The organism is Brucella sp. LJL56, from assembly GCF_054871705.1.
In genome coordinates, this window is the sequence record NZ_JBTXLQ010000001.1 from 458247 (window position 1) to 515917 (window position 57671).

Genomic DNA, 57671 nt, shown 5'->3' on the forward strand with positions numbered 1-57671 from the left:
AGGAATTCACCGATGAAGCCCGAAGTACCCGGCAGGCCGACATTCGCCATCGTGAAGATGAGGAACGCGACCGCATATTTCGGCATGTTGTTCACCAGACCGCCGAATGCCGCGATTTCACGGGTATGCATGCGGTCATAGATCACGCCGACGCAGAGGAAGAGCGCGCCCGACACGATACCGTGCGAGAGCATCTGGAAGATAGCGCCCTGCAGACCCTGCTCATTGGCTGCGAAAATACCCATGGTCACATAGGCCATGTGGGCAACCGACGAATAGGCGATCAGCTTCTTCATGTCTTCCTGCACCATCGCGACGAGCGAGGTGTAGATGATTGCGATGATCGACAGCGCGAAGATGAAGGGTGCGAAATCAGCAGAAGCCAGCGGGAACATCGGCAGCGAGAAACGGATGAAACCGTAACCGCCGAGTTTCAGAAGGATACCGGCCAGAATGACCGAGCCTGCCGTCGGTGCTTCAACGTGCGCATCCGGCAACCATGTGTGAACCGGCCACATCGGCATCTTCACCGCGAAGGACGCGAAGAAAGCGAGCCATAGCCATGTCTGCATACTTGCCGGGAAGTCGTACTTCAGCAGCTCGACGATATTCATCGTGCCAGCCTGCCAGTACATGGCCATGATGGCTATGAGCATCAGAACCGAGCCCAGAAGCGTGTAGAGGAAGAACTTCAAGCTTGCATAGACGCGACGCTTGCCGCCCCACACGCCGATGATGATGAACATCGGGATAAGGCTTGCTTCGAAGAACACGTAGAACAGGAACAGGTCGAGCGCGCAGAACACGCCGATCATCAGCGTTTCCAGAATGAGGAACGCGATCATGTATTCCTTGACGCGCTTTTCCACCGATACCCAGCTTGCCAGAATGCAGAAGGGCATGAGGAAAGCGGAAAGCACCACGAACAGGACGGAGATCCCGTCCACACCCATATGATAGGTGATACCGCCGCCCATCCAGCCGACCTGCTCGACCATCTGGAAACCAGGGTTCGAATTATCGAACCCGGCCCAGACGACGAGCGACAGGATGAAGACGAACACCGTCGTCAGCAAAGCGACGTTGCGGATGTTGCGACGCGAAGCCTCGCTGTCGTCCTTGATCAGAAGGATCAGTAACGCGCCGACGAGCGGCAGAAACGTGACCGTTGAGAGAATTGGCCAGTCGGTCATCAGAAAGAGCTCCCGAGCATCATCCAAGTGACGAGCGCGGCGACGCCGATCAGCATCGCGAATGCGTAGTGATAAAGGTATCCGGACTGCATCTTGACGACGCGGTTGGTGACATCGAGCACGCGAGCCGAGATGCCATCCGGGCCGAAGCCGTCAATAAGCCAGCCGTCGCCACCCTTCCAGAACAGGCGGCCAAGCCAACGAGCCGGGCGTACGAAGAGGAAATCGTACAGTTCGTCGAAGTACCACTTGTTGAGGAGGAACTGGTAGAGGCCACGATGACGGGCAGCCAGCGCCTTCGGCGTTTCCGGCGAGCGGATGTAGAAGATCCAGGCGACGATGAAGCCGAGAACCATCGAGATGAACGGCGACAGCTTAACCCACAGAGGAACATGGTGGTATTCCTCGAGGATCTGGTTGGCAGCCGAAGTGAACAGCGCGCCCTTCCAGAACTCGGCATATTCGTGGCCGAAGAAGAGTTCCTTGAACACGACACCGGCGAAAAGTGCACCGACGCCGAGGATCAGCAGCGGAACGAACATCACAGCCGGCGATTCATGGACGTGATGCATGACTTCCGCCGAAGCGCGCGGCTTGCCGTAGAAGGTCATGAAAATCAGGCGCCATGAATAGAAGCTCGTGAAGAGTGCGGCAATGATGAGAAGCGTCGAAGCGTAGCCGCTGGCAGCACTGTGCGAAGCGAAGACGGATTCGATGATCGCATCCTTGGAGAAGAAACCGGCGGTGCCGATGATCGTGCCCGGAATGCCCAGACCCGTAATAGCGACCGTACCGATGACCATCATCCAGTAGGTGATGGGGATCAGCTTGCGCAGGCCACCCATGCGGCGCATGTCCTGCTCTTCCGAAACGGCATGGATAACCGAACCGGCGCAAAGGAACAGAAGCGCCTTGAAGAAAGCGTGCGTGAACAGGTGGAACACGGCAGCGCCATAGGCACCCACACCAAGCGCTGCGAACATATAGCCGAGCTGCGAACAGGTCGAATAGGCGATCACGCGCTTGATGTCGTTCTGCACCAGGGCGACCGTTGCCGCGAAGAAGGCAGTGGTGGCGCCGATGATCGTGACGACCAGAAGAGCGGTCTGCGACAGTTCAAAGATCGGCGACATGCGGGCGACCATGAACACGCCCGCGGTAACCATGGTAGCGGCGTGAATGAGAGCCGAAACCGGGGTCGGGCCTTCCATGGCGTCCGGAAGCCAGGTGTGCAGCAGGAACTGCGCCGACTTGCCCATCGCGCCCATGAAGAGCAGTAGGCAGGTGATCGTGATCGCGCTCTGCTTGTCGAGCTGATAACCGAGGAAGTTCAAAACGACCTGGTTGGCATCGGCAGCGCCTTCAGCCGGAAGATAATTGGCTGCGGCAGCGAAGATCGTGTTGTAGTCGACAGACTGGAACAGCGCGAACACACCGAAGATGCCGAGCAGGAAGCCGAAGTCACCAACGCGGTTGACAACGAACGCCTTCATGGCGGCGGCATTGGCCGAAGGCTTCTGGAACCAGAAACCGATCAGGAGGTACGAAGCCAGACCCACGCCTTCCCAGCCGAAGAACATCTGGAGCAGATTATCCGACGTGACCAGCATGAGCATGGCGAAGGTGAAGAGCGACAGATAGGCGAAGAAGCGCGGACGATGCGGATCATGGTGCATATATCCAATGGAATAGATATGCACGAGAGCCGACACCGAGTTCACCACCACCAGCATGACGCCGGTGAGCGTATCGATGCGCAACGACCAGTCGAAAGAAAGCGTGCCCGACGTCACCCAGTGAAGAACGGGGATGCGGACGGTTTCCGCGTCGTGGCCAAGCGGAATCTGGAAGAACACGACCCAGGACAGGATCGCGACGACGACCATGAAACCGGAAGTGATGTATTCGCTCGCCTTGGCTCCGATCTGATTGCCGAAAAGACCGGCAATCAGGAAGCCGAGAAGCGGAAGGAAGACGATCGCGTAATAGAGCATTTGCCCGTCAACCTTTCATAACATTGACGTCTTCCACCGCGATGGAGCCGCGATTACGGAAGAAAACAACGAGAATTGCCAGACCGATGGCCGCTTCAGCGGCCGCAACAGTCAGAACGAAAAGGGCGAAGACCTGCCCGACCATGTCGCCGAGCTGGCTGGAGAACGCCACGAAATTGAGATTGACCGACAGAAGGATCAATTCGATCGACATCAGGATAACGATGACATTCTTGCGGTTCAAAAAGATGCCGAAGACGCCAAGCGTAAACAGGATGGCCGAAACGGTGAGATAGTGGGCGATACCGATTTCCATATGCTTATCCTCAGATGCCTTTGCCCGTATCGACTTGTCTGATCTCGATCGCCGTTTCCGGCGTGCGAGCAACCTGGGTCGGAATGGACTGGCGCTTGACATTCGGCTTGTGCCGCAGCGTCAGAACGATGGCGCCGATCATCGCGACCAGAAGGACGAGACCAGCAACCTGGAAGTAGAAGACGAAGTCGGTGTAGAGAATGTCGCCCAGAGCAGCGGTATTGCTCCGCTCGGCGATATTCGGGATCGGCACAGCACCCTGCCCCAGCTTCGGCGCAAACATGTTGCTTGCGAACACGAAGATCAGTTCGCCGAGCAAGATGAGGCCAACCAAAGCGCCGACCGGCGCATATTGCAGCGCACCGCGTTTCAGTTCCGAGAAATCCACATCCAGCATCATGACGACGAAGAGGAAGAGCACCGCCACTGCGCCGACGTAAACGACGAGCAGGATCATGGCGAGGAACTCGGCCCCCGTCAGCAGGAACAGAGCTGCCGCATTGAAGAATGTGAGGATCAGAAACAGCACCGAATGCACGGGGTTGCGTGCCGCAATCACCATGAACGCGCTGGCGATCATGATGAAAGCGAACAGATAGAAAAACGCTGCCGCAATACCTGTCAGCATGGGGATCCCCCAACACCTTTCCGTGAGCAAAGCCTTATTGCCTCGCTCGCTTTAGTCTTTGTTTGCCGCGAATAATCGCGAAACTTAAATTCCAGCAACAAGATGGGCCGCCCCTTCCTGTTGCCGCTTTTCAAACCGGATGCCGAAACGAGGTTTCAGCAAAACCAATCAGCGATATGGCGCATCCATCGCGATATTACGCGCGATTTCGCGTTCCCAACGGTCGCCATTAGCAAGGAGCTTGTCCTTGTCGTAGTAGAGTTCTTCGCGGGTTTCGGTCGCGAACTCGAAATTCGGACCTTCCACGATGGCATCCACCGGGCATGCTTCCTGGCAGAAACCGCAATAGATGCACTTCACCATATCGATGTCGTAACGCACCGTGCGGCGGGTGCCGTCATTGCGGCGCGGACCGGCCTCGATGGTGATGGCCTGCGCCGGGCAGATCGCTTCGCAAAGCTTGCAGGCGATGCAGCGTTCTTCACCATTCGGGTAACGACGCAGCGCATGCTCTCCACGGAAACGTGGAGAAACCGGACCTTTTTCATGCGGGTAGTTCAACGTCGCCTTGGGCGCGAAGAACTGGCGCATGGAAAGAAAGAACGCGCCGACGAATTCCTTGAGCAGGAGCGATTTGGCTGCTTGAGCAAATGTTGCCATTGTTATTACTCCTTACGCCAGACCGAAGACTTTGAGGAAGGTCGCGGTTGCGACAACCATGAAGAGCGAGATCGGCAGGAACACTTTCCAGCCAAGGCGCATCAGTTGGTCGTAGCGGTAACGCGGAACGAAAGCCTTCACCATTGCGAAGAGGAAGAAGCAGAAGCAGAGCTTCAGCATGAACCAGATGATGCCCGGAACCCAGTTGAGGAACCACACGTCCACCGGAGGCAGCCAGCCGCCGAGGAACAGAACGGTCATCAGGGCGCACATCAGCGTGATCGCCACATATTCGCCAAGGAAGAAGAGAAGGAACGGCGTGGACGAATATTCGATCATGTGACCGGCCACGAGTTCGGATTCAGCTTCCACAAGGTCGAATGGCGGGCGATTTGTTTCAGCAAGTGCCGAAATGAAAAAGATCACGAACATCGGGAACAGAGCCAGCCAGTTCCAGTCAAGGAACGAGCCCGGAAGGCCCAGCATGGTGCCGAGACCGGTGTTCTGCGAAAGCACGATGTCGGTGAGGTTGAGCGAGCCAACCGTCAGCAGAACCGTGACGATCACGAAACCGATGGAGACTTCGTAGGAAACCATCTGCGCAGCGGAGCGAAGCGCGCCGAGGAACGGATACTTCGAGTTCGATGCCCAACCGCCCATGATCACGCCGTATACTTCAAGCGAAGAAATGGCGAAGATATAGAGAATGCCGACATTGATGTTGGCGATGGCCCAGCCTTCGCTGACCGGAATAACCGCCCAGGTTGCCATTGCGAGAACGGCGGAGACGAAAGGCGCAAGGAGGAAGACACCCTTGTTTGCGCCAGACGGGATGATTGGTTCCTTGAAGACGAACTTCAACAAGTCGGCAAAGGCCTGGAACAGACCCCAGGGACCGACAACGTTCGGGCCGCGACGAAGCTGTACCGCTGCCCAGATCTTGCGATCTGCGTAAAGCAGGTAAGCGACGACGATCAGCAATACGACGAGCAGAACGACCGACTTCAGCGCTATGATCAGCGCGGGTAAGACGTAAGCTGCAAAAATACCTTCCATTGTTCCGTCTCTCTCTCGCTTACTCGGCAGCCTGCTGGAAGCCGCCAGCCGCGAGCGCCGAGCATTCGGCCATGACGGCGGAAGCGCGCGCAATTGGGTTCGTCAGGTAGAAGTCCTTGACCGGAGAGACGAACGCAGCGCCGCCGCCCAGGTTGGATGCTTTCGCTGCCAGCGCGACGAGATCGTCGGCGGAAGCAGGCGTGATGGTGTCGATGGCCAGCATATGCGGATAGTCCGCATAGAGCTTGGCGCGAAGCTGCTGCAACGAATCGAACGGCAAACGCTTGCCAAGGCTGTCCGAAAGAGCGCGCAGGATTGCCCAGTCTTCCTTTGCCTCGCCCGGCGCGAAACCGGCGCGGCTGCCAAGCTGCACCCGACCTTCGGTGTTGAGCCAGGTGCCTGACTTTTCCGTATAGGCGGCGCCCGGCAGGATAACGTCAGCGGCATGTGCGCCGGCATCGCCGTGCGTGCCGATGTAAACGACGAAGCTCGAACCCTTTTTGGTCATGTCGAGTTCGTCTGCACCGAGCAGGAACACGACATCGAGATTGCCCAGCATGTCGCCAGCCGCCTTGCCGCCCTCGCCCGGCACGAAGCCGAGATCCAATGCGCCAACGCGCGAAGCGGCAGTGTGCAGAACGGAGAATCCGTTCCACTCGTCCTTGATCGCACCGACTGCCTCCGCGAGCTTGGCGGCGGTCGACAGAACTGCAGAACCGTTTTCGCCAGTGAGCGCGCCCTGACCGATGATGATCAGCGGGCGTTCAGCCTTGGCCAGCACATCGCGGAATGCGTTCTTGCCGGAAGCGACTGCTGCGAGCGTTTCAGCGCCAGCACCCAGATATTCGTAATCGTAGCGCAGTTCAGCCTGTTCGCCGATCAGGGCGACCGGGAAATGGCCCATGCGCTGACGCTTGCGGATGCGGGCGTTCAGAACAGCAGCCTCAATGCGGGGATTGGAACCGATGATGAGCAAAGCATCAGCGTTTTCAATGCCTTCAATCGTTGAGTTGAAGAGATAGGTTGCACGCCCCAGAGCCGGTTCGAGAGCTGCGCCATCCTGGCGGCTGTCGATATTGGCGGTGCCGAGCGAAGCCATCAAGCCCTTCAGCGCATAGATTTCTTCAACCGAAGCCAGATCGCCAGCGACTGCGCCGATCTTGTCGGCGGAAGCTGCAGAAACCTTGGCGGCAATAGCGGCAAAAGCTTCCGGCCAGCTTGCGGCGACCAGACGGCCATCCTTGCGAACATATGGGCGGTCGAGGCGCTGGGTGCGCAGGCCATCCCAGATGAAGCGGGTCTTGTCGGAAATCCACTCTTCGTTCACCGCTTCATTGACGCGCGGCATGACGCGCATCACTTCGCGGCCACGGGTGTCAACGCGGATGTTCGAGCCGACCGCATCCATCACGTCGATGGTTTCGGTCTTGTTCAGTTCCCACGGACGGGCCTGGAACGCATAAGGACGCGAGGTCAGAGCGCCAACCGGGCAAAGATCGATGACGTTGCCCTGTAGTTCCGACGTCATGGCGCGTTCGAGATAGGTGGTGATCTCGGCGTCTTCGCCACGGCCGATGAGGCCGAGTTCGGAAATGCCTGCAACTTCGGTCGTAAAGCGGACGCAACGCGTGCAGTGAATGCAGCGCGTCATCACCGTCTTGACGAGCGGGCCGATATATTTGTTTTCAACGGCACGCTTGTTCTCGCGATAGCGCGAACCGTCGGTGCCGAAAGCCATTGCCTGATCCTGCAGATCGCACTCGCCGCCCTGATCGCAGATCGGGCAATCCAGCGGGTGGTTGATGAGCAGGAATTCCATCACGCCTTCGCGGGCCTTCTTGACCATCGGCGTGTTGGTGAAGATTTCAGGCGCTTCGCCATTCGGGCCGGGTCGCAGATCGCGCACGCCCATGGCGCAGGATGCCGCCGGCTTCGGCGGTCCGCCCTTCACTTCAACCAGACACATACGGCAGTTTCCGGCGATGGAAAGCCGTTCGTGGAAACAGAAACGCGGCACTTCCGCGCCAGCGGCTTCGGCAGCCTGAAGGAGCGTATAGTGATCGGGTACTTCGATCTCTGTGCCGTCAACCTTGATCTTTGCCATCGTTTATCCAAACCTGCGGCTTAAGCCGCATTTTCCAGATCTCAAACTTTTGCACCTGCCTTTGTATTGGCATGGCCTTTTCCGAAAACCGCTAGGCACTTTTCGGGGCCATGCCCTGTCGGGCAGGCTCACACAACTTATTCAGCCGCTTCCAGACGGATATTGCGGCTCTGAACGGCGTTGCGGGTATAATCGTCAATGCGCTTTTCAATTTCCGGACGGAAATTGCGGATCAGGCCCTGAATTGGCCATGCGGCAGCATCACCCAGAGCACAGATCGTGTGACCTTCAATCTGCTTGGTCACATCGAACAGCATGTCGATCTCGCGCTTCTGCGCGTTACCCTTGACCATGCGTTCCATCACGCGCCACATCCAGCCGGTGCCTTCGCGGCAAGGCGTGCACTGGCCGCAGCTCTCATGCTTGAAGAACGCTGCCAGACGGGCAATCGCCTTGATGATGTCGGTGGACTTGTCCATGACGATCAGGCCGCCGGTGCCGAACGACGATTTCTTGTCGCGCATGCCGTCAAAGTCCATGATGGCATCCATCATGTCTTCGCCCTTGATGACCGGGCACGATGCGCCGCCGGGAATGACCGCAAGCAGATTGTCCCAGCCGCCACGAATGCCGCCTGCGTGCTTTTCGATCAGATCGCGGAACGGAATGCCAAGGCCTTCCTCCACGACGCAAGGCGTGTTCACGTGACCCGAAATCTGGAACAGCTTGGTGCCGACATTGTTCGGGCGTCCGATGGACGAGAACCAGGCCGCGCCGCGACGCAGGATCGTCGGCGCAACGGCAATCGATTCCACGTTATTCACGGTCGTCGGGCAGCCATAAAGGCCCATATTTGCAGGGAATGGAGGCTTAAGACGCGGCTGGCCCTTCTTGCCTTCAAGGCTTTCGAGCAGAGCCGTTTCTTCACCGCAGATGTAAGCACCGGCGCCGTGGGATACGAGAACATCCATATCCCAGCCGCACTTGTTGCCCTTGCCCAGCAGACCGGCTTCGTAGCACTCGTCGATTGCTGCCTGCAGGGCTTCACGCTCACGCATGAACTCGCCGCGAATATAAATATAAGCGGTGTGTGCGCCCATGGCGCAACCGGCGATCAGGCAGCCTTCGATCAGCGTATGCGGATCGTGGCGCAGAATTTCGCGGTCCTTGCAGGTGCCCGGTTCGGACTCGTCGGCATTGACGACCAGATAATGTGGGCGACCGTCGCTCTGCTTGGGCATGAACGACCACTTGAGACCCGTCGGGAAGCCAGCACCGCCACGGCCACGCAGGCCCGATGCCTTCATCTCGTCGATGATCCAGTCACGGCCCTTTTCGACCAAGCCCTTGGTGTTGTCCCAATGGCCGCGCGCCATGGCACCCTTCAGGGACTGATCCTTAAAGCCGTAAATATTGGTGAAGATGCGATCTTTATCAGCCAGCATGTCTCACCTGTTTCCGTTCGTGTTTGCCAATATCGAAGTCATCATACCGGCTTCTTTCCGAATACCTTGACGTATTCCTCGACGCCGCCCTTGGCCAAAGCCTTGGCCTGCTTTACCCAGTCTTCGCGATCAATGCGACCGTGGAAGCTCAGATAACCGTCGACCCATTCGCGCTCGGCCTTCTTCCAGGAAGCCACCTGCTTGAAGGTGAAGATACCCAGCTCATGCAGGGTTTCCTCGATCTTCGGACCGACGCCGGAAATCAGCTTCAGATCATCGACAGCTTCCGGACGCTCCATGGCAACCGGACGGTTCTTGTCGTCAAGCTTGAAATTCTGCTTGGCATCGACAGATGCTGCTTTTTCGGCTGCGGCCGATACCTTGACGTCCGAAGGCGTCTTGAGCGCCGGATCGGTTTCAGGTGCATTGGTTACCGGCTTTGCAGCGTTGGACGGAGCGACGTTCTTCGCTTCCTCGGCAGCTTTCGCAGCGGCTTCCGCCTTGGCCTTCTCCTCAGCTTCAGCCTTCGCCTTGGCTGCGGCGGCATCGGATGCCTTGCGGGTCTCAAGACCGACCTTCTTGTAGTCGAGATCTTCGGTCAGAGCGGTCAGGCCGCCAAGCGGCTCAGACGTCACGCGGTCGATCTGCGGGCCTGGCTTGACGGTACCGCCTTTGCCAGCCTCAAAAGCGTCGATGATCTCGGCAAGACGTTCCGGCGACAGGTCTTCATAGGCGTCCTTGAAGATCATGACCATCGGTGCGTTGGCACAGGCGCCCTGGCATTCCACTTCTTCCCACGACAGCGTTCCGTCGGCATTGAGCTCGAACGGGTCGTGGCTGATCTTGTGACGGCAGACATCCATCAGCGCTTCCGAGCCACGCAGCATGCATGGCGTGGTGCCGCAAACCTGAATGTGAGCGCGCGTGCCAACCGGCTTGAGCTGGAACTGCGTATAGAAAGTCGCGACTTCCAGAACGCGGATCAGCGGCATGTCGAGCATGCCTGCGACATGCTCGATAGCTGCCTTCGTGACCCAGCCATCCTGCTCCTGCGCACGCATGAGCAACGGAATAACAGCCGACTGCTGGCGGCCTTCGGGGAATTTTGCGATCGTCTTGTGCGCCCAAGCCTGATTTTCCGCGTTGAACGCGAAAGCGGCTGGCTGGACGGCATCATCTGCGAGACGGCGAACGGACATCAGCGGTCAACCTCACCAAACACGATATCGAGCGAGCCAAGAATTGCCGACACGTCGGCCAGCATATGGCCGCGGCACAGGAAATCCATGGCTTGAAGATGGGCAAAGCCCGGAGCGCGCAGCTTGCAGCGATAAGGCTTGTTGGAGCCGTCCGAAACGAGGAAGACGCCAAATTCGCCCTTCGGGGCTTCGACTGCTGCGTAAACTTCACCGGCAGGCACGTGGTAGCCTTCCGTGTAAAGCTTGAAGTGATGGATAAGCGCTTCCATCGAGCGCTTCATCTCGCCGCGCTTCGGCGGCACGATCTTGTTGTCGGCATTGGAAACCGGACCAACGCGCTCCTTACCGAGCAGAAGATCGACGCACTGGCGCATGATACGTGCCGATTGGCGCATTTCTTCCATGCGGATCAGGTAGCGATCATAGCAGTCGCCGTTCTTGCCGACCGGAATGTCGAATTCCATCTCGTTGTAGCACTCGTAAGGCTGCGACTTGCGCAAATCCCATGCAGCGCCCGAACCACGAACCATGACGCCCGAGAAGCCCCATGCCCATGCGTCTTCCAGCTTCACGACGCCGATATCGACGTTACGCTGCTTGAAAATACGGTTCGGCGTAATGAGGTCATCAAGATTTTTGAGCGTCGTGAAGAACGGATCGATCCATTTGCCGATGTCTTCAACGAGCTGATCCGGCAGATCCTGATGGACGCCGCCCGGACGAAAATAAGCTGCGTGCATACGCGCGCCACAAGCGCGCTCGTAGAACACCATCAGCTTTTCGCGCTCTTCGAAGCCCCAGAGCGGCGGCGTCAGCGCGCCAACGTCCATGGCCTGCGTAGTCACGTTGAGAAGATGGTTCAGGATACGACCGATTTCCGAATAGAGAACGCGGATCAACTGGCCGCGCTTCGGCACATCGATGCCCAGAAGGCGTTCGACGGCAAGCGCATAGGCATGCTCCTGGTTCATCGGCGCCACATAGTCGAGGCGGTCAAGATAAGGCAGAGCCTGAAGATAGGTCTTGGCTTCCATCAGCTTTTCGGTGCCGCGATGCAGCAGACCGATATGCGGATCGACGCGTTCGACGACTTCGCCGTCGAGCTCAAGCACCAGACGCAGCACGCCGTGCGCGGCAGGGTGCTGCGGACCGAAGTTGATATTGAAATTGCGGACCTGAGTCTCAGCCATGTTCAGCTTCCTGTTTGGCTGCAAGAGCCGCCAAAAACTCCTCGCCGGTCATCCGGTGGGTGTCATTGGCAAAATCGTAATTCGCAGGCTTGTTATCGATGAAGATTTCTTCGGCGAAATGGAACCGCTCCGGCTCGGCGAAAGCCTGCATCGAAACGACTGTCATTCCATCGTGGACACCACGCCAGAACAGCGACGAACCGCACTTCGAGCAGAAACGGCGCTCACCCCATTCCGAGGAGGAATAGGTCGTCAGAGCGGCTTCGTCTTCGATCTCGACCGAGGTGCCGCAATTGACGGCCATGAAAGCACCGCCCGACCACTGCCGGCACATGCTGCAATGGCAGACATCCATTTCCATCTTTACCGGAGCTGCGGTGAACTTCACCGCTCCGCAAAGACATTGACCGTTCAATCTTTCGCCTGCGCCCATGAGTGTACCCTCAGTTCGCCTTGGCTTTCTCGTCGCCGGGCAGAACGTAGTCCGTTCCTTCCCACGGCGAGAGGAAGTCGAAGTTGCGGAATTCCTGACGGAGCTGCACAGGCTCGTAAACGACACGCTTCAGCTCGTCGTTGTAACGAACCTCGACGAAACCGGTGAGCGGGAAGTCCTTGCGCAGCGGATGGCCTTCGAAACCGTAGTCGGTCAGGATACGGCGCAAATCCGGATGACCTGAGAACAAAATGCCATACATGTCGTAGGCCTCGCGCTCAAACCATTCGGCACCGACGAAAACTGAAACAGCAGAAGGCACCAGCGTGTCTTCATCAGCCTGAACCTTGATGCGGATGCGCTGGTTCTGACGTGGAGACATGAGCTGGTAGACAACATCGAAGCGCTTGGCGCGCTGCGGATAGTCGACGCCCGAAATATCCGTCAGGTTGACGAACTGGCACTGCACATCGTCACGCAGGAAGGTCAGAACGCTGATGATGCTCGCAGCCGGAACCGAAAGCGTCAACTCGCCATAAGCAAGCTTCGCCTCTTCGATCGCATCGCCGAGGCGTTCCTTGATGTAGCCGGAAAGTTCACCGAGAGCTTCTTCGCTCATTTGCCTAACTTCCTTATTTAGAACTCACACTGCACTTGCCTTGGGAGACTTTTGGGAGAAATCCCACGCGGCGGTGTCAGTCGACCCCTAACAAAACCTGTATGGCGCAAACCGGTCCAGAGACCGGATTAACGCTCGATCGTACCCGTGCGACGGATTTTCTTTTGCAGCATAAGAATGCCGTAAAGCAGGGCTTCAGCGGTTGGCGGGCAACCCGGAACATAGATGTCGACCGGGACCACGCGATCACAGCCACGCACCACCGAATAGGAATAGTGGTAGTAGCCGCCGCCATTGGCGCAGGAACCCATCGAGATAACGTAACGCGGCTCCGGCATCTGGTCGTAGACCTTGCGGAGCGCAGGCGCCATCTTGTTGGTCAGCGTGCCTGCAACGATCATCACGTCGGACTGACGCGGCGATGCACGCGGAGCAATACCGAAACGCTCAGCGTCATAGCGCGGCATGGAAATGTGCATCATTTCCACGGCGCAGCATGCGAGACCGAAGGTCATCCACATCAGCGAACCGGTGCGCGCCCAGGTGATCAGAGCGTCAGCGGACGTGACGATGAATCCCTTGTCGGAAAGCTCGCTGTTCAGATCGTTGAAGAATACATCGTCGGAACCGACTGGCTTGCCCGTGCGCGGGTCAAGAATGCCCTTCGGCTGCGGAGCCACGAGCGTTGTGTTGGCTGTGGTCAATCCCATTCCAGCGCTCCCTTCTTCCACTCATAAATGAAGCCGATGGTCAGAACGCCAAGGAACACCATCATCGACGCAAAGCCGAACCAGCCGATTTCACCAAAGGACACGGCCCATGGGAAAAGGAAGGCGACTTCCAGATCGAAGATGATGAAGAGAATCGACACCAGATAGAAACGGATGTCGAACTTCATACGGGCGTCATCGAAGGCATTGAAGCCGCACTCGTAAGCTGAAAGCTTTTCGGGGTCGGGCTGTCTGTAGGCGACAAGAAACGGCGCAACCAGAAGGGCTACACCAATTACCATCGCAATGCCGAGAAAGATGACGATCGGCAGGTAGGAACTTAAAAGCTCGTTCATGGTCCTTTATCCGGCTTGAATACGAGGCTGCGCCGCCTGTCATAAGCTTTTTGAAGCTGACGACCATGCGACACATTGCATCTGTTGCAACCTCGTCGCCCCAAGCAGCTTCAAAAGGCATGCCGTGCGAACTAAGCGCTTTTCGCCGGGACGGTTATCGCAGCGCGTACGCAAGCGCAACCCCTCCGACACGATCTATTGGGCAAAGACGAGCCAAGATGCTTAACAAGCCATGGCATGAAGCCCGCTTATCCCACTGAAAACCCGTATAACATGAAAAGATCATAATTTCGTGAGGAAAAGTCGCATGGTCTTCCTCGCTTGGCAATTGCCGGGAGAATCAATTGGCTGCAACACCACAATGAAAGTTGTGGGGGCAGCACTTACTTAAAAATGAACTCATGGAGCAGCGGAAGCCGTCGCTCCGACCAGCCTGCCCGGCAGATACAACACAAGCGATGCAGCCCCCTTAATTGCAGAGGCGCCGTCTGCCAGCACCGCCTGGCCGGTCGTCTGGCTTTCCCGCCCGTTCAAAGCGCCCAGCGACAGTGTGCCGTCGCTAACCAGAGCCATAAGCGACGGCGAGGACGCAAAGACATTATGTGCACCACCATCCAAATCGGTCGCGTCTATCACCGTGATCCCGTATTTCTGGAGTGTCGGAATACTGGTTCCATCCCCTACCCGCGCATGACCGCCGGTGATGAAGGATGACACACCAAGCGCACGATCACTGCGCGATGTCATAACCGCCGTTGGATGCGGCATAGGATCGATATCCCTGACCTGCTTTTCAAAGACGTCGAGATCGATGTCGGGCGCTGCGAGCAACAGCGCACTGATGCGGCGCAACACATTCTTTTCGCCACGCAAAGACAGGGTTCTCAAGGCTTCCATGGTGACAAAGCCGCCCATGGAGTGCCCTAACAGGACGATGCGTTCGGCATTGCTGCGGGCCACAAGTTCCAGCAAGCGCGCCAGACCGTCCCGTGCGAAGTCCGCACTATCGCGATCATAGACATAAAGGCCGAGATCGCCGCCCGACGGCCAGGCATATTCGACCGCCACCGATTTCATCCTGTAGTCATGGACGAATTGCGCCAGACGAAATGTGCTGTCGGCAAAATTATTGTTATAGCCGTGCACGAAGATCAGGATTTCCTTGTCCTTCGGTCCCTGCTTCGCCAGAGCGGCATTCAATTGAGCGAGAAACTGCTCTGCATTATCATAAGGCTGGAACGCCGTGGCAGCGAAATTTTTGGCGGGATCTGGCTTATAGCCGGTCGACTCGACCTTTCCTTTGACATGGGCAGCCGGAATACCGACATCGACCTGTGCAAAGTTCAACGCTTCCGAGCGTTTTGAATTGTAAGGCTGCGAGAAATTATCCGAACGCTGGCGGCTCGTCGCAACATAGATCGGAATCACCGCCGCCGGTTTCCCCGGCTTGACGATGGCCGCTTCGGCCGCGGCCACTGATTGCGGGCTGGAATGCGGCCCGTGCCACAGCACAGCGCGGGGCGAGCCACATCCGGCAAGAATCAAAAACGTTGCAAGCACACCAAGAAAAGCGTGTCGGGTCATCGTGGCAGCGATCCGCTCCTGTCATCCGATTCCACGAGATTGAAAGCAGGAAATTCGCTCCATGGCAATGCATCGGCCAAACCGCCGACTTCATCTGCTCCGATGAGCCGACGGCCCTGACACTGAAAATTCCGTTCGCATTTGCGGGTAAAGTTGGAATGGAACCGGTCCAAATGCTGAAAGCTTTGCGAAGCCATGCCTTCAGATCGCAAGCGCCCCGGCTATCATGGGAGGCATAATCGACCGAAGCAGCGCAAGGAGGTCACGCATGAGCCATTATCTGCTCGCCAGCGGCGATCTTCTCGTCATTGCCGCAATCATTCTATCGGTCGCCTATCTGTCCTGGAAGCAGTTTTCCAAATAGCAGACATATGGTTGGCGAAGCGGCTGCGCCCCGGCAGTTCCCACGAAGGTTTTTTGAAGATAAGATAGCCCCGGAAAGCAGGCGGTGGCGCCACTTTCGTGTCAACGTTCAATCTATTGATTTGTTGAGAGGAAAGTGGCGCGAGTGACGGGGCTCGAACCCGCGACCTCCGGCGTGACAGGCCGGCACTCTAACCAACTGAGCTACACCCGCGCATTTCTCGGCAACCTTGCGGCTGCGTCGCACCGGCGTTTCCGTCCGGTGTGAGCGGTCGTTTAAGGGGTTCTCGAACAAGTGTCAAGCGCGTGTTTGGGGAAGAATTACGATATTGCAAAATTCATTCACAGGACATCTCAACGCCCGTTCATGAACAGCAATTCTGGCTTGAAAAGAAACGAAAACGCGGTGGGCGCCACTTTCGTGTCAACGTTCAATCTATCGATTTGTTGAGAGGAAAGTGGCGCGAGTGACGGGGCTCGAACCCGCGACCTCCGGCGTGACAGGCCGGCACTCTAACCAACTGAGCTACACCCGCGCATTTCTCGGCAACCTTGCGGCTGCGTCGCACCGGCGTTTCCGTCCGGTGTGAGCGGTCGTTTAAGGGGTTCTCGAACAAGTGTCAAGCAAGGGCCACGAAGAAAGAATAAGAATTTTCGATTTTGCTGCATAACGCCCGATTTCCGGGCTTTTTCAATGACATCAAACTTATCCACAAACTCATTCAAGCCCTCGAATCCAAACCTGTTTTAAGAATCATCCACATCGCATCTGGCGACAGCCTCCTTCTTATAGCTATCAGCAACTGCAATTGCCTCTTGATTTAATACCAACTGGTTGGTATTGTTTTGCGGGAGTAAGATTATGGCACGTAAACAAAACCCGCTGACCCGGACCAATCTGCTTGATGCGGCCTTGAGCGTTATTCGAACCAAAGGCTATGCCGCCACGACGGTCGATGACATCTGCACCAAGGCATCCTTGTCGAAAGGCGCTTTTTTTCATCATTTTTCCAGTAAGGAAGATCTGGCGGTTGCTGCGGCGAATTACTGGTCGGAAATGACGGGCACTTTCTTTGCGGATGCCGCCTATCACGCTCCAGAAGACCCGCTTGAGCGCATCAAGGCCTATGTCGCGTTGCGACGGCAACTGATTCAAGGCGCCCTGTCCGATTTTACTTGTCTCGTCGGCACCATGGCGCAGGAAGTCTACGAAACCAACTCCGTGATCCGGGACGCATGTTGGGACAGCATATCGGGCCATGCGGACACGCTGGTTCCAGACATTTCAGCCGCCATGGAGCGTTATCAGGTTGCGGGTGAGTTTACTGCTGAAAGCCTTGCCGTTCATACCCAGGCGGTTATTCAGGGTGCCTTTATCATCGCCAAGGCAAGCGGTGATCCGCTTCGCGCGGTCGAAAGTATCGACCATCTTCAGCGGTATATAAGCCTGCTCTTCAAACAGCCTATCCAAACCCAATGAACTGAAAACGGACAAAGGGAGGAAACCATGTCCAGCACTATTCGCCTGCACCGTGTCTTCGCCGCCAAACCGGAGAAGGTTTACCGGGCATTCGTCGAACCGGACGCGGTAGCAAGCTGGCTGCCGCCATATGGCTTCACCTGCACCGTCCACGAACTGGATGCAAAGGTGGGCGGCAAGCACAGAATGTCGTTCCGGAATTTCACGACCGGCCACAGCCATTCTTTCGGCGGCAAATATGTTGAACTCGTGCCGGGAGAACGTCTGGTTTATACGGATAGTTTCGACGATCCGAACCTGCCGGGCGAGATGAAAGTCACGATAACCCTGAAAACGGTTTCGGTCGGGACGGAAATCAACATCGAACAGCAAGGCGTGCCCGATATAATTCCAACCGAGGCTTGCTATCTCGGCTGGCAAGAATGTCTGGAAAAGCTGAAGAAGCTGGTCGAACCCGAAATCAATCAGTAATGCTGTTTCGACAATGACCCACGGCTTGTTACCAGCCGTGGGTCATTGATCCGGCAACCTCTATGCGATCTGGGGCTGTCTCACCGAAGAGACATGACGGACCAGAACCGGCACCAGTAACAGCAGCCCCACGATCGATGAATAAATCTCTGGAGCCACCAGAAGGATCGCTGCAACAATCATCAGGACATTTTCCCAGACCTTGGTTCTGACCAGGAGGAACCCTGACAACGCAGCCCCCAGAGCGGTGATGCCTATGGCGCAGCCAAGAAACGCCACGAAGAAATCCGGCCAGTTGAAGTCAGATGTAACCAGCAGGAGCGACGGGGAGAACACGAAAACGAATGGCACGAGCACCTTGCCGAGACCAAGCCGGAACGCGGTGTTGCCTGTTTTGAACGGATCGGCGCCTGCCATGCCTGCCGCCGCATAGGCGGCAAGCGCGACGGGCGGCGTGATATCTGCCAGCACCCCGTAATAGAAGACGAAGAAGTGAGCCACGATCGGCTCAACCCCCAACAGCCCCAGCGCAGGCGCGGCAATTGTTGCCATGATGATGTAATTGGCCGTCGTCGGAATTCCGCACCCCATCAGAATGCAGACGATGCCCGTCATGATGAGCGTGAAAAGCAGCGTCAGTGTCTGCGGGCCAAACCAGGCTGCAGGCACAATGGTTCCGAAATAGGTGGCGAGCTGCCCCGCAGTCGACGTCACGATATAGGAAATCTTGAAGCCGACGCCGGTCAGCGTCACCACGCCGACAATAATGCCGACAGTCGCCGCCGCCGCGCCAACGGCAAGCGCGTATTTTGCACCGTCACGGAGCCCGTCAAAAATCTCACCCACTGACATGCGCTTGCGCGGATTGAGCAACCCAACCGCAATACAGAGCGTAATGCCCCAGAAAGCAGCCATATACGGTGTATAGCCTGACAGCAGAACACCGATCAGCACGACCAGCGGAATGACGGTTGGCCAGTCACGCTTGAAGGCTTCCTTCAGGTCGGGCAGCTCTTCCTTCGTCATGCCGCGCAGTCCGTTGCGCTTGGCTTCGAAATGCACCTGCATCAAAACGCCGAAGAAATGCATGAAGGCTGGTACGATGGCGGCCAGAATGATCGTTGTATAAGGCAGGTTCAGGAATTCGATCATCAGGAATGCAGCGGCGCCCATGATCGGCGGCGTGATCTGCCCGCCCGTCGACGATGCCGATTCCACGGCAGCGGCGAAGTGGCGTTTATAACCGAGACGGATCATCGCCGGGATCGTCAGCGAACCGACGGTCACGGTATTGGCCACAGAAGAGCCCGAAATCATGCCGAACAGCGCTGAGCCGAAAATGGAGACTTTTGCCGGACCGCCTGCAAAGCGGCCTGCTACCCAGGCCGCACAATCCAGAAACAGTTGTCCGAGGCCGATACGGGTCGCAAAAACCCCGAACAGCACGAAATGGAAGACGTAGGTCGCAACCACACCAAGCGCGATACCGTAGATGCCCTGCGTCGTCAGATAAAGATGGTCTACGAGCTGACTGACTGTCGCACCGGGATGCACGAGAATGCCCGGCATATGCTGCCCGTAAATGGCGTAGAGCATGAACAGGATGGATATGATCGGCAGCGGCCAGCCGACTGAACGTCTTGTTGCTTCCAGAAGCACGAGAATGAGAAGACCGCCAAGAACGACATCAGTGGTTGTGGGATTCCCGACGCGGAAAGCCAGATCGTCGAGCGGTATCATGGGAACATGCGCGACGGCCACAACTGCAATGATTGCCAAGGCCCAGTCAATGACGGAAATACCGAGCGGCCTCAGCCATGACGATGTGGAGGGTTGATCGTACCCCTTGCGGGAAAACGGGAAGACAAGAAAGACCAGACCGAGCACGAAGGAAAGATGAATGCCGCGATGCACCATTTCCGACAGAAGGCCAAAGCCCGCCGTGTAATAGTGGAAGAGGGAAAGTATGATCAGCAGCGCACCGACAATACGAGCCGCTAGTGGTGCCAGCGGGCGAAACCGAATCTCGGAATCGAACTTCTCTTCCAGCTCGCGCGCCTTGGCTTCATCCAGTTCCATGGGCGACAGTTTCGCCTCTTGCTCGCTCATACTGGCCTCTCCATTCAAAGCGCAGTTGATCCAGTTGAATCAAAAAATCGCTCTAACCACTTGTTTTTAATTAGTATGACTCTGAAAAATGCTTTCGCACCAGACTGGAAGCAAATGCACGGAGTTCTGACGAAGCTCCGTGCATTTTGTTCACCCAAACAGGAATGGGCAACTTACTTCAGAGCGCCTGCTTCCTTGTAGAAGCGTTCTGCACCGGGGTGCAGCGGAATGCCGACGCTGGTCGTTGCTGTATCGAGCTTGATGAGCTTGCCTTTCGCGTGCCCGGCATCGAGCGCTTTTCGGCTGTCGTCGTTAAACAAGGTCTTGGTGATGTTGTAGACAAGTTCATCGGGCTGCTTGGCGCTCGTGACCCACTGCGCAGCGACGGCCAGCGTCTCCGTTTGACCGACGTCCTTGTAGGTATCAGCCGGTACTGCGTCCTTAGAGAAGAACGAGTATTTTTCCAGAATTTTCTGCGCTTCTGGGCCGGAAATCGGAACCAGCGAAATGCCATTCGATGTGGCCAGTTCCGAGATTGCACCGGTCGGATATCCGCCAACGAAGAAATAAGCATCGAGAGCACCGTCTTTCAGACGCTCTCCCGCCGGACCGGGCTTCAAATGCTCAGCTTTGATGTCGCTTTCGCTCAATCCATATGCTTCCAGAACGATACGGGCATCGACGATCGTGCCTGATCCCGGTTCATCGATGGAAACACGTTTTCCCTTGAGATCGGCAACGGATTTGATTCCCGCGTCCTTGCGGGCAACAAGATGGATGGTTTCAGGATAAAGTGTAGCAATCAGGCGCAGATCCTCGACCTTGCCCTTGCCTTCATAAAGGCCGGTGCCCGTATGTGCCCAGTAAGCTACGTCTGACTGAGTGAAACCTGATTCCAGTGATCCAGACTGAATAGCGTTGATATTGGCGACAGAACCGTTCGATGAAACCGCAGTCGCCACCAGACCCGGAACGCCTTTATCGCCTGCTCCGGAAATCGCGTTCGCGATCAACCCGCCTATCGGATAGTAGGTCCCCGCCGTTCCACCGGTGCCGATGCGGAAGAAAGCCGGAGCTTGCGCCAAAGCAATACTGGCTCCCACCGCCACAATCCCTGCAAACGCAGCAACCACACCACGCCGGGTGAACTTCCCCATTGTCATAACCGCTCTCCGTTCCCTGATTGATTTTGTTTAAATTGTGTCGTGGAGCATGGAAAGGCGCACGCGGCTTGTCAAGCGCCTCTCCCAACATTGTTTATATCCGCTGCCAAACAGTAACTATATTCAATTATCTGAAATAAATACAGGATATTAAAAATAATATTAAATATAACTTGAAAGGAAAAGCCAATACAAATCAAAACCATAACCACATTTACTAAGTATAATAAAATCCCCGCTAAGAATCGAATTATATCTCCATAAAGTGACTTGAAACCGCGGAATTTGTCGCTATCTTGGTTTTATGGCGTGTGCTGCGTGCGCCCAGGGACGCCCCTGAATACGGAGACTGTTTTTAACCGTTTCTGTCAGGGAGCTGCCATGGCTGGTCGCATTCAAAATACTATACGCAATTTTCTTGATAGTGAGTCGTCTGGCGGCCTGTTGCTCATAGCTTCGGCGATAGCGGCATTGGTGGTGGCCAACTCACAACTTTCCGAAACCTATTTCAGCGCTCTTCATGCTTATCTCGGACCACTGTCCGTCCAGCATTGGGTCAATGATGCGCTGATGGCGATATTCTTCCTGATGGTCGGGCTGGAGATCAAGCGCGAGATGGTCGATGGCCATCTTTCGTCGTGGCCGCGCCGTATTCTGCCTGGCGTAGCGGCTGCGGCAGGCATGGCGGTGCCCGCCCTGGTCTATCTGTCCTTCAATCTCAATAACGGTGCGTCCCATGGCTGGGCTATCCCGGCTGCAACCGATATCGCGTTTGCACTCGGCGTCATTTCCTTGCTGGGGCCGCGGGTTCCGACATCGCTGAAGGTGTTTCTTGCAGCTCTTGCCATCATCGACGACCTCGGCGCGGTGATCATCATCGGGCTATTCTACACAAGCGGCGTTTCACTGATGGATTTGGGTCTGGCTACGGCCGTCTTCGCGGCCCTGTTGATTTTTAATCTCACCGGCGTGAAGCGGCTGACACCCTATCTGCTATTGGGCCTCGCACTGTGGTTTTTCACGTATCGCTCGGGCGTTCACGCGACGATCGCAGGCGTTCTGCTGGCGCTTACAATTCCGATCAAACGCACGCCCGCGAAGCCAGAGGCAACCATCTCAGAAAGCCCGCTGCATCTGCTTGAGCATAGCCTGATCAAGCCGGTTTCCTTCATCATTGTGCCGATATTCGGCTTTGCCAATGCGGGCGTCAGCTTCTCCGGCCTTGGTATGGATGCTCTCTTTGCGCCTGTGACCATGGGGGTTGCCGCCGGTTTGGCCCTCGGCAAGCTCGTCGGAATTTTCGGTGCGGTGTTGTTGCTTGTAAAAACCGGGATCGTTGATTTGCCTGCCGGGGCAAGCTGGACACAGATGCTGGGAACGACACTTCTGTGTGGCATCGGGTTCACCATGAGCCTGTTTATCTCGCTCCTCGCTTTCGACGATGTTCTGCTGCAGAACGAAGCGAAAATCGGAATACTGATCGGCTCGCTGATCGCCGGACTTGCCGGTTTCATCGTCCTGCGCTTTGCCAAACGAGCGGATGGGCGAAACTTCAGCCAATAAGCCGGATACGTACCGCGCCCGAATGTTCGACATTCGGGCGCTATACACACAACTACGAGGCCAGCAACATTCGCTCGCCTGAGTGTTTTTGCGCAACCACGGACATCTCCGACTGGCCGCGGATAGTTGCCTTTATCTGAGTTTCATCCATCAGACTGAATGCCGTAGCCCAGGCATCCGCTCTCGCCGCATCGCGGGCCACGACAGTCAAGCGGCGATAAAGTGCCGCCGAAAACCCTGTCTTTGGATTGAGCAAATGGTTGAAGCGTCCGGATTCCTCGAACTGGAAACCGGCGAAACTGGACGTTGCTAGTGCCTGATTGCGGATATCAACATGCTCTTCGGCTGCAGTTCCGGCTTCCAGATCGGCAATGCCAATTCGCCATGCCGTACCGTCCGGCCTTGAACCAAGCGCGCGATATTCCCCCATATCGACCAGCGCATGTTTCACCCCCTCCCTTTGCAACAATACCGTCACGCGGTCGGTAACGTAGCCTTGCGCAATACCGTTTAATGTCAGAGCCATTGACGGTTTGGAGAGCGCAACGCGGTTCTCATCAAATAAAACATGGTCGAACCCTACCTTTGCAAGCGCCTCGTCCCAAAGCAGCCGCGACGGTCCGTCGGGGGAAGGATTCTCTTGCGAAAAGTGCTTCTTCAGGCAGTTCCAAAGAGGCTGAACCGTCGGATCGAAAAGGCCGCCGCTGGCCTGCCAGCATTCATGGCAGATGCGCAAGACCTCGACCAGGTCGGGAGAAGGCGATGCCAGCGCCCCGACGCGATTGAGTTTGGCCAGCTCTGAATCTGCGCGATAAAGGCTGAAGATGTTCTCCAGCCTTTCCGCCTCTTGAGCAGCTTCACGTAGCAACCGTTCGGCAATCGAACGATCAGGATGATAAAGTATGATCTTGGCAGGTGCTCCCATCGCCTGACCGCGCCAGAAGGTCGGTTCGGGAAGGCCGAGCGAGGCTGCCTGTTTCGGAATAGCGCAGAGCATTACGCCAGCCGCACCTCCTGCGAGCACAAGCCTGCGACTGACACGCTGTCTGCCGTCAATGGGCATGGCTTTCGGCTCCAAGATCGGTGGTCCGTACGGACTGGTCGCCGAGAATGTAATCCTCCGGCATTTCAGCGAAAGTACTGATACGCCCGCCCTTTTCCGCAACGAACTTCTCCGCTGTTTCTCGTGTCGAAAACGGTACGGCCTCCTGTGCCCCCATTCCGCCAACTGCAGCACTTTCGATTACAAAAAAAGCCTTGCGCGCATCGACCCAGTTTTCAGCTCCCGGCTCTTCCCAACTTGGCGCTTTCGCCATGTCCGAAACGTAGATCGCTGCGATCCCCTTCGGCTCCTCGGGCAGCATCGTGAAAGCGAGCGTATCGCGAGCGGAAGAGAACCATACCGCCTCGTTTGCCGGTTCGAGAATGATCTGGCCCTTGGGGCCTGGGTGTTCCAGAACATTCATCCCGCAATAGCGGCCCATGGCGCTTTCCGTCAGCGCGAAAGGCGCCATGACCGCATCTTTCTTTTCGTCCGGAGAACATCCGGCAAGCAGAACCAGAAACAGGGGAGCAAGAAACAGAACGCGTTTCATAATTCTTTCCTTGAAAAAACCAGCATGGAAAGGGACAGCGGCAGCATGACCCAGAGACCGAGCGCCAGTGTCAGGGCTGGAGCAGACAGCGTGGCATTACCAGCTATGCCGCCCATGCCGGTCAGAGTACCGGCCTGCCCCAGACCGAAATTGAGAAGCCGGTAGGAATCGGCAGGGTTGAACAGAAGCAGGCCGTTGAGCATGCCACCGTCCACGATGCGCCCCTGATCGAAAACCAGCAGGGCAAGAAGCGCTGCGTCATAGATCAGTACGAAGAACAGCCAGACACCGATGGCGATACCTGCTGCCGTGCTCCGTTCCCGCACCAGCGTGCTGGCGAGAAAACCGATGGCGATGAACACCGCTCCCAGCAGGATCGACGAAATGATGAGTTTCGATAGCGACAGCCAGCTTCCCGCATCCACGCCAGACCCGGTCACGATCAGCGCCACAGCCGCAGCGCCGTATCCGAACAATGTCGCGAAGGCGAGAATGGCAAGCTGGCCGATAAACTTCCCGAAAACCAACTGGACCCGGCTTATCGGGTAACTCAGAAGCAGAAGCATCGTGCCGCGTTCCATTTCACCGACGATAGCGTCATGCGAAATGAGAAGTGCAATGAGAGGAATGAGGAAGATGGTCAGGCTGGAGAGGCTGACGATCACAACGTCCAGCTTGCTTGCGGCAACCGAACTGCCCGTGGGCGCGCTGCCGAGAAAAGTCATGCTTAAAGCCAGTGCCGCAAGCAGCAATGTGGTCGCCAGAACCCAGCGATTGCGCAAGCCTTCCTGAATTTCCTTGGAAGCGATGATGAGAATATTGTTCATTCGGCTGCCTCCGCGCGAGCCGCTTGTCCGGCATTGAGAAAATGGGCGTAAAGTTCGTCAAGCGTCGGCGGAACGAGATCAAGCTCAGTGAGATTGTCGTTCATGGCCACGATTTCGCGGACAAGCGCCATCTTGCCTTCCGAGGGCGCTTCCGTTTCGAAGATATCCGGGCCGAGACGATGCCAGCGCAATGCAGCATTGGCGGCTATCGAAGGCAGCCGGGAGACATCGGGTGTCTGCACCCGTATGCGAAGTGGCAGTTGTGAAATCCGGCGCAACGCATCGATGGAGCCATCGGCAATGATCTTGCCCTTGTTCGCGATGATGACGCGCCCGACTTTGGTTTCCAGCTCGGTCAAGGCATGGGACGACATGAGGATTGTCGTGCCTTTGCTCCGCAACTCTTCAAGAACTTCATAGAAGCTCTGGCGCAAGGCGGGGTCGAGACCGGTCGTCGGTTCATCGAGCAGCAGAACCGACGGTTGCCCGAGCAATGCCTGAGCAAGCCCCAGTCGCTGGCGCATCCCTTTCGAATAAGTGCCAACCCGCCTGTTCGCAGCATGGGCAAGGCCGACGCGCTCCAATAGTCCTGCATTTTGGGCAACCGGCATTCTCTTGAGCCGCGCATAGAAGCCGAGCGTTTCCGCTCCCGTCAGTGCCAGATTGAAGGAGACGTGTTCAGGCAGATAGCCAAGCCGCAATCTGGCGGCAAAAGCACCCGTCGCCGGGTCCTCGCCCAGCACGCGAACCGCGCCCTTGGTCGGACGGATCAGCCCGAGCATGAGCTTTATCATCGTCGTTTTGCCAGCACCGTTATGGCCGACGAGCGCAATGCTTTCTCCAGCATGAAGGCTGAAACTTGCCTCGCTGATGGCGTTGAACCCGCCATAGGACTTTGTGACCTGATCAAGAATGACAGTCTCAGTCATTTGGTTTTCCTTTCGCCGGATCGGCCGGATGCGGCGGCTTCATAAGGGGATGGCTATCGACAACACCGCCCGGCAGAAGCGCTGGAAACTGGGTCTGTGCCCAGCGGATTGTCTCGACTGCCGGACTATTGATGAGAATTTTTGCCTGTGGCGCGGTCCACAAAACCTTGTCGATCAGATCATTGGGTCGGTAAGGGCTGTCCGCGATACCGTCGCCATTGAGATCGAAGGCCGGATTGTCGCTCCAGTAATTGCCGCGTCCATTGACCGACCAGTCGAGGTTGCGCGTGCCGACATATTTCACCTGATTACGGTTGTTGATGAAGGCGTTGCCGCTCATGGCGTTGCCCTCGGAACCGGCAGTGAAGTGAATGCCAATGCTGCAGTTCTCGAAACTGTTCCCGGTGAACTTGTTCTTATTGGCGTTGTAAATGAAGACGCATTTTTCGGGACCGAGCCGCGCTGTCTCGCCCGCCAGCGCCTCGGTTTTATCTTCTGTCGGCAGACCGTGCTCAGCCTTCTGAACACCGGCATCCAGCCAGCGATCTATCGGCTGCATACGTCCTATCACGCGATTGCCGGAAATGACCGAGCTGTTTGCATAATTGAGCAACAAGCCATGATCCCGATCGCCGTCGGACACGTTATCCAGCACCTTGAGACGGTTGGTGTACATGATCGCGAAACCGACTGAATTGTTGCGCGAAACATTGCCGATGACCTGGCTGTCATCCGTGTACATGTAATGGACGGCGAACCGGACATCCTCCATAACATTGTTGCGGAAGATGTTCTTGCGGCTGGCATTGGTATAAATGCCGTCGCGCCCGTAGCGAATGACGTTGCCGACAACCTGCGCGCCAGGCGCATTCCAGACGGAAACGCCACTGCCGGTCTGTGCCATACGCACGCCTCGACGGCCAATGATCTCATTGCCGCTTGCGATGGAATGTGCAGCACCGTGCAGGTAAATCCCATAGAGATTATCGATAAGGCGATTGTCCTCGACGCGTGCGCCCGAGGCGGTTTTGGCCACGAAAATTCCGGAATTGAGGTCGGGCATGTTATCGCCCGAACCGCGCACTTCCAGTCCGCGCACGATAGCATCCGGCGCGTTGACCGTTATGGCATTGCCTGAGCCCAATCCGTCCAGAACGGCACCGGACTCTCCAATCAGTTCAATGGCGCGATCGATCGTAACCGCGCCATTGTGTTTGCCTTTCAGAAGCCGGACGACATCGCCCGGCTCCGCTTTGTCGATAGCCGCCTGTACGCCTTCGCCTGCCACGACATCAATCTGCCGTGCCTGCAAACCGTCGCAAAAAACGACGGTAAGCAGCATTGCGGCGCTCAAGGACTGAAACCGGCGGGGGAACATCATGGCAGTCAGGCCTTCTTCGGTTCCACGAGCATCCGGCCCTTCATTTCCATGTGCATGGCGTGGCAGAACCACGAGCAGTAATACCACCACACACCTGGCTTATTGGCCGTGAAGGTGACGGACGCCGTTGCCTGCGGTGCAATCTCCATGTTGACGCCGTAGTTGATGATGGCGAAGCCGTGAGTAAGGTCTTCGATTTCATCGATATTGGTGACATACACCGTCACCTCATCGCCCTGCTGCACGGTGAACTCGGTGAGACCGAAGGCTGGCGCGGCGGACGTCATGTAAACGCGTACCTTGTTGCCATCCCGGATCACCTCATTGGCGTCCATCAGGTCGAGGCCATCGGCTTTGGCCTGAGTGACAGCATCCGCAAAGAACGGGTCCTCGCGGCTCCAGAAGTTGACGGGATTGATCTTCGAGCGATGAACGATCGTTGCATCGTGCGGTTCGGCAAAACTTGGCCCGTCATGGACAATCGCCATCTTCTCACCGGAAATGTCGATGAGCTGGTCATTTTCGGGTTTGAGCGGCCCGACATTGAGATAGCGGTCCTTGGAGAACTTGTTGAGCGAGATCAGCCACTGACCATCGGCGTCCTTGGTCTGGCCCATGGACGTGTGGTTGTGACCCGGCTGATAATGCACATCGAGCTTCTGCCGGATCGGATCGACTTTCTCGCCCTTGAACGCACGCTTGGCGTCCTCAATGTTCCATTTGCAGATCTGGCTGTCGATGAAGAGCGTCGTATAGGCGTTGCCCTTGCCGTCGTAAGCCGTATGCAATGGTCCAAGTCCGAGTTCCGGTTCCGCAACCACCGCATCGCGGGGCTGGATCTTATCGTCGAAAAGCTCATCGAACTTGCGGACGTCGAACACCGTAACGGTCGGCGACAGCTTGCCGTTGGCGACCACATGGATGCCGTCTGGCGCGGTGTTGATGCCATGCGGGCTGTTCGGCACAGGAATGTAACGGGTATATTTGGAACCGTGACGACCATCGATGACAGGTACGCCATTGATTTCCTTGAAATCACCCTTGGCAACGGCCTCTTCGATACGTTTCAGGTTGAAGATGACGATCCAGTCCTGCTCACTCGACATCATTTCGGCGAGCGTCGTGCCTTCCTCCGAATTGTAGCAGGTGGCAAAGGCATATTTGCCCTGATAATCGCAATCCACGTTGTCGAGATTGCCGTCAACCATGATCTGCCAGGCAACCTTCATGGTCTCGCCGTCAACGGCCGTGAAGATTGCATGATATTGTTTGGTATCGTTAAGATTGCTGCCGTCATTCGGGATCGGCGCGCGATCTTCACCATTGCAGAAAACATATCCGGTTTTCGGATATTTCTGGACACGCAAACCGTGCACCGTGTGCTGGTTCGGCAACTGAATGATCTTGTCGCATTTCATCACGTCCAGACGAATGCGGCAGACACGCGTATTGGCCTTGTCGTTGGCATAGAGATAACGCCCGTCATAGGTACCATCCGTGAAGGACGGATGCGGATGGTGCAAGTCGCCGTTGAGGAATATGCCGCCACGATCTTTCAGGAACTCTTGATCCTGCGGCAGAAGGCCTTCGGTCAGCACCTTCAGGCTTTCGTTTGTCTGGCCCCAGCCGGTCGCGCTATCGCGATTGAACACGGGAATGCGCATCAGTTCGCGCATCGACGGCAGGCCGACAATACGGACTTCACCGCACTGCCCGCTGGAAAAGAAGACGTAATATTCGTCCAGTTCTCCGGGCTTCACCTCTGCACTGTGGCCAGTCCCACCGGCAGCAGCCATCGCTGGTTCGGTTGAACCTGCAAACAGCGCCCCACCAAGACCGCTTGCACCGGCGGCGGCCACAAAGGCCGACGTACCGAGCAGTTGTCTTCGACTGAGCTGCGTTTTCTTGGTTTCTTCAGACATGCTTCTCTCCTTTAGAAAAGTCAGGCAGCGGGACCGGTATCGGCAGCGCCTTCAACCGGTTTTCCTTTGACTGAGATGACGGGTCTGGCCGGTCCACCGCCACGTTCGGCAGCCGCAGCAAGGGGGGCATTGCGGGCTGCGAATTTTTCGCGCTTCACACGCACCTGGATCATGTGCGGGCAGCGCTGGTCGTCGTGATAGAGTTCCTGACAATGCATGCAGTAGATGCATTCATTGACATTGATCTGGCCCTCGGGATGGATCGCCTCAACCGGGCACTCCTTGGCACATCGATGGCAAGGCGAGCCACATTCCGGCCAACGCTTCAGCCATTCGAACATGCGGATGCGTCCGGGAATGGCGAGTGCGGCACCGAGCGGGCACAGATAGCGGCAATAGAAGCGCTCTATGAACAGGCCGATGCTCAAAAGTGTCAGGGCATAGATAACGAACGGCCACTCACGAGCGAATTTGAGAATGATCGAAGTCTTGAACGGTTCGACCTCGGCGAAAACTTCAGCCAGCGCCACGGAGTAGAGCGACAAACCAAACAGGCCGAGGAAAATTATATATTTGAGCGGCCAGAGGCGTTCGTGCAGTCCCCATGGCAACTTGACTTGCGGTACCTTCAGCCATTGGGCAAGATTGTTGGTAAGCTCCTGCAGGGCGCCAAACGGGCATAACCAGCCGCAGAAAGGCCCGCGCCCCCAGAACAACAGCCCCGCCGCCACCGACGCCCACAAAATGAAGATCAGCGGCGATGTCAGGAAGAATTCCCAGTTGAAGCCGGTAATCAGGGAGTTGATGAAGGTCAGGACGTTGACGACCGACAATTGCGCATTGTTGTAGAAGCCAAGCCAGACGAGAATGAACAGAAGATAGCTACGCCGCAGCCAAGTGAAGAAGCGCGGATGCCTGACCAGACTGTTCTGGAAGAAGAAGATGCCGACGAGAACCGTGATGGCGAAAGCAGTGATGATCACATTGACACGATTCATCTCCCACATCCGGACCCAGAGCGGATTACCCTCGCCCAGAATATCGGCGGCATTTGCTTCGCCGACCGGCTGCGGCTGACGCGGCGCATCGGCAGTTGGTGCGGATTGCGCTGGAGCAGGTTCCGGCAGCTTCACCAGATATTTTTCCGGCAAACTGTAGCCAAGATCATAGCTGATATTGGCTTTGTCCCGCGCCCCGAAGCCACGCTGTACCAAAAGCTGCAGATCCCACGGTTCCGTCACGTCGAAGGCAAACCCGTCCGGCACCTGGAACAGGGCAATCTCGCGCAGGCGCGGCGCACCGTCAGCCATGATGTCGCCGATACGGGTATGGTTCTTGTCGCGGAAGCGTACGCCCTGCCCGTCCTGCATCAATTCGATGCGGTCAAAGATGCCACCGCGCACATAACCGGACCCCTTGAAGGAATAGGCTCCGTCGCCCGCGACCAGGATCGCCTGATGCCCCGGCTTCAGCCGCTTTTGCAGACGCTCGAAGCCATCCTTGCCAAGCAGACTAATGCCGATCGTCGGCACGGAAACCGGCGCAACGTAAAGCTCGATGAACTCATCTTCGGGATTGGCTGTTTCGGGATTTTCGGCGGCGCGATCATGCTTTGCATCACGGAATGCCTGTGTGACATCGCCAACCGACAGTTTCAGGCTGCGAACCGAGCCGTCGCCGATCAGCGTCTGCCAGTCCTGTTCATCACGGAGCTGTAAATCGACGGCGCGCTGCACATTGGCTGTGACGGCCTGCACAGGCGCATTGCCGAGCCGTCCACTACGGATAAGCCCAACGGCCGAGCGAACGACGCTATCTCCCATGACGAGCACCGTGACAGTGGCGCCGCTGACGATTTCCACCTGCGGTGGCTTGCTCTGACCAGCGGCAACAGCGCTCATGTCGCTGTCGACCAGCGAGTTCAGCGCTGACACAACCTTGGCTTCGGGAATGCCGATCAATACGATCGGCTCTTTGTGGTCGACCAGTTTTATGCCGCGTATGACACCTTTGGTATCAATGCCGACGACGATATGGATCGGCTTGCCGGAATAACCGATGGAACTGGTGAAATCTGAATTCAGATAAGCATAACCGACCACTTCGCCACGCTTCATGAGTGGCGCGATTGGCGGCTCGCCTTGTGGCGCGCCTATAGCGTCGGCGTCTTTGAAAAGCGCACTTGCCTCAACCTTGGGAAGGTATTTTTCCAGATCAGCGGCGGATGCCGTGGTCTGCCAGCAAAGAACCAGAACCATCGCTGCCAATGCGATGGTTCTGATAATTTCGAACAAAAAGGAAAATGGCTGGCTGACGCTTGGAAAACTCTGCTCCTGAAATCGATAACTCGGAGCAACCACACGGCCCAATAATGCTATTTTCACGTCCAACCTGCGCCTGCTCAGCGAATAATTGCGAGCATATCTTTCGGTTGGAAATTAGCGGATCAGACACAGAGTTCATTGATTTGGAACAAATACAATAAGAAATCATCCCACATTATCAACGCCCATCAATCGAGCGCCGCAGCTTTCTATCCGCGCTGCGCATTGTGCGTTTCGTCAGACGGCCTCCAGATTCTATAACGGATTTCGAGGCCATCTTTCGCATAGATGACAATCGGAAGCCGACTGTTGTAGCGGAGCATGAAATTCTCGCCCCGAACCGGCACGAATGCAGTCCGCTTGCTATCCGGTGGACAAGCCATCAACGTGCCTGACATACGGTCGCTGGCCGTGAGAGTGAAATAATCGAACCCCCAGCCCTCAATGGTGCTCGGGGTTAAACTTCCGCCGAACCAACTGATATTGCAGTCCACGGTGGTATTGCGGCCTGCAATAATTTCAACTTTGGCATCCTGTTCTTTCTCAAGCGGCGGTAGATGGATGACATAACGATAGGAGCCGGCAGGCGCTGCCGGGAAAGCAGCGAGATTCTTTTCCGATTCGGTCTTGTCCTGAGCGCTCGCGCCATAGGGAATGCCGAAGCTCGCGGCGACCAGCGCCATCTGTAAGAAATGCCTGACTTTCATGTTCATACTTTCATCTGTTGCAGGTTTGGTAGCGCCTATTCGGCCAGACCGCCGGTTCCGGTCGCAGTTGCGCTATCAAATAAGAGGAAGACGATTGGCATGCCCGGCTCGCATGTGGCATCCGTTCGCCTTGCACCAACCCTCCCTCCCACGGGCGCAGAATATTCGGCTACGACCTCGCCGAATGTATTTCTCTGAGTAGCCACTTTCTGCCCGGCCTGCACCTCTTCATTCAGTTCAACGTGAAGTTCTACGAAGCCGCCACGCGTCGTAATAACCGGGGCAGCTCCATCGGCAATGAAGACACCGGAGTCCTTACCGGTTCTTCCTAATTCGCCCTCTATGATCTTGTGATGCTTGAGAACGTTCATCGTGCCTTCGACGAAGAGAGCAATCTTCGCGTAATCAAAAATGCGCGGCTGGCCTATTTCCGGCGTAAAGGCCGGGATACCAGCGTCGATCAGCGCGTTTGGGAGAAGGCCGTGTTCGCCGAAATTGTCGAAAATCTGATCGATGGGATAAAGTTCAGCCATCGCCCGCACTTCCGGCTGATCCATTCGTGCCAGATGGAATGCAGTCATATCCATACCGGTAGCCGCAGTATGAAAATCGATCGCGTAATCGAGATTGGGGCGCAACAAGCGATTGAACACCAGCCCGGCATGTCGCGCTGCCGCTTCCGGCGCGTTCTCGTTCCCCGGAAACAGCCGGTTGATATCAACGAGGTCTACCCCTCGTCCTGAACTGGGCCATCGCCTTGCCATCGCCTCAAGCGCAGGGCGCGACACATCGAAAACGGCCACCACAGAACCGGACATTTTTTGCGGGTCGAGCTGGTTCACGATTGTCTGCAATGTGTGCACCGGGCTCATTTCGTCACCGTGCACACCACTGATCAATCCAAGCCGTTTGCCTGGGGATTTGCCTTTCATCACCGTGACCGAGACATGCCAATACTGGCCCGTCGGCATCTGCACGCCCTGGAAATAAAAATTGTGCCTCTTGCTCGCTTCCAGATCGGAAATATCGAGGGAGGAGATCACTGGCTTACCGTCGATGACATCGCCGGTATACACCGTCCCCGAGCCTTTGTTGCCGGGCTCTGGTTTTGAATCGGCTGTTTGAGCCTGCGCCTGCCCTGTTGCAAGCGCTGCGGAACCGGCCGTTGCAATCGACGCAAGCATGAAATCGCGCCGGTCAATGCTCTGTGATTTTGTCTCAGTCATTACGGTTCCCAGCATCAGATAATGGATCGAAGGCCAAGTGGCCCTTACTCCTGCACAGTTTCAGAAGCTGCGTCCTTTTTCTCCTCGGCTCGTCTACCCAGACGTTCGGTCATGCGCTGAATGACGAAATAGAGACCAGGTGTGAGAAGCAACCCAATCGTAGTGGCGGCAACCATCCCGCCGAAAATCGTCACACCGACGGCCTGACGAGCACCGGCACCCGCACCGGAAGACAGAATAAGAGGAAGGATGCCAAGGATGAAGGAAACAGCCGTCATCATGACCGCCCGGAAACGCTGCTCGGCTCCGGTTCGGGCCGCCTCTGCAGCCGTCAGACCGCTCTCGCGTTTTTCCTTGGCGAACTCAACGATAAGGATGGCATTTTTTGCCGCCAGCCCGATCAGCAACACCATCGCGATCTGAACGTAGAGGCTGTTCTGCAGTCCAAAGAATGTGAGAGCAGCAACTGCCCCGAGCAGCGCGGCACCAAGCGACAGGATAACGACCGCCGGCAAGGCCCAGCTCTCATATTGGGCAACAAGGAAGAGATAGGCAAAGAGGAAGGCAAGCGCAAAGACGATTGCCTCCTGACCGCTGCTCCTGCTTTCCTGAAAAGAAAGACCTGACCACTCATAGCCATAGCCATCGGGGAGAGCTTCCGAAACAACCTGCTCCATGGCCGCCATGGCCTGGCCACTACTGGCGCCCGGAGCCGGAACCGCATTGACCTGCGCCGAAACCGAGAGATTGTACCGGGTTATCACAAACGGTGCCAATACCGTTGTTAGCGACACCACGCTACGCAATGGGACCATGGTTCCATTGCGGTTCCTGACGTGGAGTTTGAGGATATCTTCGCTATGCGCACGGAAATCGGAATCGGCCTGAAGATTGACCTGAAACACGCGACCGTTCAGCGTGAAATCATTGACATAACGCGAACCGAAATTCGCGCCGATAGCCGCATAAACATCCGAAACACTGAGGCCAAGGGCTTCGGCACGGGAACGGTCGACGTCGACATAGATCTGCGGCACATTCGCATTGAACGTCGTCGCAGCTCCGCCGATCTCCGGTCGCCGATTGAAGTAACCGAGCATGGCGCTCGTCACCTGCGCTATTTCCTGCGGGGGCTGCCCCTGCAAGGCTTGCAACCGGAAATCGAGACCGCCGACCGCACCGATGCCAGCAATTGCGGGTGGAGCGAAAACCGAGACATTTGCGCCCGGCACCTGCGAGAACTGCGCGCGCAAGGTGCTGATGATACTATTGAGTTGCAGCGCCTCCGTCTCGCGGTCTTCCCAAGGTGTAAGAGCAGCAACAGCCATGGCGCCATTGGGCGTGCTGGTTGACTGCAGGATGCTGAACCCGGCAACAGTTATGACGTCCTGAACGCCCTTGGTTTCACTAAGCACCTTTCGCACATTCTCGACGATCAGGTTCGTACGGTCGAGCGACGCGGCGCTTGGCAGTTGTATATCGACAAAGAGCGCTCCCTGATCCTCGTCGGGCAGGAAAGTCGCAGGAAGATTGACGAAGACAAGATAGGCCGCCGCAAAACAAGCGATGATGCCAGCAACCGGTACTATCCAGTACTTCACAAGAAATCCGACGATCTTGCCGTAGCCTTCGCGGGTTTTCTCCATGAAACTTGAAAACCAGGCCAGAGGGCCGCGCCGGTAGCCACCCTGGCCGCGCTTCAGCAAAAGCGCTGCAAGTGCGGGACTGAGCGTCAGAGCGACGAATGAAGAGAGGACTAGAGCCGACGAAATCGTGACTGCGAATTGTCGATAGAGCTGTCCGGCGATGCCTTCCAGAAAAGCCGTGGGCGTGACCACCGCCAGCAGAACGAGAGTTGTTGAAATGATTGGCCCGGTGATCTGTTGCATCGCCTTGCGCGTGGCTTCAACGACCGTGATATCAGGCGTGTCATCAAGCACATGCTTGACGTTTTCCACGACCAGAATTGCGTCGTCCACGACAAGTCCGATGGCGAGCACCAGAGCCAGCAGGGAAATCATGTTCAGCGAATAGCCAACAGCCAGCAGCACCGCCACTGCACCCAGCATCGAGGCAGGAATGGCGAGCGCTGAAATAAGCGTTGCCCGCCAGTCCTGGAGAAAAATGAATGTGACGGCAAGCACGATGACGAAAGCTTCGAACAATGTTCGCGCCGTCAGTTGAAGACTGGCCTCCACGAACCGTGTCGCATCATAGACGACGTGATATTGCAATCCCGCAGGAAATCTGGACGACAGGCGTTCAAGTTCAGCCTGCACTGCAGTTGCGGTCTGGATCGCATTGGCATCGGGCGACTGGTTGATCTGCAGCATCGCCGATTCATGACCGGCAAAACTTGCTCTCGATGCATAGTTGCGCGCGCCAAGTTCCAGACGAGCGATGTCGCGCAGAAACACTTTTGCACCGTCTGTTCCGGTGCGGATGACGATGCCTCCAAATTCATCGGTGTCACGAAGCCGCCCCTGAGCCACCAGCGTATATTGAAGTTCAGTGCCTACCCGCATGGGAGGCGCGCCTGCCTGGCCAAGCGTCGCCTGGATATTCTGACGCTGGATCGCGGCCGAAACCTCGTCGACGGTTATGCCCAGCGCATCCATTCTTTGCGGATTGAGCCAGACACGCATCGAATATTCAGATGCGCCAACAACGCTCGCCTCGCCGACGCCAGGTACGCGCGAAATTGCATCGACAATCGTCGTGGTCGTAAAATTGGTAATCTCAAGCGCGTTCAGGCTGTCGTCCGGCGAATAGAATGCAATTCCCAACACAAAATCGGGCGAACGGGAACGGACCGACACACCCTGCTGCGCCACAGCGGCGGGCAGCCGGGAAATCGCCAGTTGCGCCCGATTCTGGACGTTGACCTGCGCAAGTTCAGGATCGGTGCCAACTTCGAAGGTGACGGATAGCGAATACTGCCCGGCATTGGAACTCGTGGATGACATATACATCATGCCATCGACGCCGTTGATTGCAGTTTCCAGCGGACCACCGACAACGTCGGCAATCACCTCAGCACTCGCACCGGGATAGAACGCCGATACATTTACTGTTGGCGGCGTAATCTGCGGATATTGCTGGATTGGCAATGAAAAGATCGCAATCGCACCGGCGATGGAGATAATGATCGAGATGACGATGGCGAGACGGGTTCGCCGTATAAAGATTTCAGATATCATTGCCCCACCCCTGCACTGCCGGGGATCGGATCGCGCGGAGATACGGCCTGGCCGTCGGCGATTCTCTGCAAGCCCTCGATGACGATTGTTTCGCCAGCCTTGAGGCCATCGGTCACCGGCCAGTCATTGCCGACACGCGAACCCGTCGTGATTGGACGCCGGGAGACCGTATTGCCTTCGTTGAGAACATAGACATATTTTCCCTGACGGTCCTGCAGCACTGAGGACATGGGAATGACCGGCAGCTCGCCGACCGTTTCATCAAGCAGATTGACGGCAACGATCTGGCCCGGAACCAGAATATGGTTGGGATTGGGGAAGAGCGCGCGCACCGCCACAGTGCCGGTCTGCGCGCTTACTTCATTGTCGATGAACTGGATGTTCCCGCGTTCGCCATATTGTGTGCCATTGGCCAGCATCAGGGTCAGCTTGAAGCTCTCGGGATTGACAGTCCCCCCTCCGGCCTCCTTCTGACGAATACCAATCAGAGCACGGTCAGTGATAGAGAATACCACCCGTACAGGATCGAGCTGTACGATCCGTGCAAGCGGTCCCGCACTCGGACCGACGAGATTGCCGACTGTGAAAAGCGAGCGACCTATCGTGCCGTCAATCGGCGATCTGACCTGCGTATAGGAGAGATTGAGCCTGGCATTGTTGAGCGCGGCCTCCGCATTCTGGACATCTGCCGTGGCGATATCGAAAGCAGCCTGCGCTTCGTCAAGAGAGGCTTGCGAAGCAGTATTGCGATTGGCGAGAGTCCGCGTCCGCGACAGTGATTGCCGTGCTGCGTTCTGGGCGGCTTCGGCGCGTGCCACCTGTGCTTCGGCGGACATGACCGCCGCCCGCATCTGATCCGGTTCGATTTCAAAGAGGAGATCGCCTGCCTTGACCGCAGCTCCCTGTTCGAAGGTCTTTTCCTTCAGGAAGCCTGTAATCCGTGCCTGAATATCGACGGCTTCAATCGCCTCGACCTGCCCGTTGAAACGGAGCGGCGCAGTTGCAGCGGCCATCTCCACTTTTCGCACGATCACAGGGGGTGCCGCGCCGGCTGGAGCCTGCTGGGCCAAGCCTGGCTGCAAAAGCAAGGACGAAAGCATCAATACAAGGGCAGCATTCACAAAACGACGAACGAGAGTCTTCTTCAATTGCGCGTCCTCCCTCCGGTCGGGCATCGACCGATCACTCACGCATTTCGGGTACTCAGGGCTATTCCGATATAGGCGACACCAGCGATCAGCAGCGCGATTCCTGCGATTGATCCTGATGGCAAGTCATAGGTAAAAAGGGGCCATTTCAACACCAGAGCCAAGCTGGCAGTCCAGGCGATCAGGCCGGAAAGAGTAAACCACCACCAGCCGCTTGCCGGTCTGATTTTCCAGGACAGCGCGAGCTGAAGAAAACCATGGACAAACACCACGATGGCAATCAATAGAGTGATGGCGAGCGCACCTTTCAACGGGTTCAGATAGATCATGATCCCGCCAACAAGCTCCACGGCCCCGGATAATTCCTGCCAGACGAAGCCTGCCCAACTCTTGACCCAAAGCGACTGAATTATCTTGACGACCCCAATAGCCACGAGCACAAGGCCAAACATCGTGCTGGCTGCAAACTCTGAGAATACCGGCAAGAACAGGCAGAGTACTCCGCCCGCTATCAGAAGAACGCCGAGCCCGAGAAAACCTTTCCATTTCCTCTGTTCGACAGTCTTGCGTTCCAGTCGCTGCAGTTGCTGAACGTCCATTGTGGACCCCTCAATGTTAAAAGGGCTGCGTTACTGCGAATAAGCAAGATGAGCATGTTTCGATACAATAGTACAGTCTGCAGGCTATAAAATTAGTGGGCTATCGACCAATCACCATCTTCAAGTTTCAACCAACTCGTAGAAGTGATCCCTGAACGCAGACTCAGTTGCGCCACCAACCCTTCGACCATTCGATCATCTTCCTTGCCGGCGAAGAGCGTCGCCTCGATCTCGACTTCGTCGCTTCCTTCTATGTGATGGCTTCGGATCGCCTGGAAGCGGAGCTTCTTCAAATCGAGCGTCTGGATCAGCACCGCTCTCACAGAAATTTCGCTTTCCGCAAGACATCGGAACTTCACGAGATAGAACTGCTCGGTTTCGGGTTCGACAAAGGAGTAACGGTTCACAAGCACCGCAATTCTTGGTAGGGAAATGTTCAGACAGACTATGAAAAACGCTGTTTCAACAGCGAGAATCCACAATCCATAACCAGTCAGGACGCCTACCGCTCCAGTACTCCAGACTGTGGCAGCGGTACTCAGTCCCTTTATACTCGCGCCATCTTTGATAATCAGCCCGGCGCCGAGAAAACCTATCCCCGTAACGACCTGCGAGCCCATTCTAAGATCGCCTTCAAGGCCAAGAGCGTGGGGCAGCGAAGCGTAAGCTGCGGCACCCAGCGCCACAAGGCCATGCGTAGCAAGGCCGGAATGACGTTGTTTTATCTGACGTTCAAGACCGATCGTGGAACCAAGCAGAAGAGCCAGGCCGAGATTGACCATGATGGATTGCATTGCAACGATCTCCGGCATGCTGGTCCTTTTTACTTATCAAACGGCCCAGAAAACAATTGCCGGGATAACAAAATGATGAAAAAACCGAGTGGGTTTTTACCCCGCGTTACATAAGGATAACGACACGTCAAACCGCTGAATTGAACAGATTGCAGTATAGACACCCTTTCTGGGACTTAGGAAGTCTTCTCATCTAAACGACGTCATATTTTATTATAGTGCTTGAAATGTTTCATCTAAAGTAGTTTCATCGACAAATTCCGGACGCATTCTTTCCAACATCGACTGAGGGGTCAGATAGCATGGGGTTGCTTGGAATACTGCTCGGACTAGCTCTGCTCATGTGGTTTGCCTATCGCGGCTGGAGTGTGCTTCTGCTTTCTCCTGTCGCCGCATTGCTCGCTGCGCTTATTTCCGGCGAGCCTCTTCTGGCAAACTGGACATCAACTTTCATGGGCGGAACGGCAAGTTTCGTCGCCCGATGGTTTCCACTTTTTCTACTCGGTGGCATTTTTGGCAAGTTGATGGATGACAGTGGTTCCATCACCGCTATTGCGCGATACCTGACCGAGAGACTGGGCGTAAAACGCACAATGCTTTCCGTCGTGTTGGCATCGGCAGTCGTCACCTATGGTGGGGTCAGCGTATTTGTTGCCTTCTTCGTTCTTGTGCCGATGGCACGTGAGATGTTCAAGGCGGCCAACATACCTGCGCGACTGATGCCGGCTGCGATCGGGCTCGGTGCCTTCACCTTCACTATGTCTGCAATGCCGGGCACACCCTCAACGAACAATGCCATTCCGATGCCCTATTTCGAAACCACCACCTTTGCAGCGCCGGGACTGGGGATCATCGCATCCATCATTACGCTGGCTTTCGGCATGTGGTGGCTGCAGCGGGCCGAAGCCAAGGCGCGTGCTGCCGGGGAAAACTATGTCGATGACACTGGCGATCTTGAAATTACGGAGAAAGTCAGAGAACAATCGACGCTCTCGGGTGACTTTGATCCGGCAGAACTCGAACACGGCGCACGCACTGACAACCAGCCGCCGTTCTTCTTTGCCGTTCTGCCTCTGCTTGTCGTCATCGTCGTCAACTTCCTGATGGCGCTCATCATTCTGCCCCGTATCGATTTCTCGTTTCTGGAACAGCAGCCCTGGGGGATCGATGTCGGCTCATCCATTGGCCTGTGGGCGGTTCTCATTGCGCTGGCGACGGCCATTCTGACATTGATAGCGGTGAATTTCGGGCGACTGCGGGCAATTAGAGAAAGCCTCGACGCCGGGGCAAACTCCTCGGTCCTGCCGATCCTCACCATAGCAAGCCTTGTCGGTTTTGGTGCTGTCGTGGCCGCCATGCCTGCCTTTGCGGTGGTTCGTGATGCGGTGCTTGAAGTGCCGGGCGGGCCGCTTGTTTCGCTGGTTGTCGCCATGAACGCGCTGGCAGCCCTCACCGGAACTGCATCCGGCGGCATGGCCATCGCGCTCAATGCGCTTGGCGAGGAATATATGCGGCTGGCGATCCAGTACGGGATCAATCCCGAACTGATGCACCGTTTGACAGTCATTAGTGCCGGAACGCTGGATGCTCTGCCGCACAACGGTACGGTGCTTCTACTCCTCCAGATCAGCAAGCAGACCCATGCATCGAGCTATTTTGACATGGTCATGACCGTAATCGTCGGTGTGATCATATCGCTCGTGGCGGTTTTCGTGCTGGGATCAATGTTTGGCTCCTTCTGAGTGTAACCATTATTGTTGAAAGGAAGCGAAAATGAAAAGGACACTTATTCTTGCCGCCGCCCTGTTTTCAGTGATGGCAAGCCCTGCATTCGCGCATCTCAACCCCGCAGAACATGGTTCGTTTGCTGCAGGGTTCTCCCATCCCCTGTCTGGTGCCGACCACATCCTTGCTATGGTTGCTGTTGGCCTTTGGGCGTCAATGCTTGGCGGACGTGCGCTCGTCGCCGTTCCGGTTAGCTTTGTGGGCGTAATGCTCCTCGGATTCGTGGCAGCACTCAGCGGAGTGTCACTTCCCTATGTCGAACCGGTCATCCTCGCATCCGTGATTGTGCTTGGCCTCTTCGTCGCCATGGCGTTCCACTCATCGACCCTGACCGCCGCGCTTATCGTCGGCTTCTTCGCCTTCTTCCATGGCTATGCTCATGGCGGTGAGATCGGTAGCGCCGCGTTTCTTTCCTATGGTGCCGGTTTTGCGCTTGCGACGGCATTGCTCCACACTGCTGGCATCGGTGTAGGCCTTGCCGCGGGCCATATGCTGAAGGGGCGTACCGGGCAAATCGTGATGCGGATGGCTGGTGGCTTTGCTGCCCTCAGCGGGCTCTATCTCATGGCTGGGTGATGTGAGCATCATCTTGCTGGATCATTCAACGAGACATCCCCAGGCTGATACTGAAAATAATGGGTCGGAACCGGAGTTGCATATGCAATCTCCGGCGCTGCCCATGTTGCACCTCATGCGGCTTGTCAGCCCCAGCCAACCCGTTGGCGCATTTTCCTATTCGCGCGGACTGGAATGGGCCGTCCACGCGAGTATCGTTACAAACGAGGAAAGCTGCGCCGATTGGGTACTCGGCCTTCTGGAGCACAGTTACGCTGCACTTGACGGAGCAATTTTCTGGCGGATGATTTCGGCGCTGATGCGAAACGATCAAGCTGAATTCTACCGCCTGAACGACTGGCTTGCAGCAAGTCGCGAAAGTAGTGAGCTCGAACTGGAAGATCGCCGCATGGGCGAATCCTTGCTCACATTGCTGTCGGAGCTTGGTGTTGAGCGAGCACGAAACTTCGCATCGGAACAACGTGCCACCTATCCGGCAGCCTTTGCGATCGCAGCACGTAACTGGGATGTCGCGCCCGTCGATGCACTGCGCGGCCTCATGTGGAGCGTGGTTGAAAGTCAGATCATGGCAGCAATCCGTCTCGTCCCGCTCGGGCATACGGCAGGACAGAGGATACTCATCGCCGGAGCTGCGAAGATTGAACGGGCTGTCGAAAAGGCTCGTACGCTGAATGACGACGAAATCGGCAACACCGCTCCCGCAATGGCCATGGCGAGCGCCTGGCACGAGACACAATACAGCCGACTATTCCGGTCGTGAGTGAAGCGTTTCCTGATATCGCCTGAGATTTTCTTCCGCAGACGTCGCTTCGGCCGGAGCGACGGGCACCAGCGCCTTGAAAGCATATTGTCCGATCAGCATGACCCAGGTGACCAGCACGAATGTCGAGGTCAGAACCGGCATACCAATCGGTTTCAGGAATATGGCGACCGAAGCCCATAGCCATGTGGCCACGACGGCACCAAAGATGGCGTAAAGGAAACTGCCCCAGCTAAAAACAAGGAAGAAGCCGCCAAGGGCAATTGCAGTCAATGCCGCGTTATAACCGAACAGTCCGTCGCGAATGGCCCCTTCCGGACCTCCGAATACGGCGGCAACCACGGCCCCCGTTACCGCTCCCAGGAGTCCCATCAGTGCGCTTATCCGGGAATGGATCGCGATACCGGCAAGGATGATGTAACCGGTGATCCAGTTATCCTGAAAGAATATCTGACCGATGGCCGTGCCGATCCCCATATACCAGGTCGGAAGAACATAAGGGACCACATAGGAAAACTGTTCTGGCGAAACCGGTTTTGCCATCGGACCGGCATCTATGGCGTCGAACTTGAGAATTGCGAACAGAAAGAGCCAGCCGACCAGCACGAATGGCATTGTCAAAGGCGCAACCTTGTTTGGCCCCAGAAGCGCAGCGATACTGGCGAAGGCCATGGTTGAAAAAGCTGCGCCGAAAATGAGATAGACCGTCATAGCCGGCGACGGCACGGCACCGCTGCGAAAATCTGCACTGGTGAATGCGATCAGCGCAAGGGCGACCAAGGCCCCATTGAACCCGAACAAACCATCCCGGATAAGCCCCCTGTCAGCCTTGAGGATGATTGCCGTCAGCGTGCTGGCGACAACGCCAAGCACGCAGATGACGGCATAAATCCAGGAATTGACCAAAATGGCGAACAAAATGACCAGCCCCGACAGAGGGTTGTTCTGGAACACCACCTGCCCGATACCGCGCAGCGTCCAGTCGACAAACCCCAGAGAAGGATGATCCTGCAAGGCATTGAGCTGCATGGATTTATTCCCCTTCTTTCGCAATCCTGACTAGAACAGAAAATAGCGCTGTGCCATCGGCAGAATGTCGGCCGGTTCGCAGGTGATCAGTTCGCCATCTACCCGCACCTGATAGCTCTGCGGATCGACCTCCAGCTTGGGTGTAAGCCCGTTATGGATCATGTCCTTCTTGCGGATCGTCCGGATGCCCTTCACGGCAACCAGTTGCTTGCTGAGTTTCAGCTTCTCGCCGATGCCGTCATCCAGTGCTGCTTTCGAAACGAAGGTGACGCCAGTGGAACCAAGCGCCCGCCCCAATACTCCATACATTGGCCGGTAATGAACCGGCTGGGGCGTCGAGATCGATGCGTTCGGGTCGCCCATTGGTGCAATCGCAATCATGCCGCCGATCATCACGAGGCTCGGCTTCACGCCGAAAAATTCCGGCTTCCACAACACCAGATCGGCCCGTTTTCCGACTTCGATTGAGCCGATCTCATGGGCAAACCCGTGGGTGATGGCGGGATTGATCGTGTATTTAGCAACATAACGCTTGGCGCGGAAATTGTCGTTCCGGCTGCTATCCTGGCTCAGCGGACCGCGCTGTACCTTCATCTTATGGGCCGTTTGCCAGCAGCGTAGCGTCGTCTCACCGATGCGGCCCATCGCCTGAGAGTCAGACGACATCATCGAAAACACGCCGAGATCGTGGAGAATGTCTTCGGCGGCAATGGTTTCGCGCCGGATACGGGATTCCGCGAATGCCACGTCCTCGGGGATTTTCGGGCTGAGATGGTGACAGACCATCAGCATATCGAGATGTTCATCGACTGTGTTGATGGTGTATGGACGGGTCGGATTGGTTGAGGACGGCAGGATATTTTCTTCGCCTGCCGCCGTAATGATATCGGGCGCATGACCGCCGCCAGCACCTTCCGTATGGAAACTGTGGATGGTCCTGCCCTTCATGGCAGCGAATGTATCTTTGACGAACCCGCTTTCGTTCAGCGTATCCGTATGGATGGCCACCTGAATATCTTCTTCGTCGGCAACGTTCAGACAATTGTCGATGGCCGCTGGTGTGGTACCCCAGTCCTCGTGCAGCTTCAGACCGACAGCGCCAGCTCTGATCTGCTCACGAAGGGGTTCGGGCATGCTTGCATTGCCTTTGCCCAACAATCCCACATTGATCGGAAGCGCTTCCACAGCCTCCAGCATACGATGGATCGCCCATGGCCCCGGCGTCACCGTGGTTGCGAGCGTGCCAACCGTTGGTCCCGTTCCGCCGCCGACCAAAGTTGTTGTGCCGCTGGCGAGAGCTTCTTCGGCCTGCTGAGGCGCAATGAAGTGAATATGCGTATCGATGCCGCCGGCAGTGAGAATTTTGCCCTCACCGGCGATTACATCAGTCGCAGGTCCAACGACAATATTGACGCCGGGCTGAATATCGGGATTACCAGCCTTGCCGATCCCCGAGATACGACCATCCTTGATGCCGACATCGGCTTTGATGATACCCCAATAGTCAAGAATGATGACATTGGTGATGACCAGATCGGCTGTTTCGGCAGAGGGACGCTGTCCCTGCCCCATCCCGTCACGGATGACCTTGCCACCGCCAAAGGTTACTTCCTCGCCATAGATGCAGCGATCTTCCTCGACCTCGATGATGAGCTCTGTATCTGCCAGACGCAGACGGTCACCCTTTGTCGGGCCATAAAGATCAGCATATGCCTGACGCGTAATCGTCCCCATCTGTCCCTCCTAAAGCTTCCCGTTGATTTTTGCGTTGAAGCCGTAGACTTCCCGGTCACCATCCAGTGCAACCAGTTCGACTTCGCGATCCTGCCCCGGCTCGAAACGCACCGCAGTCCCGGCCGGAATATTGAGCCGGAAACCACGCGTTTTTTCCCGATCGAAGACAAGCGCCTCATTCGTTTCATAGAAGTGATAATGCGACCCAACCTGGATCGGCCTGTCGCCCGTGTTCTCAACGGCGATGGTGCGGGTTTCGCGACCGTTATTGAGGTCGATCGACCCGTCTTCGATGAAATATTCACCCGGTATCATGATCGTCTCCTGAAGCGCATCCCGAAAAGTGTGAAACGGCTTTCGGAACAAGATGCGCGCAAAACAAAAGCCAGAGTGTTTCCTATGATTCAGGAAACGCCCTACGGAATGGGATTGTGGACGGTCACCAGTTTGGTGCCGTCCGGAAACGTGGCTTCCACCTGGATGTCGTGGATCATCTCAGGCACGCCCTCCATCACTTCATCACGCGTGAGAAGGGTCGCTCCGTAGGACATGAGTTCCGCAACAGTCTTACCGTCCCGGGCTCCCTCCAGAATTTCGGCAGAGATATAGGCCACAACTTCCGGGTAGTTGAGTTTCAGCCCCCGGGCCTTGCGTCGCTCTGCCACCAATGCTGCGGTGAAAATCAGAAGTTTGTCCTTCTCACGTGGCAATAGTTCCATTTGTAGACCCTCTCCAAAGTCGATTATGTTGCCCAGATGCGCGGTGCAGCCGCCGGTTTCCCTAGTCCGGCTTCGCGCAGAACTTCCCAGGCTTTGCGAAACAGCGTCTTGGCTTCAGACATCCGCCCGCCGAGATAGCGACAGACAATCACCCGTTCGAGCCGCGACACAGAGAACAGGTTGCTGGCTGATTCACCTAGCGTTTCGCGAATAAGGTGAACCGCGTTCTCGTCCGCCGGTCCGGCATAAACCATCGTCGCGACAATCGGTTTGGCGCGGAACGCAAAGGCGGCATTCATCGCCGGATCAGCACCATGAAGGCGAAACTGTTCAAACCAGATCGGCCTTCCGTCCCTGAATATTTCGATCCGTTGGCGGACTTCCCCCGTGTCGAAGCTTTCCTGACAGGCAGGCCGACCAAGGCAAATAATGTCCCAACCCAGATAGACCGCATCTCCGCTCAGGGAGACATGGGTGCGAATGGAGGCCCTGGCGCCGTCAAAAACAATTGTTTCCTGCGGGAGATATTCGCATACGCCGCCCTCACCCACTTTTATCCTTGTCGTCTGCGTACTTTGGCCCCGCTGACTGCGATAGAATTTGGTCGCGCCCGGCGTTGTGAGAACGGCTCTGGCGCTGCGACCTAAAAAACAAGAAATATCAAGGACATCTTCGCCAGCGACACCGCCCGGCGGATGAAGAAGATAGACATGAGCGCTGCCATCCTTCTCAGGATAGAAGGGTTGTTGGACCGCAAGCGGCCCCACGTGACGCCGCCGCATGAGCCGCGTCGCTTCACGATTATGCTCGAACCGCAGTTCAAGCTCGGCATGCCAACCCGTGCTCATCAATGATTGCCACCTTTGAGTTGCCGAAAATTTCGATACGCTATCGATGTCGAACAATAAAACCAAGGCAGATCGTAATATTTCGGCAGAATAACCCGACAGATCAATAACGACAAGTTCAATTAGAGACTTGATTGATGCACTATCAACTTGCTTCAACGACGAGCCTTATAGAAGCATGGTCCGGCTTATCATCAACCTGGATAAAACATTCACTCCTTGGACAATCGACGGACCGGAGCCCTTCGCAAAGGATGTTCTCTAGCGAGCACCCAAGCGATCGATCACGCGCGCTGGCAGATGAAGAGCCAGGGAGGCCTGCTCAAATGTACCCTGACCGGCAGCGATGAAAGTGTCGTCCATGCCTGCATATTCGTCAGTAATAAGCCTGCGCAGCAGATAGCCTGAACCCAGGAACTTGATCAGCGTATCTGAGCTTGCGAACAGGGTATGACCACCGCTATCGACTTGGGAAATATCAAGAACCTGAATATTCTTGTTCTGCAGGAAAGCGATGTCAAAGCCGCTGCCAACCCGCGGCTCCCCTCCTGCCAGCCTGCGAGAAATATCGAGAGCCCGATCACGCCGCGATACGACAATCGTGAAAGGTTTGGGCAGATAATCAATGTCGTCAATCTGGCTGCGGAAGAGGTCAGGATCGAGATCAGGAGCTGCAAGCAGAACGCCCTTGATACGTTGCAATACATTGCGGCGTTTATTTCCAGATAGAGTTCTCAATGCTTCCATGACGACGACCGCGCCCATCGAATGCCCAACGATGACAATGCCATTGGCATTGGTCTGCGCCGCCAGTTCAAGTGTTTCTGCCAGTCCCCTGCGTGCGATGATCGCGCTGTCACGATCATAGAGATATCGCGTAAATGCCGCGGCAGACGCCCATGAAAAATGGATCGGCACCGAAGAGACATCATAATCGTGAACAATCTGGGCGTTGCGGAACAGTCCTTCGGCAAAGTTGTTGTTGTAGCCGTGGACGAAAATGAAGATTTCGCGCTGCGACGCCGGGCGGCTTGCCAGACGCCGGTTCAGCTCTGCGATCATTGCCTGTCGATCCGGCAACGGGGCATAGTTAGAGGCTATAAAATTCCTTCGGGGATCAGGCTTGACCGATGCAGTTTCAACAGTGCCCGGACGGTGCGTTTCAGGAATATGCACGTCGATGGTCGAGAAGTTCAATACTTCGGATCTGTTGCGGGAATAAGCGATACTCGGATCGCCTACTCTCTCCCGCACCGTTGCAACCGTGAACGGAACCACCGCTCTGGAATGCGCCCGGTCGACGACATCTGTTCCCAGACCGGTGACAGCCCTGTTACCAGCGCATCCTGCTACGATGAGCAGAACAAAAGCGAGGATGAAAACTTGCTTCAACTCATATCCTCGCTCGAAAATCGACGCAGCACGGCAGCCTGGTCGCGATGGTTTCGCATGCACGGTTTTCTGGCAACGCCATACTATGAGGTTGTCGGCAACGCTCCTTCGAGCGCTTCCTTGAGGCGCTGCTCCTGCTCGAGAGACAAGGACGTTTTCAAGACCCTGCCGCGCAGGTCGGGGAAATCGGCCATAACCCTGTCCCATTGAATCTTGCGCAGAAGAACGAACAAGGCGGATGAATTTTCCGGGATCGTCTCGCCAAGCGACACGATGAACTTGTCGTCGATACCATAATCGGTCAGCGAGCCCGACAAAGCTCCGGCACCAGCACCGACTGCGCCGCCAAGAGCCATACCGGCAAGTGGGTTGAGAAAAATAAGCCCCACCAGTCCGCCCCATATCGCTCCGGAAAGCAGCCCCGATCCGGCACCCACGGCTGGCAGATTGTATTTCTGCTTGAGATGAACCTTGCCCTGTTCATCCCGCACGACAATCACCGCATCCTCAAGATCGACAAGATATTCCTTTTGAAGCTGGTTGAGCTTCAGAAGAACGGCATCCGCCTCTCCCACGGTATCAAATCCAATTACAACCAGTTCCGACACTATTGTTTTCCTTTCCTCTAAGCCCGAAATGACGCTGTCACATAGATCAGCGGCGCCATCTTACGGTGCGAACATTCGTAATTCTTCCGTCTCTGGCCCGCACGGTCACATCATAGGTTCTGCGGGACCGATCAGCCCGGTAAAGAAAATGGCTGCCACGGCAATCCAACGCGCGAACATTGCGAAAACCGCGCATTCTCAGCAGTCGAACACCTTCGGCACATCGTATTCTGTGACCGTTATTGATCCGTGTTCCAACGACAACCGAATGGCTCTGACTGAAAGCAGGAACCGTCTCGGCAACAGTTCCAATGGTAAAGATGGCAGTGAATGCGAGAATAGCGGCGACCGAATGTAGCTTCATGCTTCCCTCCAAGTAACAAAGAACCACAACTCACCAGCCGAACCTGTTCGCCAATTTCGTGATTGGCGTCACAAGCGAACGCCTCCAGATAAAGGTAAAACGGTCGGAAAAACGCCAATTAGAGCGCGTTTCGATCTGAATGGATCAGATCTGCGCTCTATTATTTTTTGTTTGGACACACATCCCGAAAACCGTTTCACACTTTTCGGGATGCGTTCCAAACAAGCTTTTGGAACGCCCGCAGATACAAGTTGATCGAAAGGCGCTCCAAATAACAAATGCAAAAATTGAGTGTAGACATACTGAAGCAGCATGTCTTTATCTCAAAACTGGTTCAGACTTGTGGGCGACGTGCCTCAGCGACAACGCGCTTCATAAACACGGCCGTGCTGATCGCGATAGCGGCAATACTGAACGCCGTTACGGGTTTGAGCCACGCCAACCAGCGTACCTGCCGCTGCACCGATAGCTGCGCCGGTTAGCGCGCCACGCGTGTCACCTCCAATGGCAGCTCCGGCAAGCCCGCCAATCGCGGCGCCGCCAACACCATAGCCGGCTGTTCTTCGTTCATCTGTCGTGCACCCGCTGGCGGTGGCGCCAATTACGGCCATCGTCAAGACGCTGTACAGGATCATCCTCATTGAAATATCCTTCCCATTTTGATTATGCCTTTATCAGATATTACATAGGCCGCATCTTGAAAGGTCAAGCTATCCGGTTTGCAGCCCGGTCACTGGTTCTTCGATCAAAGAACTTTCAGCGTTATTCACGGGAAAAGCCGAATATTTCGGCGAACCAGCTCGTAGAGGAATATTGCGCGCAGAAAGTCAAACTAACGATAGTGATTGGCACTCCGATAAAGGCTCCGAAGACGCCCCAAAGCGAGCCCCACGCGAACACGGAAAAGAGCGTTGCAAACGGCGACAGGGAAAGTGTCTTACCGGTCAGCCGAGGCTCGATCACACTTCCGATGACAGATTGTATGACGTTCAACCCGACAAAGAGGGCAAGCACCCACTGCCAATCGGCGAGGTGCGTGAACGCGAATGCGGTAATGAAAAGTGTAGCGACAAGGGGGCCAAGAAAAGGAATGAAATTCAGGATGAACGCGACAAATCCCCATGTTTCGGAGAACGGCAATCCAATCAGACGGGTCAGAAGCCAGACAAGGGAACCCGTGGCAAGGCTCATCACCCCCCTGAGCAGCATGTAGAACCGAATTTTTGCGGCTGCTGACCGACTAGCCTGAAGAAACCTATTTGCGGCGGACTCGTTTTTCAACTGCTTGATCCGCGAGCGAAACTCCTCGGTTTCCGCAAGGCCCAGCAGAACATAGACCAGCGCCACGAGCCAGAAGCTGAACGTATTATTGAGGCGGCTACCTATCGATTGAAGTGTCCGCAGTGCCCAGCTCACGCTGAAATTTTCAGACCAAAGAACTGAAGTCGCTATGCCATGCGCATCAAGCCACATTTGAATCTGCTCATATAAGAGCTGATATCGAACCGCGTCGATCAATATGCGACGCCCCACCTGCCCGACGGTCCATGCGATCAACCATCCGAACCCGAGCAAAAGCAATACCACCAGAAGAAACGTGACGGCCAATGCGAGATAGCGTGACATGATTGATGAAAGAGCACTTTGCGCCGGCCAAACGAGCATAATAATAAATAGCGCAAAGGCGACCGGCGCGAACACTGCCCTGCCGTAATAGAGCAATGCAATCAAGACGCATCCTGTAATCAGGATCAGGGCTGCATTGCTGGCTTTCGGCATAAAACCTCCCCACCTCCAACAGGCGAAATCAAATTATGTTCTCAGGGTATTCTTGTGAATCCTGCCATCTTTCATGACGACCGCCAGCGTCTGTTCCGGCTTTTCAAGCACATGGATATCATCGAGCGGATTCTCATTCAGAACCAGAAGATCGGCAAAAGCCCCAGGTTCGACGAGACCGAGCTTGCCGGGATAAGGATTGCGCAAATTGGAAAGCTCCAGCAGCTCGGCATTGACCGATGTTGCTGCGCGGAGAACATCCGCGTTCGAATACCACTGACTCAAATGGGTCAGCATGAAACTCTGGCGCGGGGTCAATGCAGGCGAGAACAGAACATCGGAGCCCCAGGCGGTCTTGATCCCGTATTTGCGAGCAAACTCATAAACCCTTGGCGTACCGGCAAAAAGCTGTTGAATGCGTTCGGCACCGGGGCCCGTTTGTGAGGCCGCATCGTCCATGGTCAGGAAAGGCTGCATGCTCAGCCAGACATTCTTCTCCGCGAACATACGCGCAGTTTCTTCATCCATCAGATGCGCATGTTCGACACATGCAGCACCCGCTCTGATAGACCTCTGAACCGTATTCGATGCATAGGCATGAACCGTGACATAGGTGTTCCAGTCCTTTGCCACATCGACCGCAGCGCGAATTTCATCCTCGCTGAATGTCGACATATCCAGCGGACTGCGTGGCGAAGATACACCACCGCCAGCTACGATCTTGATCTGCGATGCACCCTGCAACAACTGCTCGCGCACACGCATCTTCAGGTCGCCAGCATCATCGACGATTGCCGCAGCTCCAATCAGCTCGCCAGTACTGAGTCTGCCGCCATCGCGTGGAATTTCCGTTGGTAGTCTGAGATCACCATGTCCACCAGTCGTCGTTATCATCGCGCCTGCCGGAAAAATGCGCGGGCCAGCGATAATCCCCGTGTCGATCGCACGCTTGAACGAAAAAGTCGGCCCTCCCAGATCACGCACCGTCGTAAAGCCGCGCAGAAGCGTGCGTTCCGCCTCTGCCGTGGACGCTGCGAAAATTATGCCCAGATCTCCCTCCAGAAGAACCGGCAGCGGAACCGCGGCGTAAACGGCATGCCAGTGCGCGTCGATCAGACCCGGCATCAGCACGCGGTCGCCGCAGTCGATAACCATTGCCCCATCTGGCGGAGCACTGTTTGTCGTATCGACCGCCGCGATGCGGTTGCCATCGACCAGAACTTGCACACCGGACTTAAGTGAATCCGCTTTCCCGTCGAAGAGCCGCGCCCGCGTCAGAAGAATTTTGGGTGACTGCGCATAAGAACGGTCCGCAACCATCGCCGCCGCTGCAGTCGCGGCTGCACCTGCAAGAAAATGTCGTCGTGACAATCGGTCCAGTCGTCGGGAAACCTGTTGTAATATCGGGCTGGAGCAACCACAGCCGTCACCGTGAATGAAATGCTGATATTTTCCACCCAGTCGAAACATAGCAACTCCCGATTGAATCAGTTATCCAAAAAGGCTACTTGAGTATCTTGAAGTAATATACGTCGATAAATCTGCCCCTGACATCGTTTTCGACACGCCCCCGAATTTCAATTTTGTTCTTGGTATTTATTTCTCTTCCGCGCCAGACTTCCCGCTCTATTCGAACTCGCGTTCTTCCGGTGTGATCCTGAAAAACATACTGGGCTCTTCTCGCATTGCTTTTGATCGAACCGGTAAGCACCACACGGGTTCCGACCGGCGTCCGGGTTATGGCATCCGCCGTGACTGTATTTCGGGCTTTAAAAGAATCCAGAAACTGGGCATGTGAAACATTCAGAGGGCCCAGGAAGAACAGGCCCAACATCAACGTAAATTGAATCATACGCTGCTTCACCGAGGTCATGAACTTTCACCTCCTTTTAGCAATGATCGATTTTCTTCTTCAGCATCAAAGAAACTGCGGTCGATGATTAGCTTTATCGCGGGAAGAAACAAGATATTTTCCCGAGAAAAATCCAAGTCTTAATTTCCGACCGGTTTTTCCTTCGGTTTTTCTCGCACGCACTTACCTTGAAAGTCCATGAGAAGGTTTGCATGCAGCTTCCGACCCGCTGGAATTGCTGCTCCACGCGCAGCTTCGTTAATTGATCAATGCCAGGCGTGTGGACGGATTTCACCAGAAACGAAGTCGCCGCTAATCCACGAGCGTCGTTTGTGCCTGACCGTCAAGCACTTCATCGGTCGCGGGTGCATGCAGCCGACAATATGACGGCAGATTTCGGCAAGGTGTCTGCCGAGCCGACATTTTACCGGGTGAAGTGAGCCAGGAGATATGACAGCTTCGATTGCAAGCCGGGAACAAAATGCGACGGGCAAGATCATCGAATAATGATGACGACAACAAATAGCGCGGGGGCGGAACTGAAAACGTTGGAACTGGCTCAGAACGAGCAGAATTATATGCGCGAACTGCGCAGGGAATTTCACAGACATCCGGAACTTTCCTTGAATGAAAAGCGCACGTCTGCGCGTATCAGGAAAGAGCTTGATGCGATCGGCGTCCCATATACTCAGGTTGGAGAGTTTGGAATCGTGGCAACTATAGTTGGTACGCAAAGCGAGCGGGTTATCGCTTTGCGTGCCGATATGGATGCGTTGCCAATAGAAGAAGACAACCCTCATCTGGAATACAGATCTGACGTGCCTCGCGTGATGCATGCCTGCGGTCATGACGGGCATGTCGCCATGTTGCTGGGAGCGGCGCGCGTACTTGTCCAAGTGCGCGATCAGCTTCATGGGACAGTCAAGTTATGCTTCCAACAGGCTGAGGAAGTTGGCGAGGGAACGGAAGACATTCTGCAAGAACTCGCAGAATACAGTGTTGAGAGCGTGTTGGGCATTCACCTCTGGTCTGAGTTGGAGACCGGCAAAATCTCCATTGAAGCAGGCCCTCGAATGGCGGCAGGGCAATCCATCGACCTGACGATCCATGGCATTGGAACACACGGCGCCTATCCGAACAGGGGCGTCGACCCCATCATCGCGACTGCAGCGATTATCATGAATTGTGCCGCACTCGTTAGTCGTGAATTTGACCCGACTGAACCTGTCGCATTAACTTTTGGAAGTATCTGCGGCGGCAATGCAGACAATGTTATTCCAGATAGTGTCAGGGTCTCAGGCACCATGCGTGCAACGCGACCCGAAACGATGAGCTATCTTGAAGAAGCGCTAAAGCGGACTGTAGCCAGTACGGCTGATGCGTTTCGGACACGCGCTGAAATCAGGTTCAGCGGTGGTGTTTCGGCAGTGACCAATGATCCTGCATGCAGTAATGTTGCGCGGCGCGCCATTCAGGCTCTTGGTCTGGAAAAGGACTGCATCAGCTTCAATACGATAATGGCGTCAGAGAACTTCGCCGACTTCCTGAACGTCTATCCAGGTGTCTTTGCTTTCATCGGTGTGCGCAATGAAAAGATCGGCGCCATCTATCCCCACCACCATCCAAGATTCAACATTGATGAAGAGGTGCTCTTCAGAGGGGCCGCCCTGTATGCGCAGCATGCAATAGAATACTTCAAATCAGAAGAGTAACAAAAGTATAAGCATATAAATTTATTCAAAAATTTTCTTTTATTTTCAAATTTCAACAACACGGGAGGAAATCATGAAATACTTGAAAATTGCAACAGTAACACCATCAGTAATCGCGATGGCGCTATCTTTAGGAGCAGGCATTGCTCACAGCGATGAGCCAATGAAACTAATCATTGGTACAGAGGGCGCCAATCCACCAATGAACTACCAATTGGCGGATGGCACGGTTGCCGGATTTGAGGTTGAGATCGCCAAAGCGCTCTGCGATCAGATGAAAGCGCAATGTGAATTTGTCGCCCAGGATTGGGATGGTGCTATTCCCGCCATACAATCGGGGAAGTTTGATGCGTTTCTGGCTTCTATGTCGATCACCGAGGAGCGAAAGAAGCAAGTCGATTTCTCCGATAAATACTTCAACCCGCCTCCGGGAATGGTGGCATTGAAGGATGCGAAAATCAACGGCGTCTCCAAGGACGATCTTGCTGGCAAGACCATCGGCGTGCAGGGATCGACGACCCATGCAAATTATGCAGAGGCTTACTTTACCGATAGCACGGTAAAGGCTTATCCAACCTCTCAGGAATTCAAACTGGATCTCGTGAACGGACGTCTTGACGCCATTAATGATGACAGTGTGTCCCTTGCGGAATGGCTTAAGACACCGGAAGGGGCCTGCTGCAAAATGGTCGGCACATATCCGCCCGTTTCAGAATATCACGGAGCAGGCGTTGGAGCTGCCATCAAGAAGGGACGTCCGGAACTGATCGCTAAGTTCAACGAAGCGATCAAAGCGATCCGCGTCAACAGAAAGTATAAGGAAATCAACGATAAATACTTTGATTTCGACGCTTTCGGAGCTGACAACTAAACAACCTTGATGAAGGAGAAAACACTACCGGGCTTCATTTGAATCCTGGTAGGCCCCTTCAGATTGTAATCCCTGCGCTCTAACAATCCATAGTGCAGGGATTTACATTACTGCTCGTTAAACCGGCGTCCGACAGTGGGTTCAAGCGTTACTGCCTCAATTTCTGCAGCCAGCCAGTGCTTGAGGATGGGGCGAAGCGCTCCAATCACATTGACAACAGGCATCCCACTTTCGCTGGCAATTTCCGTAACACCACTTTTCTTCCGAACAGGAAGCCAGAAAATTCCGGTCTTCTTTGAGATACAACAAATCCGCTTTGTGCCTGTCGTTCTAGAATGGCTCGAATGATGATGCGGCTGTCGTCATCATGCTTCGAAGCCTGACAGCCACGGAACAATATGATGTCGGCAGAACCTGTCTCACTATCCCCAGTAATCGATGTTCGCACCATACCGCCCATTTCGCGACATGCGACGATCTTCTCAATGATCGATTCGCTCGCCCCCGGTGAAGTGTTGGAAATCATCAACGATCACGATCCAGAGCCGCTGCGCCATCAGCTTGAAACCCGCAATCCGGGCACATTTTCGTGGGTTTACAAGGAAACAGGTCCGCTGTGGCGGGTCGAGATCGGTCGCCGAAAAGGCCATCATGGCGCTGACCATGAATGCACCTGCGGCAAACACTGAAGTCTTATAGGCACAACGTCCGGGACGAATTGAGATGATCGGCGCGACGCTTTCCCGTTGGACCCTCTCCTACTTTGCCGCTTCGCTGGCTTTCCTCGTCTTTGGACTTGCCCTGATGGCAGGTGGTTTCGGCTTTCCGGGTCATGGAATTCGCGCGGCCGAAACACTCATAGTCGTGCATGCTATAGGCATCGGTTGGCTCGCCCTGCTCATGAGCGGAGCGCTCCTGCAGTTCGTGCCGGTTCTGGTGAACAGATCTCTGTGGGGAAGCCGAGCAAGCCTCCCCGCCCTGCTTCTAGTCGTGACGGGCCTGTCCGGCCTGCTCGTTGCCTTTGCAGGTATGGCTGGGCTGACAAACAGCCCGGTATGGTTGCTCCCGGCCTCGGGCTTCCTGTTGACCTGCGGATTTTCCGCCATTTTCGCCATATTGGGCACGACGCTCTGGCTCGCTCGTCCAGTCACCCTGCCCGCCCGGTTCGTTGCGGCAGGCATATGCTGCCTTCTGATAACGGCTTTGCTTGGCAGCATTTTTACCTTTGTGCTTTCCGGTTTCACCGAGCAACTCGCTCTGCTCCAGATTGCCGGAGCGGCATTGCCAGTTCACGCCGCGCTTGGCCTTGGCGGCTGGATGACCTTTACCGCGATGGGTGTAAGCTACAGACTGCTGACAATGTTCATGTTGTCGCCAGATGCCGTGCGGCAGACCACCAGAATCATATGGTGGGAAGGCGCTGCGGCTCTGACCATCCTCGCTGCCGGAATAATCGTTGTCGCGTTAGGAGTGGGATCGGTCGAAATCGCCGTCACGGCGGCGCTTGTTCCCGGCATCGCCTGCATCGCACTCTATATTATTGATATTCATGCGATCTACCGGCAACGCAAACGCAAGACGATCGAGCTGAACAGCGCCGCCAGTATTCCCGCCTTCATCGCGCTCGGGTTCTCGCTCCTTCTGGCAATTGCCCTGTTCTGGACGGGCACCTCCGATGCGATGACTGCTGCCCTCGTCTATCTGTTCACCTTTGGATGGCTAACGGGCCTCAGCCTTGCCCAGCTCTACAAGATCGTACCGTTTCTGACCTGGCTCGAATGTTATGGCCCCGTCATGGGACGTGCACCGACACCGCGCGTGCAGGATATGGTCAGCGAACGCCGCGCACGACAATGGTTCGCTCTTTATTATACCGGCGTTGCAGTTGCGACGCTGGCTTTGATTACTGGTTACCCGGTCGCGTTTCGTTTGGCCTCGACCTTGAATCTCGTAGCGATCCTTGCATTGATCGTGCACTTCTTCCGCGCCCGACGGCTTCTGGATGTACCGGACGGCTTACGTCTGCCAAAAGGGGCGACCCTGCCGCATCTTATCTATGCCGGCGAACCAATTCTCAGGAGATCGAAATGACAGTCTCAGCTCAGGACATCTCGCACCACGTACTGGACGTACGCCCGCTGATCAAGGGCGGCGTGGAACCATTCAATGCGATCATGGAAGCAATCGACAACCTTTCGCCGGGACAAAGTCTTCTGCTGGTCGCGCCGTTCAAGCCAGCGCCGCTTTTCAGCGTCATGGAGCGGAAAGGCTTTTCCGCAAAGCCCGAACCGCTGGAGAATGGTGACTGGCAGGTGCTTTTTACTCCGGTGATCGATGCCGCTCCTGAACTGCGG

At 55.8% G+C, this 57671-nt stretch carries 52 protein-coding genes and 2 tRNA genes (2 of these 54 cut by a window edge); 11 read left to right on the forward strand and 43 right to left on the reverse strand.

What is annotated here, in order from left to right; all coding sequences use genetic code 11:
• The 17 genes from ACYSN1_RS02245 to ACYSN1_RS02325 form a co-directional block, all read right to left on the reverse strand.
• Window positions 1-1193, reverse strand: the 5' portion of a protein-coding gene (locus ACYSN1_RS02245) for an NADH-quinone oxidoreductase subunit M (RefSeq protein ID WP_461724231.1). 316 nt of this gene lie to the left of the window's left edge; the window shows 1193 of its 1509 coding nt (coding positions 1-1193); its start codon is at window positions 1191-1193; its stop codon lies off the left edge, out of view.
• On the reverse strand, window positions 1193-3187 hold the full coding sequence (gene nuoL, locus ACYSN1_RS02250; RefSeq protein WP_461724232.1) for an NADH-quinone oxidoreductase subunit L: 1995 nt from the start codon (window positions 3185-3187) through the stop codon (window positions 1193-1195). Before nuoL ends, ACYSN1_RS02245 begins: the two co-directional genes overlap by 1 nt.
• A gap of 7 nt (window positions 3188-3194) precedes the next feature.
• Entirely contained in the window at window positions 3195-3503 is a 309-nt protein-coding gene (gene nuoK / locus ACYSN1_RS02255; protein ID WP_006466598.1) for an NADH-quinone oxidoreductase subunit NuoK, read from the reverse strand.
• Between the two features lie 10 nt (window positions 3504-3513).
• Entirely contained in the window at window positions 3514-4131 is a 618-nt protein-coding gene (locus ACYSN1_RS02260) for an NADH-quinone oxidoreductase subunit J (protein WP_461724233.1), read from the reverse strand.
• A gap of 168 nt (window positions 4132-4299) precedes the next feature.
• Complete coding sequence (gene nuoI, locus ACYSN1_RS02265) at window positions 4300-4791, reverse strand: NADH-quinone oxidoreductase subunit NuoI (protein WP_140019677.1); 492 nt, start codon at window positions 4789-4791, stop codon at window positions 4300-4302.
• A gap of 12 nt (window positions 4792-4803) precedes the next feature.
• Window positions 4804-5847 (reverse strand): NADH-quinone oxidoreductase subunit NuoH, encoded by a 1044-nt coding sequence (gene nuoH, locus ACYSN1_RS02270; RefSeq protein WP_109987617.1) that lies wholly within the window; start codon window positions 5845-5847, stop codon window positions 4804-4806.
• 19 nt (window positions 5848-5866) lie between these two features.
• A complete protein-coding gene (nuoG, locus tag ACYSN1_RS02275) occupies window positions 5867-7951 on the reverse strand; it encodes an NADH-quinone oxidoreductase subunit NuoG (RefSeq protein ID WP_461724234.1) in 2085 nt (694 codons plus the stop codon).
• 137 nt (window positions 7952-8088) lie between these two features.
• Window positions 8089-9396: an NADH-quinone oxidoreductase subunit NuoF gene (gene nuoF, locus ACYSN1_RS02280; RefSeq protein ID WP_461724235.1), complete on the reverse strand. Its 1308-nt coding sequence runs from the start codon at window positions 9394-9396 to the stop codon at window positions 8089-8091.
• Window positions 9397-9437: 41 nt separating this feature from the next.
• Window positions 9438-10595, reverse strand: a complete 1158-nt coding sequence (locus ACYSN1_RS02285) for an NADH-quinone oxidoreductase subunit E (RefSeq protein ID WP_461724236.1) — start codon at window positions 10593-10595, stop codon at window positions 9438-9440.
• The gene (locus tag ACYSN1_RS02290; protein WP_109987613.1) at window positions 10595-11785 is read right to left on the reverse strand and encodes an NADH-quinone oxidoreductase subunit D; all 1191 of its coding nucleotides are present in this window, start codon (window positions 11783-11785) and stop codon (window positions 10595-10597) included. The genes ACYSN1_RS02285 and ACYSN1_RS02290 overlap by 1 nt, the downstream gene beginning before the upstream one ends.
• Window positions 11778-12218 carry a GFA family protein gene (locus tag ACYSN1_RS02295; protein ID WP_461724237.1) on the reverse strand — a complete coding sequence of 147 codons (441 nt, stop codon included), beginning with the start codon at window positions 12216-12218 and terminating at the stop codon, window positions 11778-11780. The genes ACYSN1_RS02290 and ACYSN1_RS02295 overlap by 8 nt, the downstream gene beginning before the upstream one ends.
• 10 nt (window positions 12219-12228) lie before the next feature.
• The gene (locus ACYSN1_RS02300) at window positions 12229-12837 is read right to left on the reverse strand and encodes an NADH-quinone oxidoreductase subunit C (protein WP_461724238.1); all 609 of its coding nucleotides are present in this window, start codon (window positions 12835-12837) and stop codon (window positions 12229-12231) included.
• Between the two features lie 128 nt (window positions 12838-12965).
• Window positions 12966-13547 (reverse strand): NuoB/complex I 20 kDa subunit family protein, encoded by a 582-nt coding sequence (locus ACYSN1_RS02305; RefSeq protein ID WP_140019685.1) that lies wholly within the window; start codon window positions 13545-13547, stop codon window positions 12966-12968.
• Entirely contained in the window at window positions 13538-13903 is a 366-nt protein-coding gene (locus ACYSN1_RS02310; RefSeq protein WP_006466588.1) for an NADH-quinone oxidoreductase subunit A, read from the reverse strand. Before ACYSN1_RS02310 ends, ACYSN1_RS02305 begins: the two co-directional genes overlap by 10 nt.
• 399 nt (window positions 13904-14302) lie before the next feature.
• Window positions 14303-15487 carry an alpha/beta hydrolase gene (locus tag ACYSN1_RS02315; protein ID WP_461724239.1) on the reverse strand — a complete coding sequence of 395 codons (1185 nt, stop codon included), beginning with the start codon at window positions 15485-15487 and terminating at the stop codon, window positions 14303-14305.
• 500 nt (window positions 15488-15987) lie between these two features.
• A tRNA-Asp gene (locus ACYSN1_RS02320) sits at window positions 15988-16064 on the reverse strand.
• A gap of 245 nt (window positions 16065-16309) precedes the next feature.
• Window positions 16310-16386 (reverse strand) — tRNA-Asp (locus ACYSN1_RS02325).
• A 326-nt stretch (window positions 16387-16712) separates the two neighbouring features.
• Between ACYSN1_RS02325 and ACYSN1_RS02330 the strand changes: the two genes are divergently transcribed.
• Both ACYSN1_RS02330 and ACYSN1_RS02335 read left to right on the forward strand, forming a co-directional pair.
• Window positions 16713-17330, forward strand: a complete 618-nt coding sequence (locus ACYSN1_RS02330; protein WP_461724240.1) for a TetR/AcrR family transcriptional regulator — start codon at window positions 16713-16715, stop codon at window positions 17328-17330.
• Window positions 17331-17357: 27 nt separating this feature from the next.
• Window positions 17358-17801: an SRPBCC family protein gene (locus tag ACYSN1_RS02335; protein ID WP_140019688.1), complete on the forward strand. Its 444-nt coding sequence runs from the start codon at window positions 17358-17360 to the stop codon at window positions 17799-17801.
• Between the two features lie 60 nt (window positions 17802-17861).
• Here ACYSN1_RS02335 and ACYSN1_RS02340 read toward each other — a convergent pair whose 3' ends face one another.
• Both ACYSN1_RS02340 and ACYSN1_RS02345 read right to left on the reverse strand, forming a co-directional pair.
• Window positions 17862-19910, reverse strand: coding sequence for a TRAP transporter permease (locus tag ACYSN1_RS02340; protein WP_461724241.1), 2049 nt, complete (start codon window positions 19908-19910; stop codon window positions 17862-17864).
• 173 nt (window positions 19911-20083) lie between these two features.
• Complete coding sequence (locus ACYSN1_RS02345) at window positions 20084-21073, reverse strand: TAXI family TRAP transporter solute-binding subunit (protein ID WP_461724242.1); 990 nt, start codon at window positions 21071-21073, stop codon at window positions 20084-20086.
• Window positions 21074-21454: 381 nt separating this feature from the next.
• Between ACYSN1_RS02345 and nhaA the strand changes: the two genes are divergently transcribed.
• A complete protein-coding gene (gene nhaA / locus ACYSN1_RS02350; RefSeq protein WP_461724243.1) occupies window positions 21455-22636 on the forward strand; it encodes a Na+/H+ antiporter NhaA in 1182 nt (393 codons plus the stop codon).
• A 52-nt stretch (window positions 22637-22688) separates the two neighbouring features.
• On the opposite strand, the gene ACYSN1_RS02355 is transcribed toward nhaA, so the two are convergent.
• The 13 genes from ACYSN1_RS02355 to ACYSN1_RS02415 all read right to left on the reverse strand — a co-directional run bounded on the left by ACYSN1_RS02355 (window position 22689) and on the right by ACYSN1_RS02415 (window position 39306).
• Entirely contained in the window at window positions 22689-23699 is a 1011-nt protein-coding gene (locus tag ACYSN1_RS02355; protein ID WP_461724244.1) for an FAD:protein FMN transferase, read from the reverse strand.
• Complete coding sequence (locus ACYSN1_RS02360; RefSeq protein WP_461724245.1) at window positions 23689-24231, reverse strand: nitrous oxide reductase accessory protein NosL; 543 nt, start codon at window positions 24229-24231, stop codon at window positions 23689-23691. The genes ACYSN1_RS02355 and ACYSN1_RS02360 overlap by 11 nt, the downstream gene beginning before the upstream one ends.
• The gene (locus ACYSN1_RS02365) at window positions 24228-25058 is read right to left on the reverse strand and encodes an ABC transporter permease subunit (RefSeq protein ID WP_461724246.1); all 831 of its coding nucleotides are present in this window, start codon (window positions 25056-25058) and stop codon (window positions 24228-24230) included. The genes ACYSN1_RS02360 and ACYSN1_RS02365 overlap by 4 nt, the downstream gene beginning before the upstream one ends.
• Window positions 25055-25987 (reverse strand): ABC transporter ATP-binding protein, encoded by a 933-nt coding sequence (locus ACYSN1_RS02370; RefSeq protein ID WP_461724247.1) that lies wholly within the window; start codon window positions 25985-25987, stop codon window positions 25055-25057. Before ACYSN1_RS02370 ends, ACYSN1_RS02365 begins: the two co-directional genes overlap by 4 nt.
• Window positions 25980-27368 carry a nitrous oxide reductase family maturation protein NosD gene (locus tag ACYSN1_RS02375; RefSeq protein ID WP_461724248.1) on the reverse strand — a complete coding sequence of 463 codons (1389 nt, stop codon included), beginning with the start codon at window positions 27366-27368 and terminating at the stop codon, window positions 25980-25982. The genes ACYSN1_RS02370 and ACYSN1_RS02375 overlap by 8 nt, the downstream gene beginning before the upstream one ends.
• A 5-nt stretch (window positions 27369-27373) precedes the next feature.
• Complete coding sequence (gene nosZ, locus ACYSN1_RS02380; protein ID WP_461724249.1) at window positions 27374-29290, reverse strand: TAT-dependent nitrous-oxide reductase; 1917 nt, start codon at window positions 29288-29290, stop codon at window positions 27374-27376.
• Window positions 29291-29310: 20 nt separating this feature from the next.
• Window positions 29311-31548: a 4Fe-4S binding protein gene (locus ACYSN1_RS02385; protein ID WP_461725255.1), complete on the reverse strand. Its 2238-nt coding sequence runs from the start codon at window positions 31546-31548 to the stop codon at window positions 29311-29313.
• 275 nt (window positions 31549-31823) lie between these two features.
• The gene (eco, locus tag ACYSN1_RS02390; protein WP_461724250.1) at window positions 31824-32321 is read right to left on the reverse strand and encodes a serine protease inhibitor ecotin; all 498 of its coding nucleotides are present in this window, start codon (window positions 32319-32321) and stop codon (window positions 31824-31826) included.
• 35 nt (window positions 32322-32356) lie between these two features.
• Complete coding sequence (locus tag ACYSN1_RS02395) at window positions 32357-33547, reverse strand: M14 family metallopeptidase (protein WP_461724251.1); 1191 nt, start codon at window positions 33545-33547, stop codon at window positions 32357-32359.
• Between the two features lie 44 nt (window positions 33548-33591).
• Entirely contained in the window at window positions 33592-36747 is a 3156-nt protein-coding gene (locus ACYSN1_RS02400; protein WP_461724252.1) for an efflux RND transporter permease subunit, read from the reverse strand.
• Window positions 36744-37895: an efflux RND transporter periplasmic adaptor subunit gene (locus ACYSN1_RS02405; protein ID WP_461724253.1), complete on the reverse strand. Its 1152-nt coding sequence runs from the start codon at window positions 37893-37895 to the stop codon at window positions 36744-36746. Before ACYSN1_RS02405 ends, ACYSN1_RS02400 begins: the two co-directional genes overlap by 4 nt.
• Before the next feature lie 38 nt (window positions 37896-37933).
• Complete coding sequence (locus ACYSN1_RS02410; RefSeq protein ID WP_461724254.1) at window positions 37934-38494, reverse strand: HdeD family acid-resistance protein; 561 nt, start codon at window positions 38492-38494, stop codon at window positions 37934-37936.
• 92 nt (window positions 38495-38586) lie between these two features.
• Window positions 38587-39306, reverse strand: a complete 720-nt coding sequence (locus tag ACYSN1_RS02415; protein ID WP_140019702.1) for an MgtC/SapB family protein — start codon at window positions 39304-39306, stop codon at window positions 38587-38589.
• Between the two features lie 284 nt (window positions 39307-39590).
• Between ACYSN1_RS02415 and ACYSN1_RS02420 the strand changes: the two genes are divergently transcribed.
• From ACYSN1_RS02420 to ACYSN1_RS02430, 3 genes are all read left to right on the forward strand, one after another.
• The gene (locus ACYSN1_RS02420; protein ID WP_461724255.1) at window positions 39591-41030 is read left to right on the forward strand and encodes a GntP family permease; all 1440 of its coding nucleotides are present in this window, start codon (window positions 39591-39593) and stop codon (window positions 41028-41030) included.
• A gap of 31 nt (window positions 41031-41061) precedes the next feature.
• Window positions 41062-41649 carry a HupE/UreJ family protein gene (locus ACYSN1_RS02425; protein WP_461724256.1) on the forward strand — a complete coding sequence of 196 codons (588 nt, stop codon included), beginning with the start codon at window positions 41062-41064 and terminating at the stop codon, window positions 41647-41649.
• Window positions 41650-41731: 82 nt separating this feature from the next.
• Window positions 41732-42409, forward strand: a complete 678-nt coding sequence (locus ACYSN1_RS02430) for an urease accessory protein UreF (protein ID WP_210296024.1) — start codon at window positions 41732-41734, stop codon at window positions 42407-42409.
• Here ACYSN1_RS02430 and ACYSN1_RS02435 read toward each other — a convergent pair.
• From ACYSN1_RS02435 to ACYSN1_RS02485, 11 genes are all read right to left on the reverse strand, one after another.
• Window positions 42395-43438 carry an urea transporter gene (locus tag ACYSN1_RS02435; RefSeq protein WP_461724257.1) on the reverse strand — a complete coding sequence of 348 codons (1044 nt, stop codon included), beginning with the start codon at window positions 43436-43438 and terminating at the stop codon, window positions 42395-42397. The two genes, ACYSN1_RS02430 and ACYSN1_RS02435, sit on opposite strands and share 15 nt — an antisense overlap.
• Window positions 43439-43468: 30 nt before the next feature.
• Window positions 43469-45172, reverse strand: coding sequence for an urease subunit alpha (ureC, locus tag ACYSN1_RS02440; RefSeq protein ID WP_461724258.1), 1704 nt, complete (start codon window positions 45170-45172; stop codon window positions 43469-43471).
• A gap of 9 nt (window positions 45173-45181) precedes the next feature.
• Window positions 45182-45487 carry an urease subunit beta gene (locus ACYSN1_RS02445; RefSeq protein ID WP_105541606.1) on the reverse strand — a complete coding sequence of 102 codons (306 nt, stop codon included), beginning with the start codon at window positions 45485-45487 and terminating at the stop codon, window positions 45182-45184.
• Between the two features lie 101 nt (window positions 45488-45588).
• On the reverse strand, window positions 45589-45891 hold the full coding sequence (gene ureA, locus ACYSN1_RS02450; RefSeq protein WP_021584970.1) for an urease subunit gamma: 303 nt from the start codon (window positions 45889-45891) through the stop codon (window positions 45589-45591).
• Between the two features lie 23 nt (window positions 45892-45914).
• Window positions 45915-46739, reverse strand: coding sequence for an urease accessory protein UreD (locus ACYSN1_RS02455; protein ID WP_461725256.1), 825 nt, complete (start codon window positions 46737-46739; stop codon window positions 45915-45917).
• Between the two features lie 261 nt (window positions 46740-47000).
• Window positions 47001-48131, reverse strand: a complete 1131-nt coding sequence (locus tag ACYSN1_RS02460) for an alpha/beta hydrolase (RefSeq protein WP_168436526.1) — start codon at window positions 48129-48131, stop codon at window positions 47001-47003.
• An 83-nt stretch (window positions 48132-48214) separates the two neighbouring features.
• Window positions 48215-48739: a DUF1269 domain-containing protein gene (locus ACYSN1_RS02465; RefSeq protein ID WP_461724259.1), complete on the reverse strand. Its 525-nt coding sequence runs from the start codon at window positions 48737-48739 to the stop codon at window positions 48215-48217.
• A gap of 720 nt (window positions 48740-49459) precedes the next feature.
• Entirely contained in the window at window positions 49460-49744 is a 285-nt protein-coding gene (locus ACYSN1_RS02470) for a glycine zipper 2TM domain-containing protein (protein ID WP_140019712.1), read from the reverse strand.
• Window positions 49745-49865: 121 nt separating this feature from the next.
• The gene (locus ACYSN1_RS02475; RefSeq protein WP_461724260.1) at window positions 49866-50882 is read right to left on the reverse strand and encodes an AI-2E family transporter; all 1017 of its coding nucleotides are present in this window, start codon (window positions 50880-50882) and stop codon (window positions 49866-49868) included.
• 33 nt (window positions 50883-50915) lie between these two features.
• On the reverse strand, window positions 50916-52352 hold the full coding sequence (locus tag ACYSN1_RS02480; RefSeq protein WP_461724261.1) for a metal-dependent hydrolase family protein: 1437 nt from the start codon (window positions 52350-52352) through the stop codon (window positions 50916-50918).
• A gap of 34 nt (window positions 52353-52386) precedes the next feature.
• Complete coding sequence (locus ACYSN1_RS02485) at window positions 52387-52755, reverse strand: YgiW/YdeI family stress tolerance OB fold protein (protein WP_461724262.1); 369 nt, start codon at window positions 52753-52755, stop codon at window positions 52387-52389.
• A gap of 485 nt (window positions 52756-53240) precedes the next feature.
• Between ACYSN1_RS02485 and ACYSN1_RS02490 the strand changes: the two genes are divergently transcribed.
• The 5 genes from ACYSN1_RS02490 to ACYSN1_RS02510 form a co-directional block, all read left to right on the forward strand.
• On the forward strand, window positions 53241-54446 hold the full coding sequence (locus tag ACYSN1_RS02490; protein WP_461724263.1) for a M20 metallopeptidase family protein: 1206 nt from the start codon (window positions 53241-53243) through the stop codon (window positions 54444-54446).
• Window positions 54447-54519: 73 nt separating this feature from the next.
• The gene (locus ACYSN1_RS02495; RefSeq protein ID WP_461724264.1) at window positions 54520-55317 is read left to right on the forward strand and encodes a transporter substrate-binding domain-containing protein; all 798 of its coding nucleotides are present in this window, start codon (window positions 54520-54522) and stop codon (window positions 55315-55317) included.
• Between the two features lie 401 nt (window positions 55318-55718).
• Window positions 55719-56006: a DUF2249 domain-containing protein gene (locus ACYSN1_RS02500; protein ID WP_461724265.1), complete on the forward strand. Its 288-nt coding sequence runs from the start codon at window positions 55719-55721 to the stop codon at window positions 56004-56006.
• Window positions 56007-56040: 34 nt separating this feature from the next.
• Window positions 56041-57408, forward strand: coding sequence for a hypothetical protein (locus tag ACYSN1_RS02505; protein ID WP_461724266.1), 1368 nt, complete (start codon window positions 56041-56043; stop codon window positions 57406-57408).
• On the forward strand, window positions 57405-57671 hold the 5' end (the start) of the coding sequence (locus ACYSN1_RS02510) for a DUF2249 domain-containing protein (RefSeq protein WP_461724267.1). The gene runs 267 nt beyond the window's last position; the window shows 267 of its 534 coding nt (coding positions 1-267); the start codon lies at window positions 57405-57407; its stop codon lies off the right edge, out of view. The genes ACYSN1_RS02505 and ACYSN1_RS02510 overlap by 4 nt, the downstream gene beginning before the upstream one ends.

What these genes read in the sequence shown, in the direction of transcription:
- ACYSN1_RS02300 (WP_461724238.1), bottom strand. Translation starts at nt 12,837, where the DNA reads ATGAGCGAAGAAGCTCTCGGTGAACTTTCCGGCTACATCAAGGAACGC.
- ACYSN1_RS02365 (WP_461724246.1), bottom strand. Translation starts at nt 25,058, where the DNA reads ATGAACAATATTCTCATCATCGCTTCCAAGGAAATTCAGGAAGGCTTG.
- ACYSN1_RS02310 (WP_006466588.1), bottom strand. Translation starts at nt 13,903, where the DNA reads ATGAACGAGCTTTTAAGTTCCTACCTGCCGATCGTCATCTTTCTCGGC.
- ACYSN1_RS02495 (WP_461724264.1), top strand. Translation starts at nt 54,520, where the DNA reads ATGAAATACTTGAAAATTGCAACAGTAACACCATCAGTAATCGCGATG.
- ACYSN1_RS02315 (WP_461724239.1), bottom strand. Translation starts at nt 15,487, where the DNA reads ATGACCCGACACGCTTTTCTTGGTGTGCTTGCAACGTTTTTGATTCTT.
- nuoK (WP_006466598.1), bottom strand. Translation starts at nt 3,503, where the DNA reads ATGGAAATCGGTATCGCCCACTATCTCACCGTTTCGGCCATCCTGTTT.
- nhaA (WP_461724243.1), top strand. Translation starts at nt 21,455, where the DNA reads ATGGCTGGTCGCATTCAAAATACTATACGCAATTTTCTTGATAGTGAG.
- ACYSN1_RS02395 (WP_461724251.1), bottom strand. Translation starts at nt 33,547, where the DNA reads ATGACTGAGACAAAATCACAGAGCATTGACCGGCGCGATTTCATGCTT.
- ACYSN1_RS02425 (WP_461724256.1), top strand. Translation starts at nt 41,062, where the DNA reads ATGAAAAGGACACTTATTCTTGCCGCCGCCCTGTTTTCAGTGATGGCA.
- ACYSN1_RS02485 (WP_461724262.1), bottom strand. Translation starts at nt 52,755, where the DNA reads ATGACCTCGGTGAAGCAGCGTATGATTCAATTTACGTTGATGTTGGGC.
- eco (WP_461724250.1), bottom strand. Translation starts at nt 32,321, where the DNA reads ATGAAAGTCAGGCATTTCTTACAGATGGCGCTGGTCGCCGCGAGCTTC.
- ureC (WP_461724258.1), bottom strand. Translation starts at nt 45,172, where the DNA reads ATGGGGACGATTACGCGTCAGGCATATGCTGATCTTTATGGCCCGACA.
- nuoI (WP_140019677.1), bottom strand. Translation starts at nt 4,791, where the DNA reads ATGGCAACATTTGCTCAAGCAGCCAAATCGCTCCTGCTCAAGGAATTC.
- ACYSN1_RS02335 (WP_140019688.1), top strand. Translation starts at nt 17,358, where the DNA reads ATGTCCAGCACTATTCGCCTGCACCGTGTCTTCGCCGCCAAACCGGAG.
- ACYSN1_RS02360 (WP_461724245.1), bottom strand. Translation starts at nt 24,231, where the DNA reads ATGAAACGCGTTCTGTTTCTTGCTCCCCTGTTTCTGGTTCTGCTTGCC.
- ACYSN1_RS02445 (WP_105541606.1), bottom strand. Translation starts at nt 45,487, where the DNA reads ATGATACCGGGTGAATATTTCATCGAAGACGGGTCGATCGACCTCAAT.
- ACYSN1_RS02480 (WP_461724261.1), bottom strand. Translation starts at nt 52,352, where the DNA reads ATGTTTCGACTGGGTGGAAAATATCAGCATTTCATTCACGGTGACGGC.
- ACYSN1_RS02490 (WP_461724263.1), top strand. Translation starts at nt 53,241, where the DNA reads ATGATGACGACAACAAATAGCGCGGGGGCGGAACTGAAAACGTTGGAA.
- ACYSN1_RS02355 (WP_461724244.1), bottom strand. Translation starts at nt 23,699, where the DNA reads ATGCCCATTGACGGCAGACAGCGTGTCAGTCGCAGGCTTGTGCTCGCA.
- ACYSN1_RS02470 (WP_140019712.1), bottom strand. Translation starts at nt 49,744, where the DNA reads ATGAGGATGATCCTGTACAGCGTCTTGACGATGGCCGTAATTGGCGCC.
- ureA (WP_021584970.1), bottom strand. Translation starts at nt 45,891, where the DNA reads ATGGAACTATTGCCACGTGAGAAGGACAAACTTCTGATTTTCACCGCA.
- ACYSN1_RS02295 (WP_461724237.1), bottom strand. Translation starts at nt 12,218, where the DNA reads ATGGGCGCAGGCGAAAGATTGAACGGTCAATGTCTTTGCGGAGCGGTG.
- ACYSN1_RS02475 (WP_461724260.1), bottom strand. Translation starts at nt 50,882, where the DNA reads ATGCCGAAAGCCAGCAATGCAGCCCTGATCCTGATTACAGGATGCGTC.
- ACYSN1_RS02340 (WP_461724241.1), bottom strand. Translation starts at nt 19,910, where the DNA reads ATGAGCGAGCAAGAGGCGAAACTGTCGCCCATGGAACTGGATGAAGCC.
- ACYSN1_RS02400 (WP_461724252.1), bottom strand. Translation starts at nt 36,747, where the DNA reads ATGATATCTGAAATCTTTATACGGCGAACCCGTCTCGCCATCGTCATC.
- ACYSN1_RS02260 (WP_461724233.1), bottom strand. Translation starts at nt 4,131, where the DNA reads ATGCTGACAGGTATTGCGGCAGCGTTTTTCTATCTGTTCGCTTTCATC.
- ACYSN1_RS02505 (WP_461724266.1), top strand. Translation starts at nt 56,041, where the DNA reads ATGATCGGCGCGACGCTTTCCCGTTGGACCCTCTCCTACTTTGCCGCT.
- ACYSN1_RS02435 (WP_461724257.1), bottom strand. Translation starts at nt 43,438, where the DNA reads ATGCAGCTCAATGCCTTGCAGGATCATCCTTCTCTGGGGTTTGTCGAC.
- ACYSN1_RS02500 (WP_461724265.1), top strand. Translation starts at nt 55,719, where the DNA reads ATGTCGGCAGAACCTGTCTCACTATCCCCAGTAATCGATGTTCGCACC.
- nuoF (WP_461724235.1), bottom strand. Translation starts at nt 9,396, where the DNA reads ATGCTGGCTGATAAAGATCGCATCTTCACCAATATTTACGGCTTTAAG.
- ACYSN1_RS02305 (WP_140019685.1), bottom strand. Translation starts at nt 13,547, where the DNA reads ATGGGATTGACCACAGCCAACACAACGCTCGTGGCTCCGCAGCCGAAG.
- ACYSN1_RS02430 (WP_210296024.1), top strand. Translation starts at nt 41,732, where the DNA reads ATGCAATCTCCGGCGCTGCCCATGTTGCACCTCATGCGGCTTGTCAGC.
- ACYSN1_RS02330 (WP_461724240.1), top strand. Translation starts at nt 16,713, where the DNA reads ATGGCACGTAAACAAAACCCGCTGACCCGGACCAATCTGCTTGATGCG.
- nuoH (WP_109987617.1), bottom strand. Translation starts at nt 5,847, where the DNA reads ATGGAAGGTATTTTTGCAGCTTACGTCTTACCCGCGCTGATCATAGCG.
- nosZ (WP_461724249.1), bottom strand. Translation starts at nt 29,290, where the DNA reads ATGTCTGAAGAAACCAAGAAAACGCAGCTCAGTCGAAGACAACTGCTC.
- ACYSN1_RS02345 (WP_461724242.1), bottom strand. Translation starts at nt 21,073, where the DNA reads ATGACAATGGGGAAGTTCACCCGGCGTGGTGTGGTTGCTGCGTTTGCA.
- ACYSN1_RS02410 (WP_461724254.1), bottom strand. Translation starts at nt 38,494, where the DNA reads ATGGACGTTCAGCAACTGCAGCGACTGGAACGCAAGACTGTCGAACAG.
- ACYSN1_RS02455 (WP_461725256.1), bottom strand. Translation starts at nt 46,739, where the DNA reads ATGAGCACGGGTTGGCATGCCGAGCTTGAACTGCGGTTCGAGCATAAT.
- ACYSN1_RS02290 (WP_109987613.1), bottom strand. Translation starts at nt 11,785, where the DNA reads ATGGCTGAGACTCAGGTCCGCAATTTCAATATCAACTTCGGTCCGCAG.
- ACYSN1_RS02385 (WP_461725255.1), bottom strand. Translation starts at nt 31,548, where the DNA reads ATGGTTCTGGTTCTTTGCTGGCAGACCACGGCATCCGCCGCTGATCTG.
- ACYSN1_RS02370 (WP_461724247.1), bottom strand. Translation starts at nt 25,987, where the DNA reads ATGACTGAGACTGTCATTCTTGATCAGGTCACAAAGTCCTATGGCGGG.
- nuoG (WP_461724234.1), bottom strand. Translation starts at nt 7,951, where the DNA reads ATGGCAAAGATCAAGGTTGACGGCACAGAGATCGAAGTACCCGATCAC.
- ACYSN1_RS02375 (WP_461724248.1), bottom strand. Translation starts at nt 27,368, where the DNA reads ATGATGTTCCCCCGCCGGTTTCAGTCCTTGAGCGCCGCAATGCTGCTT.
- ACYSN1_RS02420 (WP_461724255.1), top strand. Translation starts at nt 39,591, where the DNA reads ATGGGGTTGCTTGGAATACTGCTCGGACTAGCTCTGCTCATGTGGTTT.
- nuoL (WP_461724232.1), bottom strand. Translation starts at nt 3,187, where the DNA reads ATGCTCTATTACGCGATCGTCTTCCTTCCGCTTCTCGGCTTCCTGATT.
- ACYSN1_RS02415 (WP_140019702.1), bottom strand. Translation starts at nt 39,306, where the DNA reads ATGCCGGAGATCGTTGCAATGCAATCCATCATGGTCAATCTCGGCCTG.
- ACYSN1_RS02285 (WP_461724236.1), bottom strand. Translation starts at nt 10,595, where the DNA reads ATGTCCGTTCGCCGTCTCGCAGATGATGCCGTCCAGCCAGCCGCTTTC.